Consider the following 57,671-nt stretch of genomic DNA (forward strand, 5'->3'; position numbering starts at 1 on the left):
ACCACCCCGCACACACTGTGGGAGAAAATATTTAAGCCAAATAATTGAATAAACACCACCAACAAAAACGATTAACCGTTATGGTTACGTTCTTTGGATGGCACTCCACAAAGACTTGTGGCGGTCATAGCGGTGGGGAAACGCCCGGTCCCATCCCGAACCCGGAAGCTAAGCCCACCAGCGCCGATGGTACTGCACTCGCCAGGGTGTGGGAGAGTAGGACACCGCCACTTAAAAACAACAAAAGAGGGGCCCGGAACCAAACAGTGTTTGGCACCGGGCCCCAAAACAATTCAAGATATTGCGTATTACTTCTCTCTAGTCCTAATCCGAATCACTGATCCTCAGGCTAGGGAGGATTCCAGGATTAAGGGCTAACGGCCCAGATTCTCATTAAAGTTAAATTTGCCGCGTTTTCACCGTTGAAACAGCCAATCACTCCAGAACATGACAAACTATACAATCGTGAATACTGAAATTAATCCTGCAGAACATCCATTTCTGTCCGCCCATCCTCAGGTCGCCCAGATGGACCCGCACCAACGTCTTGCGAAGCAATCTGGTGTAGTTATGCGGTTCGGGCGGCTCCTACTCTCAGCCGGCGCTAGCTCTTACCGCGTAAAGGCCTCAATGGCACGCATGGCGCGTGCCGTTGGGATTGAAGAACACCGTGCCTCGGTTTCCTTCTCAGATATCGCGACCACAGCCTACGCAAACGGCACGTTCCGTACCGAACTTTATGAAAACCGCACCTTCGGTGTTAACGCTAATCGTATTGACCAGCTCAAAGAACTCTCCCACAACCTTCACGACGACATGGCCGCCGAAGACTTGGAAGAAGAGCTCGATAAGATCGAATCCCAGGGTCCCCTCTACGGGCCCGTAGTCAACGCTCTGGCATCCGGTATTGCCTGTGCAGGCTTCTGCTTCCTAAACAAGGGCGGCCTCTACGAGTGCCTAGCCGTACTCATCGCTGCCACCTTTGGCCAAGCTCTACGCCGTATTACCCTTCACCGAAAGTTCAACCACTTTGCGGTTTGGCTACTATGCGGTGTTCTAGCATCATCCATCTACATTGGCGCTATCGAAGCCATGGGGGCAATGGGTATTCTTAACGTTGCCCAGAACCAGGCCGGTCTGATCTCCGCGATCCTCTTCCTGATTCCCGGTTTCCCCATGACTACAGCCATATTGGACCTAGTGCGTATGGACTTCCCGTCCGCACTCACTAGAACCTCATATGTGCTTGCCGTGATGGCCTCCGCCGGCGTGGCAGTATGGGGTGTAACCTACGCTTCCGGCTGGGACCTCAACGTACAGGTAAACCACCCAATGCCTTGGTGGCTACTAATTACCCTACGATTCTTCTGCTCCTTCATCGCAGCCTGGGGATTCGCAATTCTATTCAACACTCCATGGAAGGTCTGTGCGGTAGCCGCGACCATCGGCGCTAGCGTCAATACCCTACGCACCATTGCGGTTGATAACCACTTCCCGTGGCACGCCGCTGTCGGTGCCGCTGCGCTAGCCATCGGTCTACTTGCTGCCGCGGTAGCTGCTAAGACCTACTACTCTCGCGTCTCCTTGTCGGTACCTGCCGTAGTTATCATGATCCCTGGCGTGCCCTTCTACCGTGCCGTCACCGCCATGAACAACGGTCTAGTCACCGACGCAATCGCTCAGGTCGTACAGGTCTTCTTCGTGATTACCGCCATCGGTTTCGGTCTAGCCATCGCTCGTATGGTTACCGATACCCGCTGGATCGTTGACACCCCGACCGACAAGCTACCGACTCTAGAAAGCTCTTCCCGGAAGTACATTCGCTGATCTAGAGTTTGAACTTATTCAAAGTAGAGAACCACGCTGATTAGTTTGGGCCCCAACCGTACTGGTTGGGGCCCAAACTAATTACCTCAATTGAGGGTTAAACAAACAGCGCTCATGCCTACATGCCACCGAAGATCTGTCCCAGCATAATCTTCAAAACCATCGCCACCGGGTAAACCATCGCGTAGCCCAAAGCTACTCGAGGATCAGCTGACGTACGGTTATTAGCAAAGGCCAGTACCGCAGGTTGGGTTTGGGTACCACCAATGACACCAGATAGTCGAGTGCCGCCCATGTGGAAGAGTGCGCGCATCAAAATGAACAATAGGGCACCCACGGTGGTAGTCACTACGACGCCCAAGACGGCCATCTTCCACCAGACACCGCCGGTGAACGCATTGGCAATCTGGCCACCCGCATTGGTCCCAGCTTGCGCGAGGAAGATCAGTAGACCGAATTCAGAAAGCACCATACAGGTGGTGTAGGGGATAGCAGTGACCACCCGTCCAATGCGGCCTAGGCGGCCAAATACCAAACCAACTAGCAAAGTTCCCGCAGCAGAACCAATGGAGAAGGTGGCCCCGGTCGGGGTCAAGATCGGGGCTTCACCAATCAAAATGCCGAAGGCCATCCCCAGACCAAGCGCAATCGGATTAAGATCAGTCAAACCTCTCGAAGAGTCACCAAAGAACTTAGAAACTTCCTTCATCTGTCCCGTGGGCGCAACGACACGGACACGGTCACCCTGCTGCAGGATCAATTTCGGGTTAGCCACCATATCTACGTCACCGCGACGAACACGAGAAATGGAGGCAGAGAAAAGCTCATTAAGATTCAAAGATCCAATGGTCCGGCCCGCCACCTTCGGATCAGAAACTGTGATTCGACGGAAATCCAGCCAACGACGATCAGCGATCAAAGAAAGCGAAGAGTCATGACCAAGTTTCTGGGTAATCAGGTTGATATCCTCTAATGGGCCCACCACGGTGACCAGGTCGCCCGCAAACACTCGGTCATCGAGTTTAGGACGCATAATCGGTCCCACCTCACCACGACGGATACGCGAGAAAGTAACCCGGCCATCAACCAATTTATAGAGCTCTTCCAAGGCTGGCTCATCCTGTCGCTCAACACGCACCGTTCGGTTGCCAATAGCGGACGGCTTATCCTTATCGCCGGCTGAAACTCGTAGTGCCAGAAGCGTGAAAGCTAGCATGCCAATCACACCAAAGAGGTAAGTAATCGAGTAACCAACGGTTGCGTTTGCAGCGTCACCAGAAGCCTTACCAACGGCGGCTAGGGTAGGGGTGTTAGTGGTGGCACCCGCGAAGACACCCATGGCCTGTGCAGTAGTCAGGTTAAATACATATTTGCCGCCATAGAAAGCCACTAGAGCACCAGCAGTCAAAGCAACCATCATCGCGGCTACCGGACCACCAGCGGACTTGAACGTATTAAAGAAGTTCGGTCCTGAATAAATACCAATCGCAAAAGTAAAGACTGCCAAGCCGAAGATACCTAGTTCGTGGGGAACACGAATATGAATCCCGTAGGCCTCACCCCAGGCAGAAAGCGCGATTGCTACGAACAAAACCGCTGCTGCACCAAGACTGACGCTCTTGACTTTTACATGTCCAAAAGCCATACCAATGCCAATTAGCAAGAACAGGACTAAGACAGGTGACGAAGCTAAGAAACTTAGCGTAGTCTGAATCATTGCCGCTCCTCGTTGAGTGTGAACAAACTATGGGATAATTTTCTCATATTGTGGGAATCTTGACTCCCTAAAAGTCGAAAAGCGGCATAATTGGGCCTTAGTGCCCAAGCCTGTGGGCCGCCTAAATACGGAAAGAAGATAAAGTGTCACCAGAAATTCGATTCGAGGAAGCTGCGAAACTACCTTTAGGCTCAGCCGCAGAACTGGCAGAGTACTTTCCCGGCGGCGAATACCGCCCCAAACCAGCCTCTGAAGTAAGCGACCTGATCGCCAACTCTGTGTTCGGCACGAACTTCTCAAACCACATGGCCTCAGCAGAATACGAACCAGAGACCGGCTGGACCAACCAGGCGCTCCTGCCTTACGGCCCGCTACAAATGGACCCGGCTACCTCCGTCCTACACTACGGCCAAGAAATCTTTGAAGGAATGAAAGCCTACCGCTTCCCAGACGGCAGTATCTGGACCTTCCGTCCGGCTTATAACGCGGCTCGATTTAACGCCTCTGCAGAGCGCATGGCCATGCCAACCATTCCCGTTGAACAGTTCATTGGGTCCCTAGCCGCCCTAGTCCGAACCGACCGTGACTGGGTGCCCTCAATGCCCGGCGCCAGCCTCTACCTACGCCCTATGATGATCGGAACTGAAGCCCGCATCGGCGTTAGCCCGTCTCGTTCTTACCGATACCTGTGTATCGCTACCCCGGTAGGGCCCTACTTCTCTGGGGATTTCTCACCAGTCAGCATCTGGGTCACCCAGAAGTACCACCGAGTCGGCCCCGGCTGCACCGGCACCGCCAAAACCGGTGGCAACTACGCTGCCAGCATGCTGCCGCAAAAGGAAGCCGCTGCCCTAGGCTACCAGCAGGTCTGCTACCTAGACGCCAAGACCGGCAAGAACCTTGAAGAACTAGGTGGCATGAATGTGTTCGTTGTCCACCAAGACGGACGCGTTCGTACCCCCGCTTTGACCGGTACGATCCTCGCGGGAGGAACCCGCTCATCGATCATCACCCTCCTAGAAAAACAGGGACACCAGGTTGAAGAAACCCAAATCAACCTTGAAGAACTAGTCGCCCAAATCGAAAGTGGCGAGGTAGTTGAAATCTTCGCCTGTGGCACCGCTGCGGTGGTCGCCCCCATCGGCAGACTAGCCGGGACCGAATTCGAAGTCGAGCTTCCCGTCGGTCCGGTAACCATGCAAACCTACAAGTCCCTAACCGATATTCAGTTCGGCCTCGCCCCCGATACGGAAGGCTGGATGTATCAGCTAGTGGGGGCTGACGGAGAGTAACCGGATAACCGGCTGCCCGGCCTCATCAGAAGCTGCTAAATCAACCAGGGCCCAGATAGCCCAATCCAGATCCCCCTCGGGGTCAAGCAAGGTCTGTTTAACCAGCCAAGCGCCCGAGGTGGGGAAGGGGACCGGCAAGTCCGGCGCGGGTGCGAATGGGGCCGGGACCATCGCGAAGTCGGCGTCGGTTGGTTCCGTCCAAGTCTGCAGGTACTGCGCAGAACGCGCTTCGGTGCCGGTCTCAAGGAAGTCGTATTCGGCCCAATAGCGGTCCAAACATTCGTCAAAGGCGTCCTCGTCCCAACCCGGGAAACCCAACTTCGCCAAATTCTCCGGGCGATCAGCCGCTAGCAGCTCAACGACCTTAAACAGGTCCTTCGCCACCAAATTCCGGAACACATAAGGATTGGCACTCAGGGAGATCCGCCCGTCAGCATCCGCCCCAAAAGGCAGTTCAGCGGCTTCTGGAGTGCTTTCAGAGCCAGTCTGATTTTGATGCTTAGCGACCAACTCGGCAACCTCCGCCGGGTCGTGTTCAGCTTCCTCGAAGGACTCCCACTCATCAAGCAAGGAAGAGTCCACCAAACGGATCAGGTTACCCAACCAAGAAACAATGTTCTCGAACTCTTCATTCGCCGCCTGGGGTGGAATGACCTGGCGTAAAGCCCGATAAGCATCCGTCAAATATCGCAAGACCGAGCCCTCGGCGGCGCCTAGGTCAAAGCGAGCAATCAGATCCGAATAAGTCATGGCATTTTCAACCATAAAACGGACCACCGACTTAGGCTTTAGCTCTTCCCCGGCCACCCAAGGATTCGCCTTTGCAAACATGGTGAAGGCCGGTTCCAAAAGCTCAGCAAGCGGCTTGGGCCAGGTAACCTCCTCCAAGGCCTCCATGCGGGCGTCATAGTCCATCCCCTGCGCTTTCATTGCCGCAATCGCGTGGCCGCGTTCAGCATGCTGCTGGGCCACCAGTAATAATCGAGGATCTTCCAAGGTGGCTTCCACCAAAGAAATCAAATCCAAGGCATAGGTAGGATCCTCTGGATTCAACAAGTCCAAAGCTGCAAACACAAAGGTAGAAAGCGGAGCATTCAACGCAAACTCATCGGGCAGCTCACGGTTAATACTGATCTTCCCATCCTTTGCCACCTTCAAAACCTCCGCGGTCAGAAGGGAACGGTAAATCTGGCCCAGCTGACGTAAATGCAAGTTCCGCGGTGAAACCGGATCGTGGTTTTCAGTAGCTAAACGAACCAAACGGTCGGGAGCTTCCTCGCCAAAACCAGAAAGCACATTCATAACCATTGCCGGAGTAATCAAAAAGTTGGAAGTCAAAGGTTCCGGGGGAGCGGCGACTAACCGGTCAAAGGTCGCCTCCGTCCAGTTCACGCGGCCCTCTGGGGCTGACTTACGGGTAATCTTCTTGACCTTCTTCGGGTCGCCCTCAGCTTTGGCCAAGGCCCGCGCATTTTCAATCACATGCTCTGGAGCCTGCACCTCGACATAACCAATAGTGTCAAAACCGGCGCGACCGGCCCGTCCCGCCACCTGATGGAACTCACGAGCAGAAAGATGACGCTCTTTAGAACCATCAAACTTCGTCAAAGCCGTAAAGACCACCGAGGTGATCGGGACGTTAATACCCACGCCCAAGGTATCCGTCCCACACACCACGGCCAGCACTCCCGCTTGGGCCAGGCGCTCAACTAGGCGGCGATAACGGGGCAACATGCCTGCATGGTGTAATCCCACCCCATGACGTAAAAGTTTTGAGAGGGTCCGGCCAAACTTAGTGTTAAATCGAAAATCACCAATCGCTTCCGCAATCCGAGCCTTATGCTCCTTGGAGAGCAAATTGGCTGAAAGCAGGGCCTGAGCTGAAGCCAAAGCGGAACGCTGAGAAAAATGCACCAGATAGATAGGGTAGCGGCCTTGCTGAATCAGACGCTCAAGTAACTCATGCGTAGGCTCTAGGGTGTATTCCATTTCGAGGGGGACCGGGCGGGTTTCCGCCTCCACCAGGACCGCTTCCCGTCCGCTGCGTTCCTTAAGATCCTTCAGGAAAAAACTGACATCGCCCAAGGTGGCGCTCATCAAGACCTGTTGCGCCTGCGGCAGTGTTAACAGTGGAACCTGCCAGGCCCAGCCTCGTTCGGGATCCCCATAAAAGTGGAACTCATCCATGACTACTAGCCCGACATCTAGCCCCTCAGCTTCGCGCAGGGCCTGATTAGCCAGAATTTCAGCGGTACAGCAGATGATGGGAGCAAGGGGATTAAGACTGACATCGCCGGTAATCATCCCAACGTTTTGCGCCCCAAAAATGGCCACCAGGTCGAAGAACTTCTCGCTCACCAAAGCCTTAAGCGGTGCCGTGTAATAGGAACGTTCCCCAGCGGCCAAGGCTTTAAAATGTCCCGCTAGGGCGATCATGCTCTTTCCCGAACCCGTCGGTGTCGCAACAATGACATGCTCCTGCGCAAAAATCGCTAGGATCGCTTCCTCTTGATGAGGGTAGAGGGGGCGACCAGTCTCTTCAGCCCAGGTAGAAAAAGCAGAGAAAAGTGCGTCGGCGTCCTCGAGCTGATTGCGATCTTCAAGATCATCAAGAATAAGGTTCAGCTCTGGAGTGCTCATAAAATCTTCCTGTGGATTAAAAAGCCTAAACTATTAAGTCTAAGTTAGTTGGTTAATCGGACTACTACCCTCAAGAATAGACGAGGTGACTGCCACGCAGCGACTAGAAGAGCGCCGGCCGGTTCGGACGATTGTGCCCTAGGCCTTAATCTAAGACTTAGAAGGTATCGAGCCAAGCAAATAGGGATATACTGAACCCATGCGCGTAGTGAGATTTGAAATCAATAACCAAATCATGTTTGGAGCCGCAGAAGCAGACTCTGACCAGATTGTGGCCCTCAAAGGTGACCCGCTTTTCGACCAGGTTCAGCCCGCTGGCCCAATCTACTCTTTCGAGGAAGTTCACCTCCTCTCTCCAGTACTCCCACGTTCGAAGGTGTTAGGCGCCGCGGACAGCTACGGACCTAAAGGATCCGGCGGAGCAATCCCCTTCTTTATCAAGCCAAACACTTCGGTAATCGGTCCTGATGACCCGATTCTTTTCCCCGGATATGCAGAGGTCCTGAGGGGAGAGGTTGAACTAGGTGTGGTCATGAAAACCATGGCAAAGAACCTGACCCCGGAAGAAGCCAAGCACGCAATTATGGGTTACACCATTATCAATGATGTAACCGCAGCTGGTCCCAACGTAGCTCCATTGACGGTAGCTGCGAAGGGCTTTGATACCGCCTGTGTGATCGGCCCGTGGATTACTGTTGACCCCGAATTGGATGTTGACAATCTAGAACTCTCGTCCTCAGTTGATGGTGAAACCACTCAGCAGGGAAGTACTTCGGGGATGCGCCGCACCGTATTCGAGCTCGTAGCCGAGGCCTCTAGCATTACCACGCTGCTACCGGGTGACGTGATCGCCACTGGCTCCCTAGCGGGCGCACCAGAACTGGCCGCTGGCAAACAGATGGAATGCGCGATTGCCGGTTTGGGTTCATTCCGTAATCCGGTATTGAGCCGTTAAAAATCTTCGCTAAAGTACAGACTTATAGAGATATCTAGTTAAGGAAACTCATGACAGAAAAAAGTGATATCCGCGTGCGTTTTTGCCCGTCCCCGACGGGTATGCCTCACGTGGGAATGGTTCGTACCTGCCTATTTAACTGGGCTTACGCGCGTCACACCAACGGTACTTTCGTGTTCCGTATCGAAGATACTGACGCCGCTCGCGACTCTCAGGAATCTTTCGACCTGATTCTAGACTCGCTTCGTTGGCTGGGTTTGGATTGGGACGAGGGCGTAGGTAAGCCTGGCCCGCACGAGCCTTACCGCCAATCAGAGCGTATGGACATCTACGCGGGTGTCGTCGAAAAGCTCGTTGAAGGTGGTTACGCCTACGAGTCCTTCTCTACCCCCGAGGAAGTAGAAGCCCGTCACCGCGCTGCTGGCCGCGATCCGAAACTCGGCTACGACGGCTTTGATCGAGACCTGACCGAAGAGCAGAAGGCTGCTTACCGCGCCGAAGGTCGTCAGCCGGTGTTGCGCCTGCGGATGCCCGATGAGGATATTACTTTTACCGACCTAGTTCGTGGCGAGATCACCTTCAAGGCTGGGTCGGTCCCGGACTACGTGATCGTCCGCGGTAACGGTCACCCACTCTACACCCTGGTAAACCCGGTCGATGACGCTTTGATGGGCATTACTCACGTCCTGCGCGGTGAAGATCTACTTTCTTCCACTCCGCGTCAGATCGTGCTCTACCGGGCTCTTGAAGAACTGGGCATTGCGAAGTTCACCCCGCAGTTCGGTCACCTTCCCTACGTGATGGGTGAAGGCAATAAGAAGCTTTCTAAGCGTGACCCTGAATCCAACCTATTGCTTCACCGTGCCAAGGGTATGCTGCCCGAGGGTCTGCTGAACTACCTAGCCTTGCTGGGTTGGTCCATCAGCCCGACCAATGATCTGTTTAGTGCCGATGAAATGGTGGAAGCCTTTGATGTGCACGATGTGAACCCGAACCCGGCGCGCTTTGATGCGAAGAAGTGCATTGCTATTAATGCCGAGCATATTCGTATGCTGGAGCCGCAGGACTTCCGGGATCGCTTAGTTCCTTACCTAGCTGATATTTACGCTGTTGAGGGTGACCCGCAGCCGATGGTTTCAGCGGCAACTTTTGCTGATCTTACCGATCGGGAGAAGGAAATTATTGACGAGGCTGCTCCGTTGATTCAAACCCGCATTCAGGTACTAGGGGAGGCTCGCGATATGCTTGGCTTCTTCTTCGTTCCTGCCGATCAGCTGGAATACGATGAAAAGGCCATGAAGAAGCTCAAGGAAGGCACCAAGGAGGTGCTAGAGGCGGCCATCGCAGAGATCGAAGCACTTGAGAACTTCGAACTTGAAGCTATCGAGCATGCGCTTCGTGCCAAGATGATTGAAGAGATGGGTCTCAAGCCGCGCTTGGCCTTCTCTCCGTTGCGTGTAGCTGTGACTGGTAAGTTGATTTCTCCGCCACTGTTTGAATCCATGGTGATTCTGGGTAAGGAAGAGTCTTTGTTGCGTCTTCGTCAGCTTGCTGCGCAGGTTGACTAATAGCAAGTAGGCTTATAAGTGGGCGAGTCAAGGGAACCCTTGACTCGCCCACTTAGTTTTAATGCTTGACTAGGGGAGTGGCGCTAATCGTTTTGCGGCAAGCAAAGGGCGCAGGGTTTTAAATCTGCTTTTAGTGGGCATTGAAGGTGGCGCAAAGCTTCAGATGGGGTTAGCAGAATTGCAGATTTACTTGTAAATCGGGGGAAGTAGATCAGTTTGTGAAGAATGACACCGCTGTCAAGTTGTCTACTGTTTTTCCCTAATGTATAGTATTTCAAGTCTTAACAAGGCGTATGACGTTTTGTTAGCCAACCTTTGGGGTATGGTGTAATGGTAACACGGCTGATTCTGGTTCAGTTGTTCTAGGTTCGAGTCCTGGTACCCCAGCGAGTAAAAGTCCATCTTTTATCTTAGGCTCCCGTCGTCTAGCGGCCTAGGACACCGCCCTCTCAAGGCGGCGGCGCCGGTTCGAATCCGGTCGGGAGTACCAAAACATTTCTCCGGCAGATGCCGGATTTTTTTATGCCTATTTTTGGGTAGGAGGCAGGTCCTATAACTCTGCAGGTGCCTGAATGCATTGCTTTATAGTTTCGTTATGTATATCCAAATTAAAAGTAGATTCCTTTTGGGTTGAACAAAATGTTCAAATATGTTGGTGCTTTTTAATAAACTGGCTCGTAATAATGTGTTAGTACTCTCAAAATACCTTTTCAACCTCTTGTCGCTACCAAAAAGCGGTTAAGGTTTTGCACAAGCATATTTTTTATGTTCCCCTCAACACCGTATTATTGGAGGACCCATGAAGAAGCAACTATTCGTTGCCACAGCTGTTGGTCTAGTTAGCTCACTAGCGCTAGCTGGCTGTTCAAGCTCTGACTCAGGTACTGCGCAAGGTAACTCAAGCGCCAAGAGTAGCTCGACTGCTACCGCTGACTCGGCCGCAAATTCAGGCGGCATTGTCTCTTTCCGTGCCTGCGAGCCCCAGACTGCAATGATTCCCGGCATGATCACGGAAGCCTGCGGCGTGCAGATTCTTGGTCAGGTAGCCGCGACGCTGGTCACCTATGATTCGAAGGGTGAACTAGTAAATGATCTAGCAGAATCTATCAGCTCAGACGATAAGCAGACCTGGACCGTAAAGGTTAAGGCTGGTCGCAAGTTCTCTGATGGTACTCCGGTCACCGCGAAGAGCTTCGTGGATGCATGGAACCTAATCGTGCGCGAAAAGCAGCCCCAGGCATACTTCTTTGATGATGTTGAAGGTTATGCAGAAGGCAAGGATCTACCGGGCCTAAAGGTAGTTGATGACAACACCTTCACCGTGAAGCTAAATCAGCCCGAATCCGACTGGCCTGTTCGTCTAGGTCACGTTACCTTCGTCCCGCTTCCTGAAGTCGCTCTCAAGGACATTAAGGCCTTCGGTGAAAAGCCAGTCTCCTCTGGTCCGTACCTGCTTGATAGCTGGGAGCACCGCAAGCAGATTAAACTTTCGGTCAACCCGAACTACGACGGTCCTCGTAAAGCTCACAATGGTGGTCTAAATGGTCTCATGTACACCTCCACCGATGCCTCTTACAATGACCTGCTAGCCGGTAACCTTGATATTTCAGATACTATTCCGGAATCCGCCCTACAGGGATTCAAGGACGAGCTAAATGGTCGCGCAGCCTCTAAGCCCTACGCTGGTATCGCCACCTTCACCATCCCGAACCGCCTAAAGCACTTCGAAGGGGAAGAAGGTAAGCTGCGTCGTAAGGCTATCTCCTTGGCAATCAACCGCGAAGAAGTAACCAAGGTTATCTTCAACGGTACCAAGGAACCGGCTCGTGACTTCACTGCTCCTTCCATCGCCGGTTGGAACGACAAGCTTCCGGGTAGCGAAAACCTAAACTTCAACCCGGAAAAGGCCAAGGAGCTTTGGGCCCAGGCTGATGCCATTTCTAAGTGGGATGGCACCTTCAAGATTGCCTACAACTCCGACTCAGGTCACCAGGCATGGGTTGACGCCGTTTGTAACCAGGTTAAGAACAACCTAGGTATCGACGCTCAGGGCGACGCTTACCCGGATCTTAAGTCACTGCGTGACAAGGTCGAAAACAAGACCATCGAAACTGCTTTCCGTGCTGGTTGGTCCGCTGACTACCCGTCAGCTTACAACTTCCTAGGCCCCCTATACGGCACCGGAGCATTCGGTAACGATTCCGGTTACTCGAACCCTGAAGTTGATAAACTGCTGAAGGAAGCCCTAGGCGCGAAGACCGAGGATGAAGCCAAGGCAAAGTATGATGAAGCACAGAAGATCCTGCTTCAGGACCTGCCGGCCATTCCACTCTGGTATTCTTCAGTTAACGGTGGTTGGTCTGCCAACGTCGAGAATGTCGACTTTGGTTGGGACTCGCTACCCATTCTCTTCGCCGTAACCAAAAACTAATCGGCAAGTGATTTAAACTTAGGTTTCCCCCTTCCTGAACTAGGGGAGGGGGAAACCAACCCAGAAACACAGAGTGGTGGTCTTGGAGACAAGATCATCACGTTTTCTGTTTTACCCAACAAACCCGGCTCCGCTAACCCCGGTGGAGTCAGTTAAGGAAACTATATGTTGCGCTATATTGGTCGTCGCATCCTGCAAATGGTGCCAGTATTTTTCGGGGCGACTTTTCTGATTTACCTGCTTGTCTTCCTCATGCCCGGTGACCCGATTGCGGCACTGGGCGGTGACAAGAATCTGCCCCCCGAACTAGCTGCTCAGCTACGAGCACAGTTCAATCTTGATAAACCCCTGCTAGTTCAGTACCTCCTTTACATCAAGGGAATCCTAACTCTTGATTTCGGTACTACTTTCTCGGGACAGCCCGTTTCCTCCGTTATGGCAAACGCTTTCCCGGTAACCATCAAGCTAGCTTTCATGGCCATCGCATTCGAGGCCATCTTTGGCATTATCTTCGGTGTGATCTCCGGTGTTAAGCGCGGTGGTATCTTTGACTCCACCGTCTTGGTCGTCTCCATGATGATCATTTCTGTTCCCACCTTCGTTATCGGCTTCGTCATGCAGTTCTTCCTTGGGGTTAGATGGAAACTGCTCCCCGTAACCGTGGGACCAAATGAAACCTTCTTAGCTTTGTTGATGCCGGCGATCGTACTGGGCGCAGTTTCCTTCGCCTACGTTATTCGTCTAACTCGTCAGTCAATCTCTGAGAACCTGACCGCTGACTACGTCACCACAGCACGCGCTAAGGGAGTCCATCCCAGCGGTGTGCTCATGCGTCACATCCTACGTAACTCCTTGATTCCCGTAGTCACCTTCCTAGGTGCCGACCTAGGTGGCCTAATGGGTGGCGCTATCGTGACCGAGGGTATTTTCTCTGTAAAGGGCGTCGGTGGGGTAATGTTCGACGCCATTCTTAAGGGTGAACCGGCCACCGTAGTTTCTTTCACTACCGTCCTGGTCATGGTCTACCTAATCGCAAACCTATTAGTTGACCTGCTCTACGCGGCTCTAGATCCGAGGATTCGTTATGCCTGAGATGCCTGAAAATATTGACCCGAATCAGTTTGAGCCCTTTACCTCAAATCCGCTAGAACCGGATGATGCTTACGGCGATCCGCGGGAAGTGGGTATCCTAGCTGGTCAGCTTCGTTACGTTTCCGAGGTCGACGAGACCGGTCTAGGTGCAGTTGACGCGATCAGTGACAGCTCTGCCCCGGTATCCGTCTGGCGTCAAGCATGGCGCTCGCTACGAGTACGTCCCCTATTCTGGATTGCCTTCGCGATCATTATTCTGATGGTTACCATGGCCGCGGTGCCGTGGTTGTTCACCTCTCAGGATCCGGCATTCTGTGACCTAGGAAATTCCCAGAAACCGCCGAGCACAGGACACTTCTTTGGTTTTGACCGTCAAGGTTGTGACGTCTATGCCCGCGTGATCTACGGTGCACGCGCCTCACTACTAGTCGGTTTGATTGCTACCACGCTTTCTGTGCTAGTCGGTGCGACCATTGGTGCACTTGCTGGTTACCTAGGCGGTTGGCTAGATGCGATTCTTTCTCGCATTACCGATATCTTCTTCGCTCTACCCTTCGTGCTGGCAGCAATCGTCGCCATGCAGATGTTCAAAGAACACCGCGATGTATTCCTACTATCTGCCGTCTTGGCAGCTTTCGGTTGGACGCAGATTGCCCGTATCACCCGTGGTGCCGTAATGAGCCTGAAGAACGAAGAATACGTAACCGCCTCCATCGCCTTGGGACGCTCAAAGGGTGCCACCCTACTGAAGCACATCATTCCCAATGCACTCGCTCCGGTCATCGTCTACGCGACCGTATCACTGGGCGCATTCATCGTTTCTGAAGCTACGCTCTCCTTCATGGGTATTGGTCTACCTCCCACGGTTGTTTCCTGGGGTGGAGATATCGCCCGTGCGCAGTCTTCACTACGTACCAACCCGACCCTTCTGTTCTACCCGGCCACGGCGCTAGCACTAACCGTGTTGGCATTCACCATGATGGGTGACGTTGTCCGTGACGCCCTAAACCCGAAGTCAAACAAGCGGTGAGGCACATGGAAAACAAAGAAAAAGTCATTCAGAAAGATACTGACATGGAAACCAATAACTCCTCCTCGTCAGCAAATACTCAGCCGCTGTTGGAGATCCAGGACTTGGATATCGAATTCAAGTCCACCACCGGTATTGTGAAAGCCGTCCGCGGCGCCAATATCACCATCTACCCGGGACAAACTGTCGCCATCGTAGGTGAATCCGGCTCCGGTAAGTCCACCACTGCCTCGGCAATCAATGGTCTACTACCTAAAAACGGCCGTGTGACCGGTGGTACCATCAAGTTCGAAGGCCGGGATATTACCAACCTAACCGAGAAACAGTACCTAGACCTGCGCGGTAACCTAATCGGTAAGATCCCGCAGGACCCGATGAGTAACCTGAACCCGGTTTGGAACATCGGTTACCAGGTTAAGGAAGCCCTGAAGGCTAATAACGTTGCTCTAGAGCCGGGACAGTCTCTAAATGACAAGGTTGCCCAGCTCCTAAGTGAAGCTGGTCTTCCGGACCCGGCCCGCCGTGCCAAGCAGTACCCGCACGAATTCTCTGGCGGCATGCGTCAGCGTGCACTAATCGCTATTGCACTAGCAGCCGGCCCGAAGCTACTGATAGCTGACGAGCCCACCTCGGCGCTAGACGTGACCGTACAGCGCACCATCCTGGACCACCTAGAAACCCTAAGCCGTGAACACAATGCTGCGCTATTGCTCATTACCCACGACCTTGGCCTAGCTGCCCAGCGTGCCGAGCACCTAGTAGTAATGCACCGTGGACGCGTAGTTGAATCTGGGCCGTCTCTTGAAATCCTCAAGAACCCCCAGCACCCCTACACCAAGCGTCTAGTTGCTGCTGCCCCGTCCTTGGCCTCTCGTCGTATTGAATCCTCACAGGAGCGCGTCCATGGGGAAGTTCCTGAAGAACAGGCAAAACGCGGCGAAAACATTATCGAGATCAAGAACCTCAACAAGATCTTCGATATTCGTGGCGCTAAGGGCAAAGCCAAGAAGCTTCACGCCGTTAACGACGCTTCCCTAAACGTACGTCGCGGTACCACCCTAGCGGTGGTAGGCGAATCCGGTTCCGGTAAGTCCACCCTAGCCAATATGGTGCTGGGCCTACTAGAACCGACTAGCGGCACCATCCTCTTCGACGGGGCTGACACCTCTAAGATGAGCCGCAAGGATCGCTTCGAGATGCGTCGCCGGATGCAGGTCGTCTTCCAGAATCCATACGGATCCCTAGACCCCATGTACTCCATCTACCGATGCATCGAAGAACCGCTAGCAGTCCACCAGCCCAAGAGCACCAAGGCAGAACGCGAAGCCCGCGTCGCTGAGCTCCTTGAGCGCGTGGCCCTACCGGCTTCCACCATGCGACGTTACCCCGGCGAACTCTCCGGTGGTCAGCGTCAGCGTGTAGCGATTGCTCGTGCCCTAGCCCTACAGCCGGAACTGATCATCCTTGATGAGGCAGTCTCCGCGCTAGACGTGCTAGTTCAGGACCAGATCCTGCAGATTCTAAACGACCTGCAGGCCCGCTACGGTCTGTCCTACCTATTCATTACTCACGACCTAGCAGTCGTTCGCCAGTGTGCAGATGACATCGTGGTAATGGAAAGTGGCAAGATCGTCGAACAGGGTAGTGCTGATGACATCTTCGAGCATCCGACTCAGGACTACACTAAGAAGCTTCTAGACGCTGTTCCTGGTAAGGGACTACTCTAAGAATCTGAAAAATCGCAGGTTCAGCACGCGCAAACTTCTGCCAGCAGTGCTGAACCTGCGATACTATTAAAGCCAGTTTTAACGACGCAGTTGGAAGGCAAAGCATGAACAACGTACTTCGGGTCGAAGGTGGCCGCCCACTTCAAGGTGAAATCACTGTTCGAGGGGCTAAAAACTTCGTTCCTAAAGCGATGGTGGCGGCTTTGCTGGGTACCAGCGAGTCAGTTCTGGCTAACGTCCCGCTCATCCGCGACGTTGACGTGGTCTCTGGCCTCTTGCGCCTACACGGGATCAAGGTCGACTTTGACCAAAGTCACGGCGTGCTAAAAATGGACCCAAGCTCAGTCGAGTCCGCACACGTAGCGGATATCGACGCCCACGCCGGCTCTTCCCGCATCCCGATCCTTTTATGCGGTCCGCTATTACACCGACTGGGTGAGGCCTTCATTCCTGACCTCGGTGGTTGTAATATTGGCGGTCGCCCAATTGACTTCCACCTAGCTTCCCTGCGTTCCTTCGGTGCTACCGTAGAAAAACGCCCCGGCGGTATTCACATCACCGCCCCAGACGGTCTTCATGGAACTCAAATCGAGCTTCCCTACCCCTCTGTAGGAGCTACCGAACAGACCCTGCTAACGGCTGTCATGGCTCGTGGTCTAACCGAACTGCGCGGTGCCGCGGTTGAACCCGAAATCATGGACTTGGTTTCAGTGCTTCAGAAGATGGGCGCGATTATCTCGGTAGACACCGACCGGACTATCCGGATTGAAGGTGTTGAAGAACTAACCGGATACCGACATACGGCCATGCCCGACCGTATCGAGGCGGCGTCCTGGGGATCAGCTGCCCTAGCGACCCGTGGTGACATCATTGTTCGCGGAGCCAACCAGCCCGATATGACCACCTTCCTAAATACCTTCCGCAAGGTCGGAGGAGCCTTCGACGTCCTCGACGACGGCATCCGCTTCTGGCATCCGGGCGGGGACCTGAAATCTGTTGCTATCGAAACCAACGTGCACCCGGGCCTAATGACGGACTGGCAGCAGCCCCTAGTGGTGGCCTTGACCCAGGCGAGGGGCCTGTCAATCGTGCACGAAACAGTTTACGAAAACCGTTTTGGTTTCACCGAAGCTCTCAACAAGATGGGTGCCCAAATCCAGCTTTACCGCGAATGCCTAGGATCCCTGCCCTGTAGATTCAAGCAGGCCAACTTTGTCCACTCTGCAGCTATTTCTGGTCCCACCCCACTGCATGGTGCCGACATTGAAGTACCAGATCTACGAGGCGGATTCAGCCACCTAATCGCCGCTCTAGCAGCCGAGGGCGTCTCTCACGTTTCCGGCGTACAAGTAATCTCCCGCGGCTATGAACACTTTACTTCCAAACTGAAGTCCCTAAACGCTAATATCCAGGGACTCTAATGGAAGCTAGACCATGGGAGCCTAGACGGGCCACTAAGATTGCCGGCGCTATCCTAGGTCCCGTCTATCGATTAGTTACCCGAGCTCAATTTGAGGGCTATGAAAATCTACCTAAAAAGGGTGGATATTTAGTGGTCTCAAATCACTCTGCTTCCTTCGATGCCGTGACCATGGTCTTCTTCTTCCTTAAAGGACATAAAGGCATTAGATTCGCAGCTAAGCACACTCTGTTTAGCGCTCCAATCCTGGGTCCGATTCTAAAGGCCATGGGACACGTCCCGGTATATCGCCAAACCAAACGCGCGGCAAATATTATCAGCCAGTGCAGTGACGCCATTAATCATGGGGCAATTATTGGGATTTACCCAGAAGGTACTACCACCCGAGAAGCCCAGTACTGGCCCATGACCGCTAAAACTGGTGCCGCAAAGATAGCGTTAAATACTGGCTGTCCAATCATCCCCGTGATAGCTTGGGGAAACCAACAATTCTTGCCGCGTTACTCGCTAATTCCAAGATTCTGGCGTCGCCCGCGCATCCAAGTAAAAGCGCTGCCGCCTTTAAACTATGAAGACCTGCTTTCTGCCTACACTAGCGGGGATGACCAAGCTCCCAGGGCTCTCTCTGACCGCATCATGGCTGTGATAACTGAAGAACTAGCCACCATGCGCGGCGAGGAAGCTCCAGAACGGCCCTACGATATGCGTATCGATGGGGACCCCTGGGGGAAAGTGGCTCGGGCGGAGCTTGCCAAGGCTGACCTTCCTGAGATTAGACGCCAACGTCGGCTGTCCGCTAAGCAAAGACGCGCTCAGAAAAAGCAATCACGATAAGTATTAAAAATAGTAGAAAGCTCCAATCATGAAAGAATTCTCCCCCTTCTATCGGCGAATTTCGAAGACCGCCTCGAAGATCCTCAACGGCCAAGTAAAAATGGACGTGCGCGGCCTCGAAAATCTACCCAAAGACCAAGGGTGCGTGATTGCTGCTAACCACTACAGCGAATTCGATGCTTTAGTCGTGATGAAGGCGCTCATCGATGCTGATATCCCCGTCCGAGTGCTAGCCAAAGCCCCGCTCTTTAAAGTGCCGCTTCTAGGTTGGGTAATGAAAAAGACCGAACAGGTGCCGGTTTACCGAGGAACCGGTCAGGCCCGAGACGCTCTAGGTCACGCTAAATCAGCTCTCGATAATGGTGAGACGGTTATGATTTTCCCTGAGGGGACTCTGACTCGCCAGCCTGACTACTGGCCCATGAAGCCAAAAACTGGCGTTGGTCGACTAGCTTTAGCCGGCTATCCGGTAGTGCCCTGTGCACAGTGGGGAGCACTTGAAATCATGGGGCGCTACGACCGCCACCTACACCTAGGTCGTAAAAAGGAAATGAGCGTAAGTTTCGGCGCTCCCATCGATTTCTCAGACCTACATGATCATGAGGATGCAAACGCGGCAGCGAGGCAGGCCTCTGACCGCGTGATTGACCACGTCACGGCTCTACTAGAGGAACTTCGCGGAGAAGAAGCTCCTGAAGTTCGGTATGACACTAAAGTCTACGGCGATCCGGGAAAGAAGGCGCTTGGCCAATTTGAACGTAAACGTCGTAAAGCAGCCAAGAAAGCTAACTGAACAAGAGACTAAAAACTTTGCCCGCGACGCTCTTTAAGAGCTCACGGGCAAAGTCGTATTTAGGTTTATCTGGGGCTACTTGGTATTCGTGGCCGCTGTAATTGGATGGTCAATATCCATCACCACACGGGCCGGATTATCCAAGGTGAAGACACGATACTGACGCGGGGTAGTAGTGTTGATGACTAGGTGGGTATTGCCCTCGTAGAAGCCATCAAAATAGACCCAAACGCCCTCGATCTTGCCCTGCTTGGGAATATCGTTGTAAGCCTCAAGCTCTTTCTCTGAGGTGGGGTAGTCCGTGTGAGAAATATTCAGGTCGATCAAGATCTTACCGAAGTCGCCCTTGATCTCTTCTCCACGCCCCATCTCGAAGGCTTCTTTCACAGACTTAGTGGTGTAGCCTAAGGCCTTCCCATTGTCTCCACTGAAGGTCACCACTAGTCGGGTGAAGTCAGGGTGCTTGGCGATCTGCCAAGAAATGACCGAGCCAGGATTGTCTTTCGGGGCTTCAGGCTTTTGCTCGAGGTCCTTATCAGAGAAAGTATCTGGACCGGGAGGACTGCCGGGACGTTCCACACTGGGAGCCGGGGTAGCGGAACCCGGGGCAGGTTCAGGAGAACTAATCGTATTCTCGGTTGTCGGTGTGGGATTTGGTGCCGCGGAAGCTGCCGGAGTAGGTTCAGCACTGACGCTTTCTGATGGGCTGGAAGTGCTTGCACACGAAGCTAGAAGTAGCGGCATTGCTAAGCCCGCGGCAATTGAGATTCGGTTCATTCGTTTCATACTTGCCTCCTTGGGTTTAGTGTCTAGTTTATCAAAATTCAACGTGTGTTGTGTCATGGGATACACTTTTAGGCCAGTTAACCTTGAAGCTATGGAAACACAAAGCGCTAGAATTATCGTCCTTGGTGCCGGTGCTTGGGGTACCACTTTTGCCCAGGTTCTTGCGGATGTCGGAAACTATGTGACCCTCTGGGCACGTGACGAGCGGACCGCGGGCGCGATTAACGAATTCCATACCTCAAAATACCTACCCGGGGTGGTACTGCCTCGAAAAGTTAGTGCTACTACCACAGTCGAACCGCTCTTATCAGAAGCTGACGGGATCGTCGTGGCCCTGCCTTCTGATGCTTTGCAAGAAGCCCTACCGAAATTTCTAGGATTGATCACTGAGGACCAAGAGGTAATTTCTCTGACCAAGGGTCTATTCCACGGTCAGTTCACTTCCCAGATCATCGCTGAGGCTTGGGATCGTCCACGGGACACCATCACGGTGATTTCGGGCCCGAATCTAGCCAATGAAATCATTGTCCGCCAGCCTGCCGCTACGGTAGTTGCTTGCCCCCAAGCGGAACGTGCGAAACGAGTAGGGAAGTGGTGCGATGCGGGCTACTTCCGACCCTATTATTCAGTGGACTCGCTGGGTTGCGAGGTTGCGGGAGTGGTCAAAAACGTCATCGCGCTGGCAGTGGGTGCTGCCGCTGGGATGGGCCTCGGAAAGAACACTAGCTCGACGTTGATTACCCGTGGACTGGCTGAGATGACGCGGTTGGGGTTGGCGTTGGGGGCCAATGGTGAGACCTTCTTAGGCCTAGCCGGGATTGGCGACCTTTCCACTACCTGCACCTCTGAGCTTTCAAGAAACTACTCTTTCGGTTTTAACATCGGTCGGGGACTCACAGTTCCCCAGGCGCTTGCGGCTTCAAAGGGGCCCTGTGAGGGTGTCAAGAGTTGCCAGTCTGTGCTTGAGCTAGCAAACCAAGCTGGTGTGGAAATGCCCATTACGGAGTCGGTAGTGGATGTGATTAAACACGGTCATACGGCCGCGCAGATGGGGGAGCGTTTGCTCGGGAGAGCCCGCAAGCGTGATGGTGTCTCAATCGAACTCGTCTAAGCGGCGTGCCCTCGGGCGATTTGCCTATCGGACTAGTAACCTGAAACGAGAGTACAAGAGAAGGTGACCTCAGTGAGTGATTCAGTGGTTGAAAGAAAAATTCGTGTAATGCTGGTATTCGGTGGTCGCAGTGGCGAACACCCGATCTCCTGCGCTACCGCCGCAGGTGTCTTATCCGCAATTGATCGTGATCGTTTCGAGGTTATCCCGGTAGGTATTACCCCCGATGGTCGTTGGTTGCGAGTTCCCGATGACCCCTCGCTGTACGAGCTGGACGGTGACACCGGTGCAACCATCGAACCTGGTCCGCGACAACTAGCAGTTGTCCCCGGCGATAGTGCCTTCTTTGAGTTTGATTCTGTTGCCACAGCAGAGATCTCGGCCCTTGATTTGGGCATGGTTGATGTGGTCTTCCCCTTGTTACACGGACCCTATGGCGAAGACGGTACCTTCCAGGGGTTAATGGAAATGGCTGACCTGCACTATGTAGGTTGTGGCGTCAGTGCCTCCGCGCTTTCCATGGGTAAGCACCTGACCAAGACCGTCCTAGCCGGACGTGGTTTGCCTGTCGGCCAGTGGAAGTTTATTCCCCCTCGTCAGTGGGTAGAGGACCGCGAAGGTGTCCTAGAGCAGTGTGAAGCTCTTGGGCTACCGCTGTTCGTTAAGCCTACGCGCGCCGGTTCTTCCCTTGGTATTTCTAAGGTGGAACGCTTTGAAGATCTAGGCGAAGCCATTGATCAGGCTCGTTTGGTCGACCCGCGCGTGATCGTAGAAGCTATGAACCCGGGTCGAGAGATCGAATGCGCGGTTCTAGGTGGGCGCAATGGCTCCGAACCACGCGTGGCTCCACTTGGCGAAATTGTGTTGCAGGCCGGTGATTTCTATGATTATGAAACCAAGTACGTGGATCATGATTCCGTGAGCTTGCAGTGCCCGGCGGATCTTCCTGAGGGCGTGGCCGCTCGCATGCAAGAGGCGGCTATTGATGCTTTTGAAACCCTGGAATGTGAAGGGCTGGCGCGCGTCGACTTCTTCTACAACCCGGATGCCGAAAGCTTTATAATCAACGAGGTAAATACGCTTCCGGGCTTTACGCCGTTCTCGATGTACCCGATGATGTGGTCTCGTGCGGGTGTTGAGTACCGTGACTTGGTAACTGAGCTGATTGAGCTAGCACTAGAGCGTCCCCTTGGATTGCGCTAAATAGCCGGGCGTCTTTTTCCCGAGGGCGCTGACTTTCTTTCCTTGCCTGACAGGTTCTGTCAGGCAAGGTTTTATTTGCCCTCTTCTTTTCGGAGGCGTTCGATTTCGGCTAGACGAGCACGGTCCTTTTTGGAGAGTTGATCGTAGTTGAGCTGCTTGGATGAGGTGTCTTGGACGAAATCATCTTCTGGAGCTGCTTCTTTGATGGTGCTCCAAGAGGAAATCTTGCCTTGATCATTAAATAGGGTGCCAGCTTGGTAGGCGCGGGAAAGTCGTTTGTATGAGAGCCAGGCTGCGCCAATAATGAGGAAGAGTACGACAGTTCCCAGAGTTTTATTGACAAAGTGAATGAGGGCACCACCGATGAATCCGCCCAAGACGGTGGCAAGCAGCGCAATCAGAATTACGAGCTTCCAAAACTTACGGCGATAGTCCATGATTCCTCCAATACTATGTCTTGCAAAACACAGTTTAACGTACACTTTCAAAAACTGGAGCAATAGAAGGTAATTAGCAACCAATTGGCAGCTAATTTAGCGCGCGCTAGAGGGCAAAATGAGGTACGGTAAAGTGGTGATTAAGCCTCTTGTATATCTGGTAACTTCAGTAAATCATCCGCAGTTGGATGCTGACAATCAAGTGCTGATTAGCGCCCTTGAAGAGCGTGGCATGGAACCACGCGTGGTGGTTTGGAATGATCCCTCAGTTGATTGGGAAGCTGCCAACTTGGTGATTGTCCGGTCAGTAGATGACTACGCCCAACATCGAGATGAGTTCTTAGAATGGGCGCATTCGGTCCGTCGCCTCTTGAACCACCCCGATATTCTGACTTGGAATACTGATAAGCACTACCTGCAGGAGCTTGCTGATCGAGGCTTGCAGACTATTCCGACCACTTGGTTGGAGCCGGCACAGAATCTAAATAAGCACCAGATTCACTCCCGTTTCCCGGCGCTTGGTGACTTCGTGGTAAAGCCGGCGGTTTCCTCTGGTGGCCGCGATGCTGGACGATACACCGCTAACCTTGCTTCTTCCCGCCAAGAAGCGATTATGCACGCTGTTGAGCTGCTTGCGGAAGGTCGCACTGTGATGGTGCAGCGATACCTAGAAGAAATCGATACCCACGGTGAGCTTTCGCTAATCTACGTAAATGGCTTGATCTCTCACGTAGTAGAAAAACGTCCCATGCTGCACTCTTCCATTACTGGACCTGATGCGATTAGCCAGCCAGTTGAGGAAGTCACGGTAGTTCGTGAAGCCACCGCTGAAGAATGGCACTGGGGTGAAGAAATTCGCTCCGTCCTTCATGGATACGTTAAGGAACGTATGGGACGTGATGAACTCTTCCTCTTCAACCGGATCGATCTGGTTCGTAAGAACGGTGGGGGATACTACGTGATGGAAGTTTCCATGGTGGATGCTTCGCTCTACTTAAGCTCATCTGAGACCGCGTTGAGCAACTTCGCCGACGCGATCTCTCAGCGAGCCTTCTGGTAAAGTGACTTTTGTCTCTTTGGTACTTTCTACCTTAGATTCGATTTCGCGACTACTAACTTAATAAGGTATAGTTATCCGTCGTTGCAATGCGACACTGGTGGCCATAGCTCAGTAGGTAGAGCATCTGGTTGTGGTCCAGAAGGTCGCGGGTTCAAGCCCCGTTGGCCACCCCAGTAAAAACCCCCAAGTCTTTGGACTTGGGGGTTTTGTTCTACCTGCCGCTCAGCGCTCCGATCGGATAGTTAGTTGAGCTCAGATCGCCATTCCGTAACTTCGCGGGCTACTTCCTGACAGGTGGGGGTATCTGGTCCTTCACCCTGGGGGAATAGCAACTTGCGGTAGTAGCGCAACTCCATCAGGGAGTCTTGAATATCGCCTAGTGCTCGGTGTCCGCCGTGCTTCTGAGGGGATTGGAAGAAGGTTCGGGGGTACCAGCGGCGGGCTAGTTCTTTCACCGAGGAAACGTCGATGACTCGATAGTGCAAGAAGTCAATCAAAGCTGGCATATAGCGGGAGAGAAACGCTTTATCAGTACCAATCGAGTTACCGGCTAGTAGGGCTTTGCCGGGCTCTACAAACTTTGAAATATAGTCCAGAACTTCTGCTTCGGCCGCAGCAAGGTCATCAGGAGCCTCTTCTAGTTCTTTCAATAAGCCCGAAGAGGAGTGCATTTCGCGGACGAAGTCATTCATGTTTTCAAGTTTTTCGGGTGCCGGCTTAATCAGTAGGTCGATACCTTCACCTAGAGGATTGAGGTCAGCATCAGTAACGATGACGGCTACCTCGATAAGGGCATCGTTTTCTACATCCAGCCCGGTCATTTCGCAATCGATCCAGACCAAACCATCTTTTAATTTTTCACTCATGCTTCTAGCATAGGCAGTTCTAGGTGTACATGGCTCGATGAACGGTTATTATTGTTAAGCAATTTATCCTTGCCTCCATAGCTCAGCGGATAGAGCAGCGGGTTTCTACCCCGCGTGTCGTGGGTTCGAGTCCTACTGGGGGCGCAGTTAGCCGGCCCCTCAGGGGCCGGTTTTCACATTTGCAACTTTCCACATTTTTCTGTTTCCAACTTCGATTCTTTGACCAGTTTTAGTGATGCTGTAAAGGTCAATAAGAAATGACCAGGATCCTTTCTCGTAATCAAGAAACGGAGTTAGCGGTCCTGCTCTCACTAGAAAAGGAAGCAAAAATGAGTTCGCACACCGTCCTTCGCGGATATGTAGGTTCCGCACCAGAAGCGATCACCAAAAAGGAATCAGATGATCAATTAGGGAGTCGCTTTCGCCTAGCTGTCAGTGATAGTTATCGTGACCGAGAAGGGAACTGGGTAGAACGGGACCCGCAATGGTTCAGCGTTAAATGCTGGGGGCGCCTCGGGGTTAATGTTTACCACTCAGTCAAAAAAGGAGATCCCATTGTCGTAGTGGGGAAAGTCGGAGCGGAGGAATGGGTAGATACCGCTACCGGACAGGTACGGACCAGTTTGAGCTTAGTGGCATCTGCCGTCGGGCTGGACCTAAACCACTGCATGACTTTCAAGACCCGATCCTTCGAACAGCAGTTAGAGAGCGCATTAGAAGACCGGGAACTGACAGGAAAACAAAAAACGGTGGCGGAGCTTGAAGCCGCGGTAGCTAGTGATTCGTTTGAGGTGGTCGAAGGGCTTGAGCATCTTGACGAAGCTGTACAGGGTGCCCCGTTCTGAGCTAGCACTATTACCGGGAGCTTTTGTCACATTAGAGGGGAGGAAGCTAACAGGACTTTTGGTGGCGTTAGGGGCCGATCGCAGCTCCTAGCGCCACCAAGCCCGTTACAATAGGCGTAAAAGCATTTCTACAAACCATGGGAGAATCGTGGCAGAGTATATTTATTCGATGGTGCGGGCACGGAAGGCCCACGGCGACAAGGTAATCCTTGATGACGTAACAATGGCCTTCCTCCCCGGCGCAAAGATCGGTATGGTCGGCCCTAACGGCGCCGGTAAATCCTCCATTCTTAAGATCATGGCGGGTCTTGACACACCCTCAAACGGTGAAGCACGACTTACCCCCGGTTACACTGTGGGAATCCTAATGCAGGAGCCACCTCTGAACGAGGAGAAAACCGTATTGGGGAACGTCGAGGAAGGCGTTGCTGAGATCAAGGCAAAAGTTGATCGTTACAACGAAATCTCCGCGCTAATGTGCGAGCCGGATGCTGACTTCGATGCTCTCATGGAAGAGATGGGCAAACTGCAGGAAGAAATCGATGCCGCCAATGCTTGGGATCTGGACTCTCAGCTCGAACAGGCTATGGACGCACTTCGTTGCCCGCCCCCGGATGCTGACGTCAAGGTACTCTCCGGTGGTGAACGCCGTCGTGTAGCACTCTGCAAGTTGCTACTTGAACAGCCTGATCTGCTACTGCTAGACGAACCTACTAACCACCTAGATGCAGAGTCAGTTCTCTGGCTAGAACAGCACCTCGAAAGCTACCCCGGTGCCGTTATCGCGGTTACCCACGACCGCTACTTCCTCGACCACGTAGCTGAATGGATCGCGGAAGTAGACCGCGGTCGCCTGTACCCCTACGAAGGCAACTACTCAACTTACCTTGAAAAGAAAGAAGCTCGTCTTCAGGTTCAGGGTAAGAAGGACGCTAAGCTTGCAAAGCGACTCAAGGAAGAACTCGAATGGGTTCGATCGAATGCTAAGGGCCGCCAGGCTAAGTCGAAGGCTCGTCTAGCTCGCTACGAAGAAATGGCAGCCGAGGCTGAGCGTACTCGAAAGCTAGATTTCGAAGAAATCCAGATTCCGCCAGGCCCCCGTTTGGGCACTGTCGTTCTAGAAGCCAAAGACCTCAAGAAGGGCTTCGACGACCGGGTCCTAATTGACGGCTTGTCCTTCTCTCTACCCCGAAACGGTATCGTCGGTATCATCGGTCCAAACGGTGTGGGTAAAACGACCCTATTCAAGACTCTGGTGGGTCTTGAACCGCTAGACGCAGGCGATCTCACCATTGGTGAGACAGTCAAGATTTCCTACGTGGATCAGACCCGCGCAGGTATCGATCCTGAAAAGACCGTCTGGGAAGTTGTCTCTGACGGACTCGACTATATCCAGGTTGGAAACGTTGAGATGCCCTCCCGCGCTTATGTTTCCGCCTTCGGATTCAAGGGCCCTGATCAGCAAAAGCCTGCCGGCGTGCTATCTGGTGGTGAACGAAACCGTCTAAACTTGGCCCTGACCCTAAAACAGGGTGGCAACCTATTGCTACTAGACGAACCGACTAACGACCTGGATGTCGAGACCCTAGGATCGCTTGAAAATGCGCTCCTAAACTTCCCTGGTTGTGCCGTGGTCATCACCCACGACCGCTGGTTCCTAGACCGCGTTGCTACCCACATTCTGGCCTACGAAGGCACCGATGAGAACCCGGCTGCTTGGCACTGGTTCGAAGGTAACTTCGAAGCCTACGAGAAGAACAAGATCGAACGTCTAGGGGTAGAAGCAGCGCGTCCTCACCGCGTCACGCACCGTAAACTAACCCGTGACTGAGATCTAGGTAGATTCGCCTTTTAAACGCTTGGTGGGCTGAGAATAGTATATTCTCAGCCCACCAAGCGTTTTCATATGCTTAAAAGGTATAACCCCTTAGTGAAGCGGCTCGAAAATAGTGCCTTTAGTCAGGCCTTCTCAGAGTTCGGGATTCCCCGTCCATCAAAAGCCCAGCGGCCACCGTCATTGATGATTCGGATCATGGCCTGTTGTGTCGCTGAAGCCAAGAGATCTCCAGAACGGTTAAAGATTTCCACTTGGCTTAGTCCTAATGCTCCTGAAGAGTGTGGAGAGCTAAAGACCAGCAGATGCCAGTCGTTAATATCGAGGTTTTCATGGAACCACATGGCATGATCTAAAGAAGCGAGGGCCAAACCATCCGTTGCCCAAGATAAACGATGCTTCCGCAACATTGGTTCCATCATCAGCTGGTCTAAGACATAAGCAAGCATTGCCCGATGAACTACTTGCCGCATTACTGGAAGCGCGGTACGTGGTCTAATCCAGATACGGTGATCATTACCGGGGCGTGGGTTGCCATAGAGGTCACCGTCCACATGGCGAACCTCAAAGGCGCTAGTTCGACCCAAGAACTTAGCCACGGGGTTATCGATCAGTGCGAAAATCTCAAGGTTAGAAGTCAACCCTTCTGGACCTGGAACCTCTGGCGGGGTAGCACCAGGGAACTCCAAGCCTTTTTCTGGGACCTGGAAGCTCGCATTCAATTGCATCAGGTGGCGTTCATTTTGCCAAGCATTAGCCTGTACGGTGCTAAAAGAACGGCCTTGATGAAGCAGACTAGGGCGCAGTTCGATCGGCGCTTCAGTGCTGCCTGCACGCAAAAATGACGTGTGTAGTGAATAGAGGTTATCTTGTCGATCCTCGTCGATTAAGGCAGCTGCTGCCAAAGCGCCTTGGGCCAGAAGCTGGCCGCCATAGATATGGGAAAAAACCTGCGGTAGGCTCTCGCCAGAAAGTGAATTATCCTCAAGGGGCCTTAGCCGTAAAGCATTTAAAACTCCAGCTAGGGGTTCAGTGTAGAACTCTGGTACGGGAATTGGTGCAAATGAATTATTCACAATGGATATTGTCCCATTAATTGCCGACTTTGGTCCTTCCAGGTTGCCAAGGGCTCTATGATACGCCACACTAAGAATAGAGAGGAATATGAGGGAGAGTATCATGACCCATGAAGAACTATTAGTGCTTCAAATTATTGAAGGCGTTGGTGGCATTACCAACCTTGCCAAAATGGACGCCATTGGAAAACGATTGCGTCTCGAAGTGCGTGATCGCAGCCTTGTAAATCCTGACTTCTTACGGCAGCTGGAAACTATTGCCGTGGTTGTTAAGGATGAGTGCGTGCAGATTATCGCTCCTCGAGAGGTTGACGAAATCTGTAAAAAGCTAGCGTCCCAGCATGAGGATCTTTGGGCCTAATCTAGAGCTCAAAAACCTGCTTTGGTGGGGTGTAGATGGTTATAATAATGGCCGAACCACTGCCGATTAGGAAATCACCTGATGACAACCTACAACCCCACTGAAGAACAAGCTGCGCTGCTAAGGGAACTAGCTGACGAATACGGTGTATCGACCCATTTCTGGGACTATCACGGTCAATATCGTCAAGTTGACGCTCAGACCATTGTAAAAGTCCTAGTAGCGCTAGGTGTCGAGCTCAGTGATGCTCCAGAATTGCCAGAGTTAACTCAGGCACTTACAGATGCCAAGCAACGCGAGTGGTCACGGGTGCTACCAGCAACTACGATTTTGCGTTCAGGCCATGAAAGCCGGCTCCCGGTTCACGTGCCACACGGCACTAAAGTCTGGGTTCATGTTGATCTTGAAGATGGATCACGCTGGGAACTATCTCAAGCAGACGTCTATGTTGAACCTCGCGAAGTTAACGGACAGCTCACCGGACGCGCAACTTTCACCCTTCCCGCTAACCTGCCGGAGGGCTATCACACGGTCGTTTCCGATCATGAAGATGGAAGCTGGCATAAAGCTCACCTGATTGTCGTTCCAGAAGCATTAGAAAATGAGCTTTTTGAACATGGGAAAGCTTGGGGTGTTGCCGCACAGCTCTATTCGGTCATGTCTGAATGGGGTTGGGGCGAAGGCGATGCCGCAGACCTAGCAGATCTGCTCACTCTGTGTGCAGAGCAGGGTGCCGATTTCCTACTGATCAACCCACTCCATGCTGCCGAGCCGAAAGCTCCGATTTCAGATTCACCATATTTGCCGGTAACTCGTAGATTTACTAATCCGGCATATATTCGCCCAGAATGGATCCCGGAGGTTGCGTCGCTTAGCGAAAAGCAGCTTGGTCAGCTGCGTGCAATGGCTCGAAAAGCGCGCCGTAAAGTAAGCAGCGGGGTAGACCTGATTGACCGAGAAGACTCTTGGGCGCTAAAACGCCAAGCTTTAGAAATTATTTATCGCGCCCCACGTTCGATTGCTCGCCAGGGCGAGTTTGAGCGGTTTGTAGGCCGAGGAGGTCAGACTCTCAAGGATTACGCCTTCTGGTGCGCTTTACAGGAGAATAAAGATACGCCTGGGTTGCGTCTTTCTTTTGAGCTTCAGAGCGAATACTCCGAAAAGCTGCGTGAAGAACTACAGGATCAGATTAACTTTCACTGCTGGTTACAGTGGATTGTTTCCTCGCAGCTAAAAGCCGCACAGCAGCAGGCCAAGGACGCAGGTATGCGCATTGGTGTAATGCACGATTTAGCTGTCGGTGTCCATCCATTCGGTGCCGCACGTTGGTGCAATCCAGAGTTCTTCGCTAGCCATATGTCAGTCGGCGCCCCGCCTGACATGTACAACCAACAGGGCCAAAACTGGTCTCAGCCGCCGTGGAGCCCCACTGCGCTAGAAGAATGTGGCTACCAGCCCATGAAACAGATGCTGAGGGCAGTGCTAGCGCATGCTGGTGGTATCCGTATTGACCACATCCTTGGTCTTTTCCGGCTTTGGTGGATCCCCTCAGGACACGGTGCCGGGCAGGGAACCTACGTTCGATATGACCACGAAGCAATGGTTGGCGTTCTGCTACTAGAAGCTAAACGTGCTGGAGTTACGGTGATTGGTGAAGACCTAGGAACCGTAGAACCTTGGGTACGTGATTATCTTGCCGATCGCGGAGTTCTAGGAACCTCGGTCCTATGGTTCGAACGCGGTCATGACGGCCAGCTCCTATACCCGGATCAGTACCGACGTCTATGTCTAGCGACGGTGAACACGCACGATCTGCCACCCACCCTAGGCTATCTACGAGGTGAACACACCAAGCTACGGGCAGAACTGGGACTTCTAGAAGAACCCTTAGAAGAGGTCCAAGCTGCCGATCAGGCAGAACTCAACCAGGTCCTTGATCGCTTGAAGCAATTGGGATTACTACCCGTTGACAGCGATTTTGATGAGGAAGAGATCATCGTCGCTCTGCATCAGTACATTGCCCGTACCCCGGCATTGCTAACGGCCGTATCCCTAACCGACGCGGTTGGAGAGGTGCGAGCTCAAAACCAGCCTGGCACGTACCGGGAGTACCCTAACTGGCGGATGCCGCTTTCTGATCAGTTCGGTAAGTTGGTTAAAGTTCAGGATCTAAAAGGTAATGAACGGTTCCAGCGTTTGCTTTCTGCAATGAATGCTGCTGTTGAATAAGCCTTACAAATAGTTTTTGGGGCGGGAAAGAAGATTTCTTTCCCGCCCCAAAACTTTGAAGTTTATTCTTCGACTATTTAGTTAACTCGAAGAAGTGGAGCTCCAGCTTCAACTTGAGCACCCGGTTCAACCAAGAGCTCCAAGTTCTGGGCTTTGGCCTCGAGGGCGATAACCGGAACGATCGGGTTACGACCGCCAGCTTCGATTTCCTTGGGGTTCCAAGTGATCATCTGGTCACCGTCAGAGACTACAGCCTTGTTTTCTTGGTGAAGGGTGAATCCCTCACCGGCCAAAGCTACCGTGTCTAGTCCCAAGTGAACCAAAGCGCCGGTACCGTCTTCCGCTAGGATGACAAAAGCATGGGGATGGATCTTAATGATCTTCCCACTGACCGGTGCGGTGACCGTGACGTCTGCTTCTGCATCAGGCTGGATAGCAATACCAGGTCCAACGATTTCGCCAGCGAAGACAGGGTCTGGAACGTCAGCTAGAGCCACTACAGTGCCGCTTAGCGGCGCACTGAAAGTGACACTCACCGTAGGTCCTCCATGTCTTCAGCAATGGTGTCGGCATTGGGGCCCACAACTACCTGGATGGCGTTACCAACGTGGACAACACCGAAGGCGCCGGCTGCCTTTAGGGCAGGTTCATCGACTAGGGATTCGTCGTTTAGTTCGACGCGTAGTCGGGTAATGCAGGGTTCGAGATCTTCAATGTTGTCCCAACCGCCTAGGGCGGCCAAGAGGTCTTCAGCTTGGCTCATGTTTTTCTCCTTTGAAATAGGTCAGCAGCGTTAAAATCGACTTTAGCGTTGACAAGTCCTAAGTGGACTAGACCAGCACTGGTTTAAAAATAGCACGTTTTCAGAATTATGTCCTAGCGCACGACTCTGTGTTTTCTAGCAGTGAGTTGGTTAGTGCTTATTTCATTGACCGTCAGATTCGATTTCACTGCCCCAGATTAGCTCACTGAGTTCTTCTGCAATGAGCTCAGCTTGGGGGCCCACCACTACTTGGATGCCATTGCCATGGTTCATGATGCCATGGCATCCAGAATCTCGAAGAGTTTCTAGATCGAGGGCTTTTGGATCCTCAACTTCAATGCGTAGTCGAGTAATACAGGGTTCAAGCTCGACAATATTTTCAGGACCACCTAGGCCCGCAATCATTTGTTCTAGTTTAGTCATGGTGGTTCTTTCAGGATTGATTTCGTCGGTTGGGGGACATTACTGGGCTGGGGGAGGAGACCGGTACCCAGAGGGAGTAGCGGTCATGGCGATAAAGCGTCTTCGTGTACAGGACTGCTCGTTCCCCGCTGAATGAACGACGGGTGACGTACAGGCCCGCTTCGGGGGTTTCGATCTCTAGGAGTTCGGCTTCCTCTTCACTGACCAAGTGTGCGGTGATAGTGTCTTCACCCCACTGGGCTGGGAAGCCGGCTTTCCTAAGGCTGGTATAGAGGCTAGAGGGCATGCCGCCTTCAAACAGGTCGGGGACGAGGTCGCAAGGCATCCAGTCTTCTTGGATGGAGATGGGGAGATCGGAACCGCATCGGATACGTTTGAGGTGGAAAACCGGCGCGCCGATTTTTATCTCGAGTGCGGCAGCGGTTACTTCGTCTGCTTTGCTGGTTTCACTAAAAAGGAAGCGAGAGGAGGGCATAAGTCCTCGTTTATTCATTTCTTCCGCGAATGAGGTCAACCGAAGCTGCAAATCAATCTTCGGTCGTGCGACGAAAGTCCCTCTACCTTGAATGCGTTCAAGTAGGCCTTCATTTACCAGGGCGTCGGTGGCTTGCCGCACGGTCATGCGGGAAACTCCGAATTCTTTGCAAAGTTCCCGTTCTGATGGCAGGGGTGTTCCCACCGGTAAACCCGTGTCGATGAGTGAGCGCAAATGGTTGCGCACTCTGTCGTGTTTCACTGGAAAAGCTCCTTCATTGGCGCGATTTTCAGATCTAGCATAGCTTGAATTGTTACAAAATGGTCTTTTTTCGCATATCTAGTTGACATTCGTCACTATTCAGACAAAACTAGTGCCAGTGGTCCAGACAACTGTTCTGGTCATCGCGGATTCCTCAACGGATGATGCTGGGTGCAGCTATGGGGCTGCACTAACGAATAACTCAGGAGAAAAACATGGCTAAAAAGGATAGCTCGGCTTTTGCCCTTGCTCAGCGACTCGGTCGCTCCCTAATGCTGCCTATCGCAACCCTGCCCGCAGCTGGCTTGCTGCTCCGTCTAGGACAAGCAGACGTCCTTGGTAGTGACGGACTATCAGCACATGTCGGTTGGGTGCAGTACATTGCAGACGTATTCGCTGCCGCTGGTGGTGCAGTATTCGGTAACCTACCGCTACTATTCGCCGTTGGTGTAGCTGTTGGCTTCGCCCGTAAGTCTGATGGTTCCACTGGTGTGGCCGCCGTTTTCGGTTACCTGATCTACCAGGAAATCGAAAAGGTTATGTCCCCGATGATCTTCGGCACCAAGAAGAGCTACGAACTAAGTGAGCAGGCCCAGGCACTTTGTGGCGAAGGCACTAAAGAAGCTCTCTGTGGCGCCGTTAAGGATGTCCCGGTAACCACCGTTAACTACGGTGTACTAGGCGGTATCTTGGTCGGTATTATCGCTGCTCTACTATGGCAGAAGTACTACCGCGTGAAGCTACCCGACTGGTTGGCCTTCTTCGGTGGTCGTCGCTTCGTTCCGATCATCACCTCTGTTGCCACCCTCTTCTTGGGTGTCTTCATGTCCTTCCTATACATGCCCTTCAACTGGTTGATTAACCAGAAGCTAGGTGGCTGGCTAATGGAAGCTGGCGCCCCCGGCGCCTCTGCCGCTAGCAAGGCATTCGTTGGTTTCGTCTACGGCGTTATCAACCGTCTACTCATCCCCTTCGGTCTACACCACCTATGGAACTCCCTACCTTGGTTCCAGCTAGGTACCTGTAAGTCCGCTAAGGATGGCTCTGAACTACACGGTGACCTCACCTGCTTCTTCTCCGGCGACCCGAACACCAACGCTTGGACCGGTAACTTCACCTCCGGCTTCTTCCCGATCATGATGTTCGCTCTACCGGCTGCTGCTTTCGCTATGGCTCACGTGGCCAAGGTCGAAAAGCGTAAGGCTACCACCGCTCTAATGTTCTCGGTTGCATTCACCGCCTTCCTAACCGGTGTTACCGAACCGCTAGAATTCGCCTTCGCTTACGTAGCATTCCCGCTATACGCCGTACACGCTGTACTAACCGGTTCTGCTCTAGCCGTTACCAACGCAGTTGGGGCGAAGGACTCGTTCAGCTTCTCGGCTGGTGCGATTGACTACATCATCAACTTCGGTAAGTCCGCTCAGATGTCCGGTGGTTACCTACGAGGCCCGATTGCTCTAATCATCATCGGCCTCATCTACGCCGTCATCTACTACGTAGTCTTCCGCTTCATGATCGTGAAGTTCGACTACAAGACCCCCGGTCGTGAAGATGATGAAACCGACGCTTTCGCAGCTGCTCAGGCAACCGCTGCCGAAGCAACCGGTAAGAACGCAGAAGCTGCTCGTAAGTAGCAGAAACTGAGTTCACTCCCTCTAGGGAAAACTAAACATCAGTTGTGGGCCCCAGCCATTCCGGCTGGGGCCCACAATCTTATAGCTCGATGTAGGAGCACTAATAGTTCTGCTCCAGTCAAATAGGAACCAATAGGAGTTCCCAGAAGATACTTTGAGGGGCACAGGAAAACCTGTGCCCCTCAAACAAGAACTCTTAAAAACTAAAGATCCTACTATTTTGAGATCCTAGGTTTCAGAGGTCCCCTTATTTAAGCCTCACCAGATAGAGACGCGATCTTCAGGATCTAGCCAAAGGTGGTCGCCTTCTTTGACATTAAAGACTCGTGCGAACTCATCCAAGTTTGCCGCAATGGTATTGCAACGGAACTCTGAAGGGGAGTGCGGGTCAATCGTCAAAAGCTGCTTAGCTAGTTCATCGCGCTGCTTCCCCCGCCAAATCCGAGCCCATGAGTAGAAGAAGGCCTTTGCAGCCGGAACGCCTTCGATATCCTCAGCGGCTTCAGGAGACTCAACACCACGCTGCTTAAGCGCCAGTAGCCAAGCTTTCCAGGCAATGGAAAGGCCACCCAAGTCGCCAATGTTCTCACCAATGGTCAGTTCACCATTGACATGGAAGGTATCGTCCAGTTGACGCGGAGAGCAGTTCTCGAACTGGTCGATTAGCTTCTTAGTGCGAGCTTCAAACTCCTTACGGTCAGTCTCAGTCCACCAGTCCTTCAAAGCACCAGTGCCATCGTACTGCGAGCCCTGATCGTCAAAACCGTGGCCGATTTCGTGACCAATAACGGCACCAATCGCGGCGTAGTTAATAGCGTCAGCACCCTCGGGATCGAAGAATGGCGGCTGTAGAATCGCTGCGGGGAAGACAATCTCATTGGAGGTCGGTAGATAGTAGGCATTAACCGTCTGCGGGGTCATAAGCCACTCATCACGGTCAACCTTCTTTCCGGCTTTCCCAAACTGGTAATCAACCTCAACCTTGGTTGCCTGGCGGCCCATCTCTAGCAGGTTCGGGACATCCAGATTCATAGCTGAGTAATCCCGCCACTTATTCGGGTAACCAATCTTGGGATAGAAAGTGCCAAGCTTCTCTAGTGCTCGTTGGCGGGTATCCGGTCCCATCCATTCCAAATCGGAAATCGAATCATGGTAAGCCGCAATAAGATTCTCAACCAGCTTTTCCATCTTGGCCTTATTCGCTGGCGGGAAGTGACGCTGCACGTAGAGGCGACCAACGGCCTCACCCAAAGCGGACTCAACATGAGAAACGCCGCGCTTCCAGCGTTCACGTTGAGTGGGCGAACCAGTCAAGGTGCGACCCCAGAAGTCAAAGTGCTCAGCACTAACGGCGTCGCAAAGATCAGAGGCGTAATCGATCATCTGATGCCACTGCATCCAGAGCTGCAGAGTCTCCAGGTCGGTCTGCGCCCAAAGCTTCGCACCATCTTCATAGAAGGAAGGCTGGGACACAATGAACTCATTGAGCAGTTCTGCCGGCGCATCCAAGGCTTCACGCCATTCGGTCCACGGGAAGTCCGGAGCCAAGGCAACTAGCTCTTCGAAAGTCATGGGGTTATTCGTCGCCTGGCTATCGCGGCAACGAACCCGATCCCAGTGCAGCTTCGCCACCTCGGTTTCGAAAGCCATGATCTTTTGTGCTGCTTGAGCAGCATCAATGTTAGGCAGAATCAGCTTAAACATGCGTTCAATATGAGCGACGTACTTTTCGCGGATTTCAGCCTTGTCCTCGTCTTGGTAGTAAGACTCGTCAGGAAGGGCGATGCCTGCCTGCATGAAGTAAACGCTGTAGCGTTCCGGGTTGTTCTTATCAATACGAACCTTGAAACCAAAAAGCCCGTCGTAACCGAACCAAGCCTCGCGAGCCATGAAACGTACCAGATCAGTCTTTGAAGTGGTCTCACGAATTCGGGCAAGGTGTGGCTGGATTGGCTCAACACCTAGTGCCTCGACGGTTTCAGTATCCATAAAGGCCCGGTAGTACTTGCCGATACGCTCGGCATCGGCATCGTCAATCTTGCCGTCGGCGCAGTCTTCAATGATCTGGCGGACTGCTAGTTCGGCCTGATCGTAAAGATCATAGAAGGAACCAGAGGCGGCGCGGTCTTCCGGGATCTCTGAGTCCTTTAGCCACTGGCCATTGACGTAACCAAAAAGGTCATCTTGGGGACGGATATCGGGATCGACACCATCCAGAAGTAACGATTTTTCGTTCAATTGATTATTTTCCATGTTTCGATATTACGGGGTGAGTCGACATAAGGCACAATCTAACTATGAGAATTCATCTAGGAACTGACCATGCAGGTTTTGAATTGAAAAACGAGGTCGCTCGGCACCTTTCCGAGGCCGGCCACGAAGTTATTGACCACGGGGCTCACGTCTATGATCCCCAAGATGATTACCCCGCCTTTTGTATTGCCGCCGCCGAGGCCGTAGTGGCAGACCCCGGCTCATTAGGGATCGTCATTGGTGGTTCTGGCAATGGGGAACAGATCGCCGCCAATAAAGTTAAGGGTGCCCGCTGTGCACTCGCTTGGAGTGAAGAAACTGCTCGTCTAGGCCGCGAGCACAATAACGCTAACCTAATGGGGATTGGTGGTCGCATGCACAGCCTAGAAGACGCCCTAAAGATTATCGACGCTTTCGTGGCCACCCCATTTAGCGAGGATGCGCGTCACGAACGTCGTATCCAGCAACTTGCCGACTATGAGGCCAAGTAGAACTACCTCGGCATCGTGAGTAATGCTGGAAGCTAGCCTGATGAAGCTGGTAACCAGAGGCTCAAAGTCAGGTAACTAAAACCTATACGGAAACGAAAAGCGGGTCGCGCCCTCGGAAAAAAGAGGGAACGACCCGCTTTAGTTTTGCCCAAACTGGGCCAAAGCAGGTGCGATCAGATAAAAATAGTCGGATCGACGCTGAGCTCGGCGGCCTTGCTTTCTTCACAGAGACTATTTATCTTCGCGGGGACCCCAATCGCTGAGCAGTTCTCAGGGACATCCTTAACGACTACTGCATTGGCACCAATCTTGCTATGAGAACCAACGGTGATCGGCCCCAGCACTTTGGCCCCACAGCCGATCATGACGTGATCGCCGATAGTGGGGTGGCGTTTGCCTTTGCGCATCGCTACGCCGCCAAGGGTTACCCCATGGAAGATCACGCAGTCGGTACCAATCTCAGTAGTTTGCCCAATGACCACCCCAGTGGCGTGATCGATGAACAGGCGACGGCCAATCTTTGCCGCGGGGTGGATATCAACCAGCGTAAAGGTGCGCGTAATCGCGGAAACTAGCCGGGCGGCCATTCGGCCTCCACAGTAGGCAAAGCGTGAATGCCAGAGCCGGTGGGCTACCCGGTAACCCCAAATGGCGTGCACACCCGGATAGGTCAGGGCCACTTCGAGCCGATAACGGGCGGCCGGATCACAGGCCAGGGCTGTGTTCAGGTCTTCCCGCATCATGGCCCAGAGGCCTAAGCGTTCTTCGCTCATCTAAGTTTCCTTGATCTATGATTCCTGCGGTCGCAAGGTTGCTGAGGCATTTGCCGGACTCGCAGACCACGCTGATGTGGTCTCTGTGTCGAGGGCGGCGGCTCAGTCGGTTAGACCTTCGAACAGCTTGGTGGAAAGGTAACGCTCGCCAGTGTCAGGTAGCAGCACAACAATGTTCTTACCCTCATTTTCGGGGCGCTGAGCGACCTGCTTGGCGGCAGCTAGGGCAGCGCCGGCAGAGATGCCCACCAGGAGGCCGGCCTTAGCAGCAGCTTCACGAGAGGCAGCAATTGCATCGGGACCTTCCACCGTGATGACCTCGTCTACGACGCTGGCGTCATAGTTTTCCGGAATGAAGTTGGCGCCAAGGCCCTGAATGAGGTGAGGGCCGGCCTGTCCGCCGCTTAGGAGAGGGGATTCGGCAGGTTCTACGGCAATGATCTGGACGGGGCGGCCGGTCTCCTTGAGGCGCTGACCAACACCGCTGATGGTGCCGCCAGTGCCCACGCCGGCGATGAAGATATCGACTTCACCTTCGGTGTCTTCGAGGATTTCTTCTGCCGTGGTGGCCTTGTGAATGGCGGGGTTGGCCGGGTTGGCAAACTGGGAAGCTAGGACTGCGCCTTCACGTTCGGCCACGATTTCTTCGGCCTTCGCGACGGCTGCCTTCATACCGCCTGCGGGATCGGTTAGAACTAGTTCTGCGCCGAGGAAGCGCATTAGGGCTTTTCGTTCTGCTGACATAGAGGAGGGCATGGCGATAACTACTTGGTAGCCGCGCGCTGCGCCAACTAGGGCAAGGGCGACGCCGGTATTGCCGCTGGTGGCTTCTACGATCGTGCCGCCAGGAGGGAGCTGACCGGACTCTTCAGCTGCATCTACGATGGCTTTTCCGATGCGGTCTTTAACGGCAGAGCCGGGGTTGAAGAACTCTAGTTTGGCAAATACGTTAGCTTTGGCTGCTTCGCCGAAGTGGCTAATGGCGACTAGGGGAGTGGACCCGATTAGTTCGGTGACATTGCTGGCAGCGTTAATCATTATTTTCCTTTGGCTCTTTAGCTGATGGGTGATTAGGAATGAACGGGGCTCTCCCCGATTTGCGTACCTATTTTAACTGGCGTGACTTCCCCTTGGGAGAGGGCTAGTAGATTCTCACATAAAGTTTCCTGAGCGCTAATTTCGCTTAGTACTTGGAATACGGCTTCTTGCTGGTATTGGGTGTCGATGACTTCGTAGCCCTGACTGAGCATCCAGGCGCTGATTTTGCCGGCGATTGCGTGCGGGGCTTTGACTTCGAATAGGGCAAGGGGACGCAGTTCCATTTTGGGGCTGGCATTGATAGCTTGGTTAGCGGCGTCGGTATAAGCCCGGACGAGGCCGCCGGTTCCAAGGAGGATCCCACCGAAGTAGCGAGTTACGACTACTGTCACCTCGGTTAGTTCGGCACCTTTTAAGGTTTCGAGTAGGGGAGCGCCGGCGGTGCCGGAAGGCTCGCCATCGTCTGACGAGCGTTCGATATCGTGGGCATCCGGGTTGCGTACAATAAAGGCGGTGCAGTGGTGACGGGCGTCTGGGTAGCGGCTCCGGATCTGATCGATGAACTCCCGCGCCTCGCTTTCCGAGGGGGTTCGGGCTAGGTTGGTGATGAAACGCGAACGTTTAATTTCGAGTTCTGTTTCGATTTGGAAGTTTTGGGGGAGCGTACGCATACCTTTAATAATGCCATGAAGTGCTTAATTGCTTAAGAATTAAGGGAGCTTCTTAAGCATTAAAGGTGCTTGGGCGGCTTCTGTATCGAGCAGAGAAAGTTGCTTGGTTTGGGGGAAGCGCAGCAAAACAAGGTGTGCTAAACTATTCGGGTTGCCTGAACGTGACTGATTCCGCATCACTTTTTTGGCTTTTCGGTTCGCCGTTTAGTGAAAATAGTGGCACAGTTATTGATGGTAACTTTCGTCGTTAAAAGATTATGGAAAGGAGCGGCAGGGCTCATGGCAGTACCAAAGCGTAAAATGTCTCGCAGCAACACCCGCTCTCGCCGGTCCCAGTGGAAGGCCCAGCTAACCGAGCTGGTCAACGTCCGCGTGGGTGGCCGCGAGGTTTCAATCCCGCGTCGGTTCGCAAAGGCGTACCAGGCTGGTTTGATTGACTGAGGCTGTGTAAAGCATCTCTGATCTCCCCGTTCTGTTAGTCAGGTCGGGGAGATTTTTTAAATTCGGACAAAAGTCTGATGTTTTTTTGTTCGAGAACTGATATTCTTCCCGATAGTTTTAATTCTGTCTGACTATTTACTGTATTGAAAGCGATTAATCATGCGTAATAGCCGTAATCCCGGCGCCGGGCGTCGACTGCTTATCAAAGCAGCCGTGCTAGGCCTTGGCGCAAGTGCCTGGGCGTTCAATGTTCCCGCTGCCTCGGCGCTTGTTTCTGGCACTCCCAGTGCCGAGGACGACCCGGTAGCTGCTGCTTCAGTACTACTAGTCAATGGGAAATCCTCCTGTACTGGCGTACTGGTCGCTCCCGAATGGGTCCTAACCGCTCGTCACTGCTCCCGACAAAAGAACCAGGTACTTCGCAACGCACGTGCCTTTATCGGTCGTCAGATGGAGCCTGACTTCAAGCCAGTCACGGTTGATTACTTTGCTGCCGCCCCCGGTGGCGATGTCGCACTTGCCCACCTAGCTGATGCAGTCTATGACGTCACCCCTATTGATATCCGTCGTGAACCAGTCCCGGTAGGAGCTGAAGTTCGAACCTACGGTTGGGGTAAAGGCACTCCTCGTGGTTTCGGGCAGCCGATTTGGTACGGTACCGGAAAGGTCATTACCTATCTAAAACAGCAGCGTCCGGATGAACGCAGCACCGTTGCGCAACTGGATCTTGGTAACCAGCGTCTAGGTAATGGCGACTCTGGTGGTCCGGTTGTTTATGAAGGCAAGGTAGCCTTTGTTAACAGTGGCTCCCTGACTCAGTCTGCGGCCGCTTTTGCGGTAGATTTCCGTCGCGATATGGAATTCCTAGACCGTTACTTGGCTAGCCCCAGTGAACGTCGTAAGTTCTCTAGGGTTTACCTTGATGAATACCCCCGTGAGGCATACCGCGAGGGGGAACCGGTCGTAGTTTCTGCCAAGGTAGATCCGATCGTTGAGGGTACGGTTAGCTTTTTTGCTAACGGTGAGCTGCTGACTACCGTGCCGGTGCAACCGGACGGTACTGCAAAAGCCACGATCAGAGTCCGTGGAGTCAGTAAGTACTACCTTGACGTCCGTTTTAATCCTACTGATGATCGTCAATACTGGCCGGGAAACAATGTGGCAGTCCCGGTCTATATGACGCCCAACCCGGATCTTGAGCCCGAGCCCTCACTTCCGGTGGTGCCGGTTCCGGTAACTCCTAAGGCCCCGGAAACCCCGGAGGCTCCTTCGACTCCTGAAACTGGTGTAACCACACCTGAGGCTGGAACCCCTGAAGCGCAGCCGGGTAAGTCCACTCCGGAGGGAACCGTCGGTGCCGAGACCGTCGAGGTCCCGGTAGAGATTGTACCGGTTGTTACCCCCGAACCTGCTAAACCGGTAGTGCCGGCAACGCCTGAAACTGTTGATCCGGTAGTTCCGACCCCAGAAGCTCCTAAACCGGTTAAACCGACTCCGGAAGCACCCAAACCGCCGGTCAAGCCGACTCCTGAAGTGCCAGCTAAGCCTGCTGCTCCCACCCCGGAGTTGCCCGCCCAGCCGGTAGCGCCCAGCCCGGAGGCACCTAGCCCTGAAGCTCCGAAGCCGGTAGTTCCCACGGAACCAGAAAAGCCTGAGCCAGCACCTAAGCCTGAGCCCCCGGTGGAAGAACCCACTACTCCGGCTACGCCCGAAGGCCCGGATACTCCTGAGCTTCCCCTAGGCCCGACCGATTCAGATCCCGATTCGTCTAAACCGGTTGCCCCTAAGCCTCAGGATCCTACCGCTCCGGAAGGAACAAAGCCTGAAATCCCGGCCGCTCCGGAAAAGCCAGAACCAGGTCCCAAGCCTGAGGACCCGAAACCGGAACCGGCAAAGCCGGTTGTGCCTTCAGAGCCGGTAACTCCTAAGCCGGTTCCTCCCTCGGAGCCTGCTAAGCCGGAACCGGCACCTAAGCCTGAGCCAGCAGCGCCCGTTGCTCCCGCGCCCAAGCCGGTTGATGAACCTGAAATGCCTGCTCGTCCTAAGCCGCTGCCTCTACCTGCTCCTACCGAGCCTGAAGCTAAGCCTGCGCCGAAGCCCCAACCGCTCAAGCCGGTTGCGGACAAGCCGGCTCCCAAGCCTCAGGTGGCTAAGCCTGCGGTAGAGAAGCCTGCGCCGAAGCCCCAAGTGACTAAGCCGGCGGTAGAAAACCCGGCATCTGCTCCGGTCAGTGCTGTGCAGCCCGCTGTCTCACTACCGCCCGTAGCTGAGCCGGCCTCCCCGGTATTTTCCATTCCGCAACGGCCGCGACAGTACAGTGCGGCTCCTTATCGGACGCTAATTCCATCAGCGCTGCCGGCTACGTCCGCGCCGCTAATCCAGGAAGTTGCAAAACCGGCCGTTCCGACTGAGGCACAACCGGCTCCTGCTACTCCTGAGGCAATCCTGCCTGCTGCTGCAGCGACTGCTCCCGCGAATGACGATCCTCAGCCAATGCCGAATTCCCAGAATAACGGTCCCACCGTTAATGAGGCTGCCGCTGTAACTAGCCCACATCCGGAAGCTAATGATCCGAATGGAGCTACGAATGAGGTTTGGTACGCTGTTGGTGGCGCTGCAGCTTTGGTAGTTGCAGGCGGAGCATTGATCCTAGCTGGTCTAGCCAAGCCGTAAGCGCAGAAAAGTGTAAATAAAAAGGTTTCGCCCCGACTAAACAGTCGGGGCGAAACCTTTTAAATGAAATGTCGGGCTGACAGGATTTGAACCTGCGACATCCTGCTCCCAAAGCAGGCGCGCTACCAAGCTGCGCCACAGCCCGTGCCGAGTTGCTGATGTTGCGCAACAACTTGCGACAATGTATTCTATCTTAGTCTTTTGAAATAGAGAAATCGAAAATCTATGAATAAAGCCATTGCGGGCGTAGCTTAATGGTAAAGCCTCTGCCTTCCAAGCAGATTACGCGGGTTCGATTCCCGTCGCCCGCTCCACTAGTTGAATCCCATTCAGATTTAGTGATTCCTTCAAAGAATCGAACGAAAATCTGGGTGGGTTTTTTGTTTTCCTTTTTCTAGTAGGTGATGCATCCCGGCCCTAGCTTGGTTTCCTAGTAGGGTGGGGGAGAGTCGCGGTAGTTGTATTGATATTTCGCATGGTGAGCCAGCTACTCTTTGAACTCTGATATGTGAACCCTTGTTAGGAAATTAGTCCTACTGCTTTTTCTCATTTCGTGTCTGCAATCGCATATTCTTTTGGTCGATCTGAAAAATTAGGTTAGTTTTCTTTGTAAATACAGAAGTAATCGAGCTTTTTGTAAGTCATCCTGATTCTTTATGGTCTGGAGCACAATTGGGTGTCTGCCATTGCGGGTTGTTTCTTTAAGCGATTAGATTGTTTCTGTCAAAGAAACGTGAGTTTCTCACACTGAACCAAAAGAGGTAATGATGCCTTCATCTAACAAGGGCGCAAAGGTCAGCGCTGCTGAGATTCAATCCCGTAAGATCGTCCCGGTCGTAGTTGTTGATGATGCAGCAACTGCAAGCGAACTTGGCGATGCAATGGTCCGTGGCAATCTGCCCGTTGCTGAAGTAACCTTCCGCACCGCAGCTGCCCCCAAGGCCATGGAAATCATGTCTTCCAACCCCGAACTAATCGTGGGTGCAGGTACCGTGATTACCGCTGAACAGGTTGATCAGGCCATTGACTGTGGTGCACAGTTCATTGTTAGCCCTGGTACCAACATTGAAGTTATCGAACGTGCTTTGGAACTAGACGTTCCGGTCTTCCCGGGTGCAGTAACCCCCTCGGAAATTATGACCGTACTTTCCCTTGGTCTAAAGACCGTTAAGTTCTTCCCCGCCTCCACCTTCGGTGGTGCTGCCGCGATCAAGTCGCTCAGCGCTCCTTTCGTGGGGGTTAACTTTATGCCTACCGGCGGTGTTTCCCTAAACAACATGGCCGACTACCTATCGCTATCCTGCATCCCTGCAGTGGGCGGTTCCTGGATGGTACCCGCCGCTGCAGTTAATGCTGGTGAATTCGAAAAGATCGAACGCCTCTGCTCCGAGGCCGTTGCCGCTGCGGCAGCACTCTGAACCTTACAAGGAAGGTAAAACTCATGGCACTAAAGCTCCGTCCTGCTGAGGAATGCGCTTACCAAGCTGCTTCCCTAGGCGAAGTTATGCTCCGTCTAGATCCGGGTGACGGCCGCGTCCGTACCACCCGTAAGTTCAACGCTTGGGAAGGTGGCGGCGAATACAACGTCGTACGTGGCCTACGTCGCGTCTTCGGACTGCGCACCGCTGTTCTAACCTCCCTCGTTGACAACGAAGTTGGCCGCCTAATTGAAGACTTTATGCTTCAGGGTGGCGTCGACACCTCCCAGGTAGTCTGGCGCGAATCCGATGGTATCGGACGCACCGTCCGTAACGGCCTAAACTTCACTGAACGTGGTTTCGGTATCCGTGGCGCCGTCGGCTGCTCTGACCGTGGCAACACTGCCATCGCTCAGCTTTCCCCGGAAGACATTGACTTCGACTACATCTTCGGTGAGCTTGGCGTTCGCTGGCTACACACCGGTGGCATCTACGCCGCTCTTTCCGAGCAGTCCTCAGAAACCCTGCTAGCTGCCGTCAAGGCCGCTAAGAAGCATGGCACCATCGTTTCCTACGACCTGAACTACCGTCCTAGCCTCTGGAAGTCCATTGGTGGACAGGCTCGCGCTCAGGAAGTAAACAAGGAAATCGCAAAGTATGTCGACGTTATGATCGGCAACGAAGAAGACTTTACCGCCTCCCTCGGTTTCGAGGTAGAGGGGGTTGACGCTGACCTATCGAATCTTGAAGCGGACTCTTTTGCTCGCATGATTGAAAAGGTAGCCGAAGCGTACCCGAACTTCCAGGTCATCGCCACCACGATGCGTGGAGTTCGTAGTGCATCAATCAACGATTGGGGCGCTATTGCTTGGTCTCGCGACGAAGGGTTTGCCCAGGCAACTCAGCGTAACGAGCTCGAGATTTTCGACCGTGTAGGTGGCGGCGATTCCTTCGCTTCCGGTCTGATCTACGGTCTTATCACTGGTGAAAGCATTGCCACGGCCGTCGAATACGGCGCAGCCCACGGCGCCCTAGCAATGACCACCCCCGGTGATACTTCAATGGCCAATAAGGCTGAAGTACTTAAGGTCGCAGGCGGCGGAAACGCTCGCGTCGATCGCTAAACTCCTAAAACACAGAAAACCTAACGGCCCCGGGCGTGAAACCAGCAAACTGCTGCGCCCGGGTGCCGCGAGCAAGGAGGCTCAATAAATGGAAATCTTCCTAGAAATCGTCCGTAAGCCGGCGATTATTATTGCCATCGTGACCTTGATTGGTCTACTGGCTACCCGTCAGAAGATGACCAAGGTCATCAGCGGTACCATCATCGCCTTCGTGGGCTTCACCATGATTAAGCTTGGTTCCCACATCCTGAGCGACGTGCTCCGAGTCTTCGGTGCCGTCTTCAAGAAGGCCTTCCAGCTAGAAGGCGTCGTTCCCAGTAACGAAGCCGTTATGTCTGGCCTACTGTCGACACTTGGCTCAACCGCTTCGCTAGTGCTGGTTGTTGGTTTGGTTGCAAATATTGTGATCGCTCGCTTCACCCCCTTCAAGACGGTTTACCTGTCTCTACACCTAGCGCTGTTCACCGCTTTCGCAATCACCGCGGTCTTCGCTCTAACCAACCTACCGGTATGGGTTGTCATCGTTGTCGGTGGTCTACTACTAGGCCTCTACATGGCAATCAGCCCCTGGATGATCTCCCACTACACCAAGGACGTCGTCAACTCTGAGGACTACACCATTGCCCACTCCGGTTCAATGGCATACTACTTCGGTGCATTCCTAGCCAAGAAGTTTGGCAACAAGGATAACGACGCTGAAAACATCACCGTTAACGACCGCATCCTATTCCTAAAGGATCCGAACGTGGCCACCATGCTGACCATGTTCATCCTCTTCCTAGTCTCCGCAATCGTTGCCGGTTCCGGAACCCTAAACGAAGTACTAACCGAACTAGCTGGCGGCAAGGCAACCCACGCTAACATGGTTATCTTCTCCATGGAAGAAGGCGCTAAGTTCGCCGGTGGTCTATTCATCGTTAAGGCCGGCATTAAGCTATTCATCGACGAACTAGTACCCGCATTCAAGGGCTTCGCCAAGATCTTCGCACCTGGTGCAATCCCCGGCGTCGACGTCCTAGTTCTATTCGAACACTCCCCGAACACCGCTCTAATCGGCTTCCTAACCTCCTTCGCCACCGGCGTGGTCATGATCTTCGTACTACCGCTATTCGGTTACGCAGTTATCATCCCGGGTCTAATGGCTTGCTTCATCACCGGTGGTGCTGCCGCAATCCTCGGTAACTCCGAAGGTGGTCTACGAGGCGCGATTATTGCCTCCGTTGTTGACGGTCTAATGCTGGCAGTGCTACCCGCAGTTGCACTACCCATGTTCCAGCCCGTCTTCGACAAGTACAAGATCGAGCACACCATGTTCGCAGATCCCGATATGATTGCTACAGCAGTACTACTAGCAATCTTCGTGGTCTTCATCCCGATGCTCTTCGGTGTAAAGTCCTTGCTATCCGCTAAGGCTGCTGCCGCTGCAAAGACCGCAGCTGCTGCTGGCACCGCTGCCTGATTCAGCAAAGACCGCTGAAATCAAAACACAATAGAAAACAAGAAATAGGAGAAAGACATGCTGTTCTTCACCAAGTCCGAACTACCCGTCGACCACGTCGACGACAACACCGACCGCATCGTCATGGCCCGTGGTGGCTCCATGATGTACGCCCACATCTTCTTCAAGAAGGCTGAGCCGGAAGACGCAACCATCCCGTTGCACAACCACGTGCACGAGCAGATTACCTACGTCCTCAAGGGCTCCTTCAAGTTCGAAATCAACGACGAAGATGGCAAGCACGTCCAGGTTGTTCGCGAAGGCGACTCCCTCTACATGCCTTCCGATTCTCGTCACGGCTGCATCCCGCTAGAGGATGACTCCCAGCTAATCGACTGCTTCACCCCGCAGCGTGAAGACTTCCTGAAGTAAGTGGAATCAAGGTATTAGAAATACCTTAAACCTCAGGTCCTAGTGGCGGGAAGGACACCGTCCTTCCCGCCACAAAACCACATCACAGATCACTATCAAGCAGGAGTTATTAATGCAAAAGCTAACCTACCGTCACGCCCATGGTCCGGCGGACATTGCCCACTGGGATACCCAGCAGCTTCGCGATGAGTTCCTAATCGAACCCGTGTTCACCCCCGGTGACATCAACATCACCTACAGCTTCCACGACCGTATGCTAGTGGCCGGCGTGACCCCCACTACCGAGGCTCTTGAAGTTGTCCTCGACAAAGATCTAGGCACCGATTTCTTCCTGCAGGAACGCGAACTCGGCGTCATCAACATTGGTGGCCCCGGCTCCATCGACATCGATGGTCGCGTTGAAAAGATGGCCACCCAGGATGGCTTCTACATCTCCCGTGGCACCCGCCACGTAACCTACAGCAGTGACGACCCGAGCAACCCCGCAAAGTTCTACCTAGCATCTGCTCCGGCTCACACTGAATACCCCACCACCCGCATCTCCATTGACGACATCAAGCCCCTAGAAATGGGCGACGGCATGTCCCTCAATGAACGCAAGATCTACCAGTACGTGCACCCGAACGTATGCCAGTCCGCACAGCTACAGATGGGCCTAACCAAGCTAGCTCCCGGATCAGCCTGGAACACCATGCCGGCACACACCCACGCACGTCGCATGGAAGTTTACCTATACTTCGATGTTCCGGAAGATGCTCGCGTATTCCACCTAATGGGTGAACCCGAAGCCACCAAGCACCTAGCAGTTGGCAATGAGCAGGCAGTAATCAGCCCCTCATGGTCCATCCACAGTGGCGTCGGCACCTCAAACTACACCTTCATCTGGTCCATGTGTGGCGAAAACAAGGCCTACACCGACATGGACATTGTCCAGCCCAACGAAATTCTCTAAGGAAACAAAATGGCAAACAACGCATTTGAACTAGACGGCAAGATTGCACTTGTCACCGGTGCCGTTTACGGTATTGGCTTCGAAATTGCTAAGGCCCTAGCAGGCGCCGGCGCAACCATCGTCTTCAACGACCGCACCCAGGAAGGCGTCGACAAGGGCCTAGCCAACTACAAGGAACTAGGCATTGAAGCTCACGGATACGTCTTCGACGTTACCGACGAAGATGCCGCTAACGCTGCGATCGAAAAGATCAAGGAAGAAGTTGGCATCATCGACATCCTCGTCAACAACGCCGGTATCATCAAGCGTGTTCCGATGATCGAAATGCCCGCCTCCGAATGGCGTCAGGTCATTGACGTTGACCTAACCGGCCCCTTCATCATGGCCAAGGCTGTACTGCCCGGCATGATTGAAAAGCAGGGTGGCAAGATCATCAACATCTGCTCCATGATGAGCGAACTCGGCCGCGAAACCGTATCCGCATACGCCGCTGCCAAGGGTGGCCTAAAGATGCTAACCCGCAACATTGCCTCCGAATACGGTGAATACAACATTCAGTGTAACGGCATTGGCCCGGGCTACATTGCAACCCCGCAGACCGCTCCGCTACGTGAGAAGCAGGCTGACGGCTCCCGTCACCCCTTCGACCAGTTCATCATCGCCAAGACCCCGGCCGCACGTTGGGGCACCCCCGAAGACTTGGCCGGCCCGGCCGTCTTCCTATCTTCCTCTGCTTCCGACTTCGTTAACGGACACGTCCTTTACGTTGACGGTGGCATCCTAGCTTACATCGGCAAGCAGCCTCAGTGAGTTTAGCCTAGGAAGGTAGTTTCTCTCCTGAAACTGTCAACCTGGTAGAAGGCCACCAGCAGGTACTAAAGGTTTTACCTACTTGGTGGCCTTCTGCCATGTATAGGACTTCTTTACCGCACAGTCGCGAAAGAAGCCACTATACTCAATTAGTCGTTAATAAATAAACAAGCTTTCCACAATGAAGGGGATTGGCTGTGCCCATACTACCCACTCCGGTGGAAGCGATCGATCGTGCCCTAGTGATCATGCAAGCCTTGGCCGAAGCTGGCCCACAAGGCTTATCGATTGCCCAAATCACCGAAGCGTTAAAACTTAATAAATCAACGGTTTATCGCGCCCTCAGCACCCTAAAGGGGCGAGGGTTCGCGCTCCAAGACGGTGAGAGCGGTAAATACACTCTGGGGGCAAACGCCATCCGCCTAGGTGATGTCTTCTTCGCCCAATCCAACCTAGCGTTAGTGCTACACCCGGTACTGGAAGCACTTTCAGAACGCACCGACGAGCTCGTCCACCTCGGACTCCCATTCGGTGTGGAAGTCATGTACGTTGACAAAGTTGAACCTGCACGTGCTATTCGCGTCTGGTCTGCGATCGGACAAACCGTGCCCACCGCGTGGTCAGCCCTAGGCCGCTCACTACTAGCGTTTGGTTCAGTAACCTCTGATCAACTATCCCTCTACCTTTCGGCAGGTCAGGATAGCACCCGTCAGCTGATCGACCTCTCAGATGCGCAACTATGGAAGAAAATCCAAGAGGCCAGAGCACAGGGATACTCCACCGAAATCGAAGAAAATGAACCAGGTATCGCCTGTCTGGGCGTAGCGCTCATGCGGGGTAAGAACCCGATCGCAGCAATTTCCATCACCGCTCAGGCCGACCGCATGACCGAAGCACGAATGCAAGAGCTCTATCAAACCATTACCGAAGTAGTTCCCCCGCTACTGCCGCCAGGCGTTACCCTAGCGGCCAATAGCGCCGAATAATCTAGCTTCAGCCTTAACAGTTTAATGCACAGCCAGAATTGGCTTGGCCCCTAGCGGTAAACGCTAGGGGCCAAGCCAATTCTGGAAGCTTTTAAGCAATCTTTGGATTCAAAGATTACTTCTTTGCCTTACGCTCAGTGGGATCCTCGAAAGGCTGAGGGTAAGCGCGGGGGTAAGCATTCTCAACGCGCGGCTGAGCGTAAGCTTCTTCTACCGGAGCATCTTCAGGAACAACCTGCTGAGTGTACGGAGCTACACGCACATCTTCGATTTCCGGGATTTCCTTAGAATCTACGTTTAGATTTTCTTTTTCGGTCATTGGATCCTCCTAATAGTTTCAATCCACTAAGAATAGTAATACATATCGTCCGTCGAAGAAATGCTTTAATGTGCAAATTCGACATCAAAGTAATGTGATTATGGCAATGAGTTCAGTACGGATTGAACTATAGTCCTATTCTTGGCAGATTTTTTGGGCTGTTGTACAAAATAACCAAGAGCTGTAAGGATTTATTCCCAGTGCGCGCCTGCAAGATTTGCCAATATAGACATCAATGATGATTCTTTGCTGCCCCTCGCCTAAGTGCCAACCCTCGCCAGTTTCATTGCCTGTCAAAAAACGGTATATTTGAACTAAGCAGGGGTTGAGTCTCTCCTTCTAAAGGAGGTGGCAAATGTTCCATTATTTGAGTACTCGAGTGATAAGACACCCCATGCGCTTCCTTGCGGCTTGGATCGTCCTCTTAGCAGCCAGTCTATTTGCGATTTTCGGGGGCTACGGAACCGACGGGCTCTTCGATCGCCTAACCAGCAAAATCACGCCCACCCAAGGTACCCAATCGGCAAAGTTCGTAGAACTGATCAATGAAGACTCAGAAAATGAACAGCTAATCTTGCTCTTTAGCGGAATCGCAATTCCACAAGACCTGCCCCAAATTCAGCCAAAGGTTACCCAAGCTGCTGAAGAAATCCAAAAAATTCCCGGCGTAAAACAGATAACTAACCCCCTAGAAAATCTCCAAGACCCACGGAACCAGGCATTGCTGGCAAAGAACCAGGAGGGATTCGCCCTCTTAGTAGTGGTTTCTGGAGCCACCGGAAACGAAACTCTAGCCAGCCTTCATAAGGTAGAAGACTATGCCCAACAGTGGGTAAAAGACCAAAAACTTCCCAATCTAAAAGTTAATAGTCTTTCTGAAAAACTAATCGGTGAAGAAATCAACGACCTGAGCCGCGAAGATCTAGCAAAAGGTGAGTTAATCTCCCTGCCAGTCGCGCTACTACTGCTAGTCGTAATCTTCGGCGGGGTCATAGCTGCGGGACTCCCGCTGGCGGGTGCAGTTGCCGCAATCGTGGTCAGCCTGGCAGGCGTCTGGACCATCACCTTCCTGATGGACGTAAATAGCTTCGTCATAAACATCATCACCATCATTGGTTTGGCCCTCTCAATCGATTACGGTCTGCTAATTGTGAGCCGTTTTAGAGAAGAAATCCTCCGTCAAACCCAGCCACTGGACGAAAAACGGTTCCCCCGGCGCCCTCGTCAACCAAATGTCGCAAAAGCCGTCCAAGTGACAATCCAAACCGCCGGGCGCACCGTTTTCTACTCCGCGGTCACAATCGCGGCAGCCATTAGTGGACTCTTCGTCTTCCCCAACGCCGTATTCAAAATGATCGGCTACGGAGGCGTCCTAGCCACCCTAATTGCCGTGGCTGCCGCACTCACCCTAGTACCAGCCCTAATCCTACTAAGCGCTCGCTACCTAATCCGCCCCGGAATCCTAAGCCGAATCCCCGGGCTCAGGAAACTCTCTCAAGGGGTCGGGGACCAAAGCGATGACCACGGGATCTTTTCCAAACTTGCCAAGGACATCCAGAAGCGCCCCATCATCACCACCTTGATAATTACCGGGATTCTGATTGTCATGAGTGTGCCCGTAGGGCAGCTAAAAGTGCGCACGGATATGCACGATTACCTACCGCAAGAATCACAGCAAAAGGTTGCCTATGAGCAGGTCCAAACCCAGTATCCAGCCCTTGCGACCGCCCAGATCCAAGCGCTCTATCCGGCGAAATCTGGAAATGTAGAAGCCCTAAAAGAAAAACTGGAAAGCTATCCCGGGGTGACCCTAGTAACCGCGCAGCCGGTAAGTGAAAACCCTGACTATCTGAAACTGGATATTCACATGGGAGAGCAAGATCCGCTCAGTGATCAGGTGCTAAGCGATGTCCGGCAGATTCGTACCGAGTACCCAGAAATGGTCGTAGGTGGTCCAGCTGCAGTCCAAGAAGACCTAAACCAGAGTCTAAAAGACCACGCCCTAGCGGCTTCCGGGATCGTGATCGGGGCGGTGTTTATCCTGCTCTTCGCCATGACCGGATCCCTGATAGTGCCGCTAAAGGCATTAATTCTAAACTGCTTCTCGCTGGTTGCCTCCCTAGGCGCAACCACGTGGCTATTCCAAGGCGGGCACCTTGGGCTGCCGCAGGTAGTGGGGCTAGAGACCTTCATCGTGGCCTGCGTGCTAGCCTTCGGCTTTGGCCTGTCAATGGACTACGAGGTTTTCTTGGTGGCGCGCATCAAAGAATACTGGGATCAGACCGAAGATAATGACCGTGCGGTCCAGATTGGTTTGCAGCGCTCAGGGCGAATCGTGACCTCGGCAGCGGTGATCATCGTAGCGGTATTCTTCGGTTTTGTTGCTGGCGAGCTAGTACCGATCAAAGAAATCGGCATTGCGCTTGCTTTGACCGTCATTACCGATGCGACCTTGGTGCGGATGCTGCTAGTACCCGCCACCATGACGATTATGGGACGTTGGAACTGGTGGGCTCCAAAGCCGCTACGGAAACTGCACGAAAAAATCGAGATTAAGCATTAGGGCTCAAAATCTGATTACTGAATCGCATTTTTTCTGTTAATTTGTAGCCAGTAAAAGCACGTCGTTGTGAGGAGTTCCCATGTCCGCCCTAAAGACCCCAAAGCCCAGTGAGCACACGCCCTCGGGAACGGAAATAGCGGACGCCCCCGTATACGATACGGCCTTCCATGATCCCTATGGGCGCTGGTCGGCAAAGTGGGATCTGGCGCGCGCTAACGGGGAGCCGGACGCCCTCGCGCTAAATATTGCTGACCTCGAATTTTCCACCCCCGAGGTCGTAAAAGCAGCTCTGCGTAAGGCAGTCGAGGACGGTCGCTACAGTTATACCGAGCTCTTCCCAGATTTTTACGAGGCTGCGCGCAACTGGCAGCAGCAACACCACGACTGGACTCCAGAGGCTGACCTAGCGGTCTTCTTCCCGCGCATCATCCTAGCCGTCGCGGCCCTAGCTAAATACGAGCTAGGGGAGGGCGCCAAGGTGGTCACCTATACGCCCGCCTACGAACCCATCGTTGAAGTCCTGGAAGCTAATGGCTGTGAGATGGAGTATCTGCCCTTAGAACCGGGGGAGGGGGATGTTTACCCGCTGGACTTTGAGGCGCTGGAGGCGGCTCTTCGGGACGCGGACGCGTTCTTGCTTACGAACCCACATAATCCCACCGGAAAGGTTTTTAATCAGGCAGAACTGGAAGGGATCGCCAGGGTAGTTGCTAACTGCCCGCAGGTCTTGGTGCTGTGCGACGATATTCATGCCGACTTTGTTTGGGATCAAAACCGCTACCAGCCTTTGGCGAAGGTAGCGCCCGAATTGTTTGTCGCAGGACGAATTATTCAGTTCCAATCTCCCGGTAAGACCTTCTCATTAGCGGGGGCGGAAGCGGCTGTCGCCTTTACCGGGAATGCGCAGCTAAAAGCGCGGCTGGAACAGATCAAGCGTGCCAGTGGCATCCATAATCCGAACTACTTCGCCATTCCCGCCGCAATTGCAGCTTGGACTCAGGGAAGTCCGTGGCTGGCCCACATTAAGGCTCTGATTAGAAATAATCTAGAACAGGGCGCCGAGATATTGAATGCAGTCCCGGGAGTCCATACCTACGTGCCGCAAGGGACCTTCCTGCAGTGGGTGCATGTGCCCGGCTATGAGACCGAGGCGGATTTCCAAAAGTTGGCTCGCGCAGCGGGGATCAGATTTAGTAACGGTTTAGGTTTTGGGGATCATCCTGGCTATCTGCGTCTGAATGCGGCGATTAGCCCTGAGGTCTATCTGCCGGCCATTGAGCGACTAGCAGAGGTTTTGAAAGACCAAGGACAGAGAAAATAGTTAACAGTTGAAATGTCCGGTGGAATCGGTATGGCGATTCTGGGCGACGTATCTGTGGCCTACTAGTTGAAGGGGGGATGCGATAGCGCATCCTCCTTTTGCTATGTTTGACCAGAGGACAGTGTTCGTCTGCTTGTCCAAATTGTGCACTTAGATGACTTAAGGCCCAAAAATTGCATATCTTTTTAATGCATAAATGAGAAAACCCGGAACGAAACGCGATATAGTACACAAAATGCCTATTTCAAGAAGACAAATTGCAAGAATTGGATATTATTTCTGCCATGAGTAACGCAAACCTGATTATTAGCGGGCACGCAAGGATTTCCTAGCGACCCGTTCTCCTTGCGTGCTATCCCGAGACTAAATGGTCCGGGATTTTTTTATATTCCAAAACAAATAGTTAGAGGTAAAACTATGGAAAACAAACCTAGAGAAACCTGGTCCTCCAGGCCAATGTTCTTAGCCGCCGCCATCGGCTCTGCAATTGGTCTGGGAAACATTTGGCGTTTTCCATACATTGCTTACGAGAACGGTGGCGGATCCTTCCTGATCCCTTACGTCATCGCTCTGGTCACCGGCGGTGTAGCCATGCTGTTTTTCGACTACGCGATCGGGCACCGCTTCCGCGCCGCCCCGCCGCTAGCCTTCCGTCGCATTGCCCGCTGGGCAGAACCGCTAGGTTGGGTACAGACCCTAATTACCTTCTTCATCGCGGTCTACTACATGGCCATCTTGGCTTGGGCGGCCTTCTACACCTACTACTCATTCACTCTGGCATGGGGCGACAAGCCCAATGACTTCTTCTTCAAAGACTTCCTCCAGATGGATGGCTCTTCCACCTACAGTGGCAAGTATCTGGGCGTACTGACAGTTGTACTAATCGTCATCTGGTTGGCGCTATTGCTAGTTATGTCCTTCGGTGTGGAACGTGGTGTTGGCCAGGTCTCCAAGTTCGCGGTTCCGACGCTGATCGTGCTATTCATCGCGATCACCGCCCGTGCGCTCACCCTAGAAGGCGCATCTGCCGGCCTAAACGCACTCTTCACCCCGAACTGGGAAGCCCTTACCAAGCCTGGTGTTTGGATGGCTGGCTACGGTCAGATCTTCTACTCCTTGGCTGTTGGCTTCGGCATCATGCTGACCCAGGCCTCCTACCTCAAGCGTCGCACTGACGTCACCACCACCGCTTGGACCGTTGCTTTCGCAAACTCATCCTTCGAAGTTCTAGCTGGCATCGGCGTCTTCTCGGCCCTAGGATTCATGGCCACCCAGTCCGGTCAGGAAATCGGTGACGTAGTGACCAATGGTATCGGTCTAGCCTTCATCGCCTTCCCGCAGATCATCTCCACTATGCCCGGTGGTCCCATCTTCGGCGTTCTGTTCTTTGGCTCCCTACTGCTGGCTGGCTTTACTTCAATGTTCTCGATCATCGAGGTACCGATCAGTGCCTGCATGGACAAGTTCAACCTCTCCCGCCGTCCGGCAGTAATCCTAGTTGGTGGCCTAGCTGCAGTTATCTCCGTCGTACTACTACCGACCACCTCTGGTCTACCGGCTCTAGACATCATGGATGCCTTCATCAACGTAATGGGCATCGTGCTAATCGCTGCGGTTACCTTGGTAGCCGTCGGTTGGGGAGCAGGTATGTTCCCGGTCCTACGCGATCACCTAGATGCGGTCTCAACCCTACCTACCAAGGTCTGGTGGATTGCTTGCGTTGGCGTTCTAACCCCCGTGGTTCTAACCGTTACCTTCGTCGGTAACTTCTGGGATCTAGTTCAGAGCCCCTATGGTGGCTACACCGGCACGCAGCTATTGGTATACGGCTGGTTGTTGTCCCTAGTGATCTACCTAGGCTCCATTTTGCTCAGTGCGGTGGCCTGGCCTAAGGGGACCAGCTTTGACGTACCGAAAGAATTCCAGCTTTCTGCTAAAGCAGCCCTACGTGAACAGGCAGCTAGCAAGCCGATGACTCAAGAAGGAGAAAAGTGATGACCGGACAAGCAATCGCAATGATGGTGGTCTATCTGCTAATCGTTTGGGGCGGCCTGCTCTTTGGTGTAGTGCTGATGGCAACCCACAGTGATGAAACCAGTGGTGTGCTTGGTCGCACCGAAGAAGGGGATGCTGTCGAACTGTCTGAGACAGTTGAAGAGCGTCACTAAATGCTGAGTGTCAGGTTTATTTGGGTTCTTATGGATTCTTAAACCTGGTGCAGCATCTGCGGTGAGGGAGTGAGCTTTAGGGCTTGCTCCCTCACCGTTTTTTAATTTGGAAAGCGTGAGGGGTCCTTAGCGGCTTTGTGACATTGTGTCATAAAGTGGTGAAATAGACAGCGGGGGTAGTTGTTTGTTCTGACAGTGTGTCATAAACTTGGTTTATCGTATTGGAGGAATAAATGGAAACTAAAACTAAACCCACAAACGTGGTAGATAAGTCGCAAGACCCAAATCGTTTTAAGTCGCTAGGCGTTCTAGCGCTAGCTGTCTCACTAATCGTCATCGATGGCACGATCGTGAATGTCGCTCTGCCGACTATGATTGCCGACCTGCCGCTCACCTTTACTGAAGCGCAGTGGGTTACAACGGTCTACAACCTAATCTTTGCCGCCTTACTGATTACAACCGGCCGCCTAGGGGATACCTATGGTCGCCGCAATATGCTCTACATTGGCATTACTCTTTTCGCGTTAGGATCTGTCGCTGCCGGCTTAGCGGGTGGCGCGGACTCGCTCATTGCGGCACGATTCTTGCAGGGAATCGGTGGTGCCTTTGTCTTACCTGCCACGCTCTCAACCGTTAACGCCACTTTCCGAGGACGTGAACGAGCCATGGCCTTCGGGATCTGGGGTGCCACGATCTCTGGTGCGGCAGCGTTAGGTCCACTATTGGGCGGATGGCTCACCGGTAGTTTCTCATGGCGCTGGATTTTCGGGATCAACATCCCGTTAGCCGCCCTAATCGCCCTAGGCGCCTTCCTCTGGGTGCCGCAAACCAAGGAAATAGATGAGCTAAACGAAGCAGAATTGGCAAACTACCAAAAGCTCAGCTTTGCCAACTTTGACTACCTAGGATTTATTTTCTCTGGCATTGGCATGGGAGCCACCGTCTTTGGACTGGTTGAAGGTCGTTCACTGGGCTGGTGGTCTGCCAAGGCAGGTACTTGGGCGGAAGGCTGGAGCATCTCTCCGGCGGCACTAGGGCTAATTATTGGGGTAATCTCTTTGATCGCCTTCGTAAACCTAGAAGCACAGCGCGTCGCCCATGGACGTA

General features: G+C 53.2%; 49 protein-coding genes, 6 tRNA genes and 1 rRNA gene (1 of these 56 running past the window's edge). 40 read left to right on the forward strand and 16 right to left on the reverse strand.

Features of this window, described 5'->3' with window-relative positions:
- The first annotated feature begins 116 nt into the window (after nt 1–116).
- Together rrf and BSR28_RS02485 are read left to right on the forward strand one after the other, a co-directional pair.
- Nucleotides 117–233, forward strand: a 5S ribosomal RNA gene (gene rrf, locus BSR28_RS02480).
- A 232-nt stretch (nt 234–465) separates the two neighbouring features.
- Nucleotides 466–1,827 carry a threonine/serine exporter family protein gene (locus BSR28_RS02485; RefSeq protein WP_233120592.1) on the forward strand — a complete coding sequence of 454 codons (1,362 nt, stop codon included), beginning with the start codon at nt 466–468 and terminating at the stop codon, nt 1,825–1,827.
- A 118-nt stretch (nt 1,828–1,945) separates the two neighbouring features.
- Here the strand turns inward: BSR28_RS02485 and BSR28_RS02490 are convergent, their stop codons facing one another.
- Nucleotides 1,946–3,544, reverse strand: coding sequence for an aspartate:alanine exchanger family transporter (locus tag BSR28_RS02490; protein WP_073708784.1), 1,599 nt, complete (start codon nt 3,542–3,544; stop codon nt 1,946–1,948).
- Between the two features lie 143 nt (nt 3,545–3,687).
- On the opposite strand from BSR28_RS02490, the gene BSR28_RS02495 reads away from it, so the two are divergent.
- A complete protein-coding gene (locus BSR28_RS02495; RefSeq protein ID WP_073713278.1) occupies nt 3,688–4,836 on the forward strand; it encodes a branched-chain amino acid aminotransferase in 1,149 nt (382 codons plus the stop codon).
- Here BSR28_RS02495 and BSR28_RS02500 read toward each other — a convergent pair.
- Entirely contained in the window at nt 4,813–7,476 is a 2,664-nt protein-coding gene (locus tag BSR28_RS02500; protein ID WP_073713279.1) for a DEAD/DEAH box helicase, read from the reverse strand. The genes BSR28_RS02495 and BSR28_RS02500 overlap by 24 nt on opposite strands.
- 199 nt (nt 7,477–7,675) lie before the next feature.
- Between BSR28_RS02500 and BSR28_RS02505 the strand changes: the two genes are divergently transcribed.
- From BSR28_RS02505 to BSR28_RS02555, 11 genes are all read left to right on the forward strand, one after another.
- Nucleotides 7,676–8,431 (forward strand): fumarylacetoacetate hydrolase family protein, encoded by a 756-nt coding sequence (locus tag BSR28_RS02505; RefSeq protein ID WP_073708787.1) that lies wholly within the window; start codon nt 7,676–7,678, stop codon nt 8,429–8,431.
- A gap of 50 nt (nt 8,432–8,481) precedes the next feature.
- A complete protein-coding gene (gene gltX, locus BSR28_RS02510; protein ID WP_073713280.1) occupies nt 8,482–9,999 on the forward strand; it encodes a glutamate--tRNA ligase in 1,518 nt (505 codons plus the stop codon).
- Between the two features lie 316 nt (nt 10,000–10,315).
- Nucleotides 10,316–10,386, forward strand: a tRNA-Gln gene (locus BSR28_RS02515).
- Nucleotides 10,387–10,413: 27 nt separating this feature from the next.
- Nucleotides 10,414–10,489 (forward strand) — tRNA-Glu (locus BSR28_RS02520).
- A 309-nt stretch (nt 10,490–10,798) separates the two neighbouring features.
- Nucleotides 10,799–12,430, forward strand: coding sequence for a peptide ABC transporter substrate-binding protein (locus tag BSR28_RS02525; RefSeq protein WP_073713281.1), 1,632 nt, complete (start codon nt 10,799–10,801; stop codon nt 12,428–12,430).
- 165 nt (nt 12,431–12,595) lie between these two features.
- Nucleotides 12,596–13,522: an ABC transporter permease gene (locus BSR28_RS02530; RefSeq protein ID WP_073713282.1), complete on the forward strand. Its 927-nt coding sequence runs from the start codon at nt 12,596–12,598 to the stop codon at nt 13,520–13,522.
- Nucleotides 13,515–14,552, forward strand: coding sequence for an ABC transporter permease (locus tag BSR28_RS02535; protein ID WP_233120593.1), 1,038 nt, complete (start codon nt 13,515–13,517; stop codon nt 14,550–14,552). The genes BSR28_RS02530 and BSR28_RS02535 overlap by 8 nt, the downstream gene beginning before the upstream one ends.
- Before the next feature lie 5 nt (nt 14,553–14,557).
- Nucleotides 14,558–16,279 carry a dipeptide ABC transporter ATP-binding protein gene (locus BSR28_RS02540; RefSeq protein WP_143237561.1) on the forward strand — a complete coding sequence of 574 codons (1,722 nt, stop codon included), beginning with the start codon at nt 14,558–14,560 and terminating at the stop codon, nt 16,277–16,279.
- Between the two features lie 104 nt (nt 16,280–16,383).
- On the forward strand, nt 16,384–17,700 hold the full coding sequence (gene murA, locus BSR28_RS02545; protein ID WP_073713283.1) for a UDP-N-acetylglucosamine 1-carboxyvinyltransferase: 1,317 nt from the start codon (nt 16,384–16,386) through the stop codon (nt 17,698–17,700).
- Nucleotides 17,700–18,533, forward strand: a complete 834-nt coding sequence (locus BSR28_RS02550; RefSeq protein WP_073708792.1) for a lysophospholipid acyltransferase family protein — start codon at nt 17,700–17,702, stop codon at nt 18,531–18,533. Before murA ends, BSR28_RS02550 begins: the two co-directional genes overlap by 1 nt.
- Nucleotides 18,534–18,561: 28 nt before the next feature.
- Nucleotides 18,562–19,326, forward strand: coding sequence for a lysophospholipid acyltransferase family protein (locus BSR28_RS02555; RefSeq protein ID WP_073713284.1), 765 nt, complete (start codon nt 18,562–18,564; stop codon nt 19,324–19,326).
- Nucleotides 19,327–19,401: 75 nt separating this feature from the next.
- Here the strand turns inward: BSR28_RS02555 and BSR28_RS02560 are convergent, their stop codons facing one another.
- Nucleotides 19,402–20,112, reverse strand: coding sequence for an AMIN domain-containing protein (locus tag BSR28_RS02560; protein WP_073713285.1), 711 nt, complete (start codon nt 20,110–20,112; stop codon nt 19,402–19,404).
- A gap of 91 nt (nt 20,113–20,203) precedes the next feature.
- Here BSR28_RS02560 and BSR28_RS02565 point away from each other — a divergent pair, with 91 nt between their 5' ends.
- The gene (locus BSR28_RS02565; RefSeq protein ID WP_073713286.1) at nt 20,204–21,223 is read left to right on the forward strand and encodes an NAD(P)H-dependent glycerol-3-phosphate dehydrogenase; all 1,020 of its coding nucleotides are present in this window, start codon (nt 20,204–20,206) and stop codon (nt 21,221–21,223) included.
- Nucleotides 21,224–21,295: 72 nt separating this feature from the next.
- Complete coding sequence (locus tag BSR28_RS02570; RefSeq protein ID WP_269148042.1) at nt 21,296–22,426, forward strand: D-alanine--D-alanine ligase family protein; 1,131 nt, start codon at nt 21,296–21,298, stop codon at nt 22,424–22,426.
- A 71-nt stretch (nt 22,427–22,497) separates the two neighbouring features.
- Here BSR28_RS02570 and BSR28_RS02575 read toward each other — a convergent pair whose 3' ends face one another.
- A complete protein-coding gene (locus BSR28_RS02575) occupies nt 22,498–22,863 on the reverse strand; it encodes a hypothetical protein (protein WP_073708797.1) in 366 nt (121 codons plus the stop codon).
- Between the two features lie 136 nt (nt 22,864–22,999).
- On the opposite strand from BSR28_RS02575, the gene BSR28_RS02580 reads away from it, so the two are divergent.
- Both BSR28_RS02580 and BSR28_RS02585 read left to right on the forward strand, forming a co-directional pair.
- Nucleotides 23,000–23,923: an ATP-grasp domain-containing protein gene (locus BSR28_RS02580; protein ID WP_180372205.1), complete on the forward strand. Its 924-nt coding sequence runs from the start codon at nt 23,000–23,002 to the stop codon at nt 23,921–23,923.
- A 97-nt stretch (nt 23,924–24,020) separates the two neighbouring features.
- Nucleotides 24,021–24,096, forward strand: a tRNA-His gene (locus BSR28_RS02585).
- 69 nt (nt 24,097–24,165) lie between these two features.
- On the opposite strand, the gene orn is transcribed toward BSR28_RS02585, so the two are convergent.
- Complete coding sequence (gene orn, locus BSR28_RS02590) at nt 24,166–24,789, reverse strand: oligoribonuclease (protein ID WP_073713288.1); 624 nt, start codon at nt 24,787–24,789, stop codon at nt 24,166–24,168.
- A gap of 71 nt (nt 24,790–24,860) precedes the next feature.
- Between orn and BSR28_RS02595 the strand changes: the two genes are divergently transcribed.
- The 3 genes from BSR28_RS02595 to ettA all read left to right on the forward strand — a co-directional run bounded on the left by BSR28_RS02595 (nt 24,861) and on the right by ettA (nt 27,465).
- Nucleotides 24,861–24,933: transfer RNA gene (locus BSR28_RS02595), tRNA-Arg, on the forward strand.
- A 113-nt stretch (nt 24,934–25,046) separates the two neighbouring features.
- Complete coding sequence (locus BSR28_RS02600) at nt 25,047–25,634, forward strand: single-stranded DNA-binding protein (RefSeq protein WP_073708800.1); 588 nt, start codon at nt 25,047–25,049, stop codon at nt 25,632–25,634.
- Nucleotides 25,635–25,782: 148 nt separating this feature from the next.
- Nucleotides 25,783–27,465, forward strand: coding sequence for an energy-dependent translational throttle protein EttA (ettA, locus tag BSR28_RS02605; protein ID WP_073708801.1), 1,683 nt, complete (start codon nt 25,783–25,785; stop codon nt 27,463–27,465).
- 128 nt (nt 27,466–27,593) lie between these two features.
- On the opposite strand, the gene BSR28_RS02610 is transcribed toward ettA, so the two are convergent.
- Nucleotides 27,594–28,544 (reverse strand): acyl-CoA thioesterase, encoded by a 951-nt coding sequence (locus BSR28_RS02610; RefSeq protein WP_073713289.1) that lies wholly within the window; start codon nt 28,542–28,544, stop codon nt 27,594–27,596.
- Nucleotides 28,545–28,647: 103 nt separating this feature from the next.
- Here BSR28_RS02610 and BSR28_RS02615 point away from each other — a divergent pair, with 103 nt between their 5' ends.
- Entirely contained in the window at nt 28,648–28,905 is a 258-nt protein-coding gene (locus BSR28_RS02615) for a PTS transporter subunit EIIB (RefSeq protein ID WP_073708803.1), read from the forward strand.
- Nucleotides 28,906–28,986: 81 nt separating this feature from the next.
- Nucleotides 28,987–31,134 (forward strand): 4-alpha-glucanotransferase, encoded by a 2,148-nt coding sequence (gene malQ / locus BSR28_RS02620; RefSeq protein WP_073713290.1) that lies wholly within the window; start codon nt 28,987–28,989, stop codon nt 31,132–31,134.
- Nucleotides 31,135–31,211: 77 nt separating this feature from the next.
- On the opposite strand, the gene BSR28_RS02625 is transcribed toward malQ, so the two are convergent.
- From BSR28_RS02625 to BSR28_RS02640, 4 genes are all read right to left on the reverse strand, one after another.
- Nucleotides 31,212–31,670 (reverse strand): PTS sugar transporter subunit IIA, encoded by a 459-nt coding sequence (locus BSR28_RS02625; protein WP_073708805.1) that lies wholly within the window; start codon nt 31,668–31,670, stop codon nt 31,212–31,214.
- The gene (locus BSR28_RS02630; protein ID WP_331203660.1) at nt 31,667–31,915 is read right to left on the reverse strand and encodes a PTS glucose/sucrose transporter subunit IIB; all 249 of its coding nucleotides are present in this window, start codon (nt 31,913–31,915) and stop codon (nt 31,667–31,669) included. The genes BSR28_RS02625 and BSR28_RS02630 overlap by 4 nt, the downstream gene beginning before the upstream one ends.
- A 144-nt stretch (nt 31,916–32,059) precedes the next feature.
- Nucleotides 32,060–32,320, reverse strand: a complete 261-nt coding sequence (locus BSR28_RS02635; protein ID WP_073708807.1) for a PTS transporter subunit EIIB — start codon at nt 32,318–32,320, stop codon at nt 32,060–32,062.
- A gap of 10 nt (nt 32,321–32,330) precedes the next feature.
- A complete protein-coding gene (locus BSR28_RS02640) occupies nt 32,331–33,056 on the reverse strand; it encodes a GntR family transcriptional regulator (protein ID WP_073708808.1) in 726 nt (241 codons plus the stop codon).
- Between the two features lie 215 nt (nt 33,057–33,271).
- On the opposite strand from BSR28_RS02640, the gene BSR28_RS02645 reads away from it, so the two are divergent.
- Nucleotides 33,272–34,693 (forward strand): PTS transporter subunit EIIC, encoded by a 1,422-nt coding sequence (locus BSR28_RS02645; protein WP_073708809.1) that lies wholly within the window; start codon nt 33,272–33,274, stop codon nt 34,691–34,693.
- Nucleotides 34,694–34,951: 258 nt separating this feature from the next.
- On the opposite strand, the gene BSR28_RS02650 is transcribed toward BSR28_RS02645, so the two are convergent.
- Entirely contained in the window at nt 34,952–36,946 is a 1,995-nt protein-coding gene (locus tag BSR28_RS02650) for a M13 family metallopeptidase (RefSeq protein WP_073708810.1), read from the reverse strand.
- Nucleotides 36,947–36,990: 44 nt separating this feature from the next.
- Here BSR28_RS02650 and BSR28_RS02655 point away from each other — a divergent pair, with 44 nt between their 5' ends.
- Nucleotides 36,991–37,437 (forward strand): ribose-5-phosphate isomerase, encoded by a 447-nt coding sequence (locus tag BSR28_RS02655; RefSeq protein ID WP_073708811.1) that lies wholly within the window; start codon nt 36,991–36,993, stop codon nt 37,435–37,437.
- A gap of 173 nt (nt 37,438–37,610) precedes the next feature.
- Here BSR28_RS02655 and cysE read toward each other — a convergent pair whose 3' ends face one another.
- The 3 genes from cysE to BSR28_RS02670 form a co-directional block, all read right to left on the reverse strand.
- On the reverse strand, nt 37,611–38,210 hold the full coding sequence (gene cysE, locus BSR28_RS02660; RefSeq protein WP_073708812.1) for a serine O-acetyltransferase: 600 nt from the start codon (nt 38,208–38,210) through the stop codon (nt 37,611–37,613).
- Nucleotides 38,211–38,312: 102 nt separating this feature from the next.
- Nucleotides 38,313–39,248 (reverse strand): cysteine synthase A, encoded by a 936-nt coding sequence (gene cysK / locus BSR28_RS02665; protein ID WP_073708813.1) that lies wholly within the window; start codon nt 39,246–39,248, stop codon nt 38,313–38,315.
- 32 nt (nt 39,249–39,280) lie between these two features.
- Complete coding sequence (locus BSR28_RS02670) at nt 39,281–39,919, reverse strand: YigZ family protein (RefSeq protein WP_073713291.1); 639 nt, start codon at nt 39,917–39,919, stop codon at nt 39,281–39,283.
- Between the two features lie 279 nt (nt 39,920–40,198).
- Here BSR28_RS02670 and rpmF point away from each other — a divergent pair, with 279 nt between their 5' ends.
- A complete protein-coding gene (gene rpmF, locus BSR28_RS02675; RefSeq protein WP_073708815.1) occupies nt 40,199–40,360 on the forward strand; it encodes a 50S ribosomal protein L32 in 162 nt (53 codons plus the stop codon).
- A gap of 159 nt (nt 40,361–40,519) precedes the next feature.
- Nucleotides 40,520–43,033, forward strand: coding sequence for a S1 family peptidase (locus tag BSR28_RS02680; protein WP_073713292.1), 2,514 nt, complete (start codon nt 40,520–40,522; stop codon nt 43,031–43,033).
- Between the two features lie 71 nt (nt 43,034–43,104).
- On the opposite strand, the gene BSR28_RS02685 is transcribed toward BSR28_RS02680, so the two are convergent.
- A tRNA-Pro gene (locus tag BSR28_RS02685) sits at nt 43,105–43,178 on the reverse strand.
- A gap of 95 nt (nt 43,179–43,273) precedes the next feature.
- Here BSR28_RS02685 and BSR28_RS02690 point away from each other — a divergent pair.
- From BSR28_RS02690 to BSR28_RS02725, 8 genes are all read left to right on the forward strand, one after another.
- Nucleotides 43,274–43,347 (forward strand) — tRNA-Gly (locus tag BSR28_RS02690).
- Nucleotides 43,348–43,800: 453 nt separating this feature from the next.
- The gene (locus BSR28_RS02695; RefSeq protein ID WP_073708847.1) at nt 43,801–44,451 is read left to right on the forward strand and encodes a bifunctional 4-hydroxy-2-oxoglutarate aldolase/2-dehydro-3-deoxy-phosphogluconate aldolase; all 651 of its coding nucleotides are present in this window, start codon (nt 43,801–43,803) and stop codon (nt 44,449–44,451) included.
- A 23-nt stretch (nt 44,452–44,474) separates the two neighbouring features.
- Complete coding sequence (locus BSR28_RS02700; protein ID WP_073708848.1) at nt 44,475–45,575, forward strand: sugar kinase; 1,101 nt, start codon at nt 44,475–44,477, stop codon at nt 45,573–45,575.
- An 88-nt stretch (nt 45,576–45,663) separates the two neighbouring features.
- Nucleotides 45,664–47,034 (forward strand): PTS ascorbate transporter subunit IIC, encoded by a 1,371-nt coding sequence (locus tag BSR28_RS02705; RefSeq protein WP_073708849.1) that lies wholly within the window; start codon nt 45,664–45,666, stop codon nt 47,032–47,034.
- 57 nt (nt 47,035–47,091) lie between these two features.
- On the forward strand, nt 47,092–47,445 hold the full coding sequence (locus BSR28_RS02710) for a cupin domain-containing protein (protein ID WP_073708850.1): 354 nt from the start codon (nt 47,092–47,094) through the stop codon (nt 47,443–47,445).
- A gap of 112 nt (nt 47,446–47,557) precedes the next feature.
- Nucleotides 47,558–48,397 (forward strand): 5-dehydro-4-deoxy-D-glucuronate isomerase, encoded by an 840-nt coding sequence (gene kduI / locus BSR28_RS02715; RefSeq protein ID WP_073708851.1) that lies wholly within the window; start codon nt 47,558–47,560, stop codon nt 48,395–48,397.
- A 9-nt stretch (nt 48,398–48,406) separates the two neighbouring features.
- Nucleotides 48,407–49,207, forward strand: a complete 801-nt coding sequence (locus BSR28_RS02720) for a gluconate 5-dehydrogenase (protein ID WP_073708852.1) — start codon at nt 48,407–48,409, stop codon at nt 49,205–49,207.
- Nucleotides 49,208–49,404: 197 nt separating this feature from the next.
- Nucleotides 49,405–50,193: an IclR family transcriptional regulator gene (locus tag BSR28_RS02725; protein ID WP_083562965.1), complete on the forward strand. Its 789-nt coding sequence runs from the start codon at nt 49,405–49,407 to the stop codon at nt 50,191–50,193.
- A 115-nt stretch (nt 50,194–50,308) separates the two neighbouring features.
- Here the strand turns inward: BSR28_RS02725 and BSR28_RS02730 are convergent, their stop codons facing one another.
- Nucleotides 50,309–50,512 carry a hypothetical protein gene (locus BSR28_RS02730; RefSeq protein WP_073708854.1) on the reverse strand — a complete coding sequence of 68 codons (204 nt, stop codon included), beginning with the start codon at nt 50,510–50,512 and terminating at the stop codon, nt 50,309–50,311.
- Nucleotides 50,513–50,867: 355 nt separating this feature from the next.
- On the opposite strand from BSR28_RS02730, the gene BSR28_RS02735 reads away from it, so the two are divergent.
- From BSR28_RS02735 to BSR28_RS02755, 5 genes are all read left to right on the forward strand, one after another.
- Nucleotides 50,868–53,075 (forward strand): MMPL family transporter, encoded by a 2,208-nt coding sequence (locus BSR28_RS02735; protein ID WP_073713293.1) that lies wholly within the window; start codon nt 50,868–50,870, stop codon nt 53,073–53,075.
- 79 nt (nt 53,076–53,154) lie between these two features.
- Nucleotides 53,155–54,396, forward strand: a complete 1,242-nt coding sequence (locus tag BSR28_RS02740) for a MalY/PatB family protein (RefSeq protein WP_083562967.1) — start codon at nt 53,155–53,157, stop codon at nt 54,394–54,396.
- Nucleotides 54,397–54,813: 417 nt separating this feature from the next.
- The gene (locus tag BSR28_RS02745; protein ID WP_083562969.1) at nt 54,814–56,391 is read left to right on the forward strand and encodes a sodium-dependent transporter; all 1,578 of its coding nucleotides are present in this window, start codon (nt 54,814–54,816) and stop codon (nt 56,389–56,391) included.
- Entirely contained in the window at nt 56,391–56,564 is a 174-nt protein-coding gene (locus BSR28_RS02750) for a methionine/alanine import family NSS transporter small subunit (protein WP_073713294.1), read from the forward strand. The genes BSR28_RS02745 and BSR28_RS02750 overlap by 1 nt, the downstream gene beginning before the upstream one ends.
- Before the next feature lie 233 nt (nt 56,565–56,797).
- Nucleotides 56,798–57,671: the 5' portion of an MFS transporter gene (locus tag BSR28_RS02755; protein ID WP_073713295.1), read on the forward strand. It continues 803 nt past the right edge of the window; 874 of the gene's 1,677 nt are visible here — the first part of the coding sequence; it begins with the start codon at nt 56,798–56,800; its stop codon lies off the right edge, out of view.

Origin of the sequence: Boudabousia liubingyangii, from assembly GCF_001907245.1 — a bacterium.
GTDB classification, from domain to species: domain Bacteria; phylum Actinomycetota; class Actinomycetes; order Actinomycetales; family Actinomycetaceae; genus Boudabousia; species Boudabousia liubingyangii.

Bases quoted from the DNA above. Each gene is read 5' to 3' on its own strand.
- BSR28_RS02490 (WP_073708784.1), bottom strand. From the start codon at position 3,544: ATGATTCAGACTACGCTAAGTTTCTTAGCTTCGTCACCTGTCTTAGTC.
- BSR28_RS02500 (WP_073713279.1), bottom strand. From the start codon at position 7,476: ATGAGCACTCCAGAGCTGAACCTTATTCTTGATGATCTTGAAGATCGC.
- BSR28_RS02505 (WP_073708787.1), top strand. From the start codon at position 7,676: ATGCGCGTAGTGAGATTTGAAATCAATAACCAAATCATGTTTGGAGCC.
- gltX (WP_073713280.1), top strand. From the start codon at position 8,482: ATGACAGAAAAAAGTGATATCCGCGTGCGTTTTTGCCCGTCCCCGACG.
- BSR28_RS02525 (WP_073713281.1), top strand. From the start codon at position 10,799: ATGAAGAAGCAACTATTCGTTGCCACAGCTGTTGGTCTAGTTAGCTCA.
- BSR28_RS02530 (WP_073713282.1), top strand. From the start codon at position 12,596: ATGTTGCGCTATATTGGTCGTCGCATCCTGCAAATGGTGCCAGTATTT.
- BSR28_RS02535 (WP_233120593.1), top strand. From the start codon at position 13,515: ATGCCTGAGATGCCTGAAAATATTGACCCGAATCAGTTTGAGCCCTTT.
- BSR28_RS02540 (WP_143237561.1), top strand. From the start codon at position 14,558: ATGGAAAACAAAGAAAAAGTCATTCAGAAAGATACTGACATGGAAACC.
- murA (WP_073713283.1), top strand. From the start codon at position 16,384: ATGAACAACGTACTTCGGGTCGAAGGTGGCCGCCCACTTCAAGGTGAA.
- BSR28_RS02550 (WP_073708792.1), top strand. From the start codon at position 17,700: ATGGAAGCTAGACCATGGGAGCCTAGACGGGCCACTAAGATTGCCGGC.
- BSR28_RS02555 (WP_073713284.1), top strand. From the start codon at position 18,562: ATGAAAGAATTCTCCCCCTTCTATCGGCGAATTTCGAAGACCGCCTCG.
- BSR28_RS02560 (WP_073713285.1), bottom strand. From the start codon at position 20,112: ATGAAACGAATGAACCGAATCTCAATTGCCGCGGGCTTAGCAATGCCG.
- BSR28_RS02565 (WP_073713286.1), top strand. From the start codon at position 20,204: ATGGAAACACAAAGCGCTAGAATTATCGTCCTTGGTGCCGGTGCTTGG.
- BSR28_RS02575 (WP_073708797.1), bottom strand. From the start codon at position 22,863: ATGGACTATCGCCGTAAGTTTTGGAAGCTCGTAATTCTGATTGCGCTG.
- orn (WP_073713288.1), bottom strand. From the start codon at position 24,789: ATGAGTGAAAAATTAAAAGATGGTTTGGTCTGGATCGATTGCGAAATG.
- BSR28_RS02600 (WP_073708800.1), top strand. From the start codon at position 25,047: ATGACCAGGATCCTTTCTCGTAATCAAGAAACGGAGTTAGCGGTCCTG.
- BSR28_RS02615 (WP_073708803.1), top strand. From the start codon at position 28,648: ATGACCCATGAAGAACTATTAGTGCTTCAAATTATTGAAGGCGTTGGT.
- malQ (WP_073713290.1), top strand. From the start codon at position 28,987: ATGACAACCTACAACCCCACTGAAGAACAAGCTGCGCTGCTAAGGGAA.
- BSR28_RS02635 (WP_073708807.1), bottom strand. From the start codon at position 32,320: ATGACTAAACTAGAACAAATGATTGCGGGCCTAGGTGGTCCTGAAAAT.
- BSR28_RS02645 (WP_073708809.1), top strand. From the start codon at position 33,272: ATGGCTAAAAAGGATAGCTCGGCTTTTGCCCTTGCTCAGCGACTCGGT.
- BSR28_RS02650 (WP_073708810.1), bottom strand. From the start codon at position 36,946: ATGGAAAATAATCAATTGAACGAAAAATCGTTACTTCTGGATGGTGTC.
- BSR28_RS02655 (WP_073708811.1), top strand. From the start codon at position 36,991: ATGAGAATTCATCTAGGAACTGACCATGCAGGTTTTGAATTGAAAAAC.
- cysE (WP_073708812.1), bottom strand. From the start codon at position 38,210: ATGAGCGAAGAACGCTTAGGCCTCTGGGCCATGATGCGGGAAGACCTG.
- cysK (WP_073708813.1), bottom strand. From the start codon at position 39,248: ATGATTAACGCTGCCAGCAATGTCACCGAACTAATCGGGTCCACTCCC.
- BSR28_RS02670 (WP_073713291.1), bottom strand. From the start codon at position 39,919: ATGCGTACGCTCCCCCAAAACTTCCAAATCGAAACAGAACTCGAAATT.
- rpmF (WP_073708815.1), top strand. From the start codon at position 40,199: ATGGCAGTACCAAAGCGTAAAATGTCTCGCAGCAACACCCGCTCTCGC.
- BSR28_RS02680 (WP_073713292.1), top strand. From the start codon at position 40,520: ATGCGTAATAGCCGTAATCCCGGCGCCGGGCGTCGACTGCTTATCAAA.
- BSR28_RS02695 (WP_073708847.1), top strand. From the start codon at position 43,801: ATGCCTTCATCTAACAAGGGCGCAAAGGTCAGCGCTGCTGAGATTCAA.
- BSR28_RS02700 (WP_073708848.1), top strand. From the start codon at position 44,475: ATGGCACTAAAGCTCCGTCCTGCTGAGGAATGCGCTTACCAAGCTGCT.
- BSR28_RS02705 (WP_073708849.1), top strand. From the start codon at position 45,664: ATGGAAATCTTCCTAGAAATCGTCCGTAAGCCGGCGATTATTATTGCC.
- BSR28_RS02710 (WP_073708850.1), top strand. From the start codon at position 47,092: ATGCTGTTCTTCACCAAGTCCGAACTACCCGTCGACCACGTCGACGAC.
- kduI (WP_073708851.1), top strand. From the start codon at position 47,558: ATGCAAAAGCTAACCTACCGTCACGCCCATGGTCCGGCGGACATTGCC.
- BSR28_RS02720 (WP_073708852.1), top strand. From the start codon at position 48,407: ATGGCAAACAACGCATTTGAACTAGACGGCAAGATTGCACTTGTCACC.
- BSR28_RS02730 (WP_073708854.1), bottom strand. From the start codon at position 50,512: ATGACCGAAAAAGAAAATCTAAACGTAGATTCTAAGGAAATCCCGGAA.
- BSR28_RS02735 (WP_073713293.1), top strand. From the start codon at position 50,868: ATGTTCCATTATTTGAGTACTCGAGTGATAAGACACCCCATGCGCTTC.
- BSR28_RS02740 (WP_083562967.1), top strand. From the start codon at position 53,155: ATGTCCGCCCTAAAGACCCCAAAGCCCAGTGAGCACACGCCCTCGGGA.
- BSR28_RS02745 (WP_083562969.1), top strand. From the start codon at position 54,814: ATGGAAAACAAACCTAGAGAAACCTGGTCCTCCAGGCCAATGTTCTTA.
- BSR28_RS02750 (WP_073713294.1), top strand. From the start codon at position 56,391: ATGACCGGACAAGCAATCGCAATGATGGTGGTCTATCTGCTAATCGTT.